This is a genomic window from Bacillus sp. UNC125MFCrub1.1 (assembly GCF_000701305.1).
Classification (GTDB): Bacteria; Bacillota; Bacilli; order Bacillales; family Bacillaceae; genus Bacillus; species Bacillus altitudinis.
Window position 1 is genome coordinate 230,439 of record NZ_JNIG01000009.1, and the last position, 57,516, is coordinate 287,954.

Annotated in this window: 61 protein-coding genes, 1 other RNA gene and 1 riboswitch (2 of these 63 running past the window's edge); of the genes, 17 read left to right on the top strand and 45 right to left on the bottom strand. The window is 41.1% G+C overall.

Features of this window, described 5'->3' with window-relative positions; genetic code table 11:
- The 8 genes from N521_RS01380 to N521_RS01415 form a co-directional block, all read right to left on the bottom strand.
- Positions 1–660, bottom strand: the beginning of a protein-coding gene (locus N521_RS01380) for a tagaturonate reductase (RefSeq protein WP_017368043.1). The gene continues 792 nt to the left of window position 1, outside the view; the window shows 660 of its 1,452 coding nt (coding positions 1–660); the start codon lies at positions 658–660; its stop codon lies off the left edge, out of view.
- 59 nt (positions 661–719) lie between these two features.
- Entirely contained in the window at positions 720–1,730 is a 1,011-nt protein-coding gene (locus tag N521_RS01385; RefSeq protein ID WP_035389381.1) for a LacI family DNA-binding transcriptional regulator, read from the bottom strand.
- 67 nt (positions 1,731–1,797) lie between these two features.
- Complete coding sequence (uxaC, locus tag N521_RS01390; RefSeq protein WP_017359252.1) at positions 1,798–3,234, bottom strand: glucuronate isomerase; 1,437 nt, start codon at positions 3,232–3,234, stop codon at positions 1,798–1,800.
- A gap of 136 nt (positions 3,235–3,370) precedes the next feature.
- A complete protein-coding gene (locus tag N521_RS01395; protein WP_017359251.1) occupies positions 3,371–5,125 on the bottom strand; it encodes a HAMP domain-containing sensor histidine kinase in 1,755 nt (584 codons plus the stop codon).
- Between the two features lie 3 nt (positions 5,126–5,128).
- Positions 5,129–5,851, bottom strand: a complete 723-nt coding sequence (locus N521_RS01400; RefSeq protein ID WP_017359250.1) for a response regulator transcription factor — start codon at positions 5,849–5,851, stop codon at positions 5,129–5,131.
- 178 nt (positions 5,852–6,029) lie between these two features.
- Positions 6,030–6,845: an ABC transporter ATP-binding protein gene (locus N521_RS01405; RefSeq protein WP_017359249.1), complete on the bottom strand. Its 816-nt coding sequence runs from the start codon at positions 6,843–6,845 to the stop codon at positions 6,030–6,032.
- 21 nt (positions 6,846–6,866) lie between these two features.
- A complete protein-coding gene (locus N521_RS01410; protein ID WP_048003212.1) occupies positions 6,867–7,889 on the bottom strand; it encodes a FecCD family ABC transporter permease in 1,023 nt (340 codons plus the stop codon).
- Positions 7,890–8,942 carry a FecCD family ABC transporter permease gene (locus tag N521_RS01415; RefSeq protein WP_008347113.1) on the bottom strand — a complete coding sequence of 351 codons (1,053 nt, stop codon included), beginning with the start codon at positions 8,940–8,942 and terminating at the stop codon, positions 7,890–7,892.
- A gap of 258 nt (positions 8,943–9,200) precedes the next feature.
- On the opposite strand from N521_RS01415, the gene N521_RS01420 reads away from it, so the two are divergent.
- Positions 9,201–10,139, top strand: coding sequence for an ABC transporter substrate-binding protein (locus N521_RS01420; protein ID WP_035389383.1), 939 nt, complete (start codon positions 9,201–9,203; stop codon positions 10,137–10,139).
- Positions 10,140–10,176: 37 nt separating this feature from the next.
- Here N521_RS01420 and N521_RS01425 read toward each other — a convergent pair whose 3' ends face one another.
- The 3 genes from N521_RS01425 to N521_RS01440 form a co-directional block, all read right to left on the bottom strand.
- Complete coding sequence (locus tag N521_RS01425; protein ID WP_035389385.1) at positions 10,177–11,586, bottom strand: amino acid permease; 1,410 nt, start codon at positions 11,584–11,586, stop codon at positions 10,177–10,179.
- Positions 11,587–11,778: 192 nt separating this feature from the next.
- A riboswitch (Lysine riboswitch) is annotated at positions 11,779–11,957 on the bottom strand.
- Positions 11,958–12,079: 122 nt separating this feature from the next.
- Positions 12,080–12,223: a small acid-soluble spore protein SspJ gene (gene sspJ / locus N521_RS01435; protein ID WP_035389389.1), complete on the bottom strand. Its 144-nt coding sequence runs from the start codon at positions 12,221–12,223 to the stop codon at positions 12,080–12,082.
- 82 nt (positions 12,224–12,305) lie between these two features.
- Complete coding sequence (locus N521_RS01440; RefSeq protein WP_007500254.1) at positions 12,306–12,734, bottom strand: MarR family winged helix-turn-helix transcriptional regulator; 429 nt, start codon at positions 12,732–12,734, stop codon at positions 12,306–12,308.
- 171 nt (positions 12,735–12,905) lie between these two features.
- Between N521_RS01440 and N521_RS01445 the strand changes: the two genes are divergently transcribed.
- From N521_RS01445 to modB, 4 genes are all read left to right on the top strand, one after another.
- Entirely contained in the window at positions 12,906–13,397 is a 492-nt protein-coding gene (locus N521_RS01445) for a metal-dependent hydrolase (RefSeq protein WP_008347118.1), read from the top strand.
- Positions 13,398–13,520: 123 nt separating this feature from the next.
- Positions 13,521–15,371 (top strand): LTA synthase family protein, encoded by a 1,851-nt coding sequence (locus N521_RS01450; protein ID WP_035389390.1) that lies wholly within the window; start codon positions 13,521–13,523, stop codon positions 15,369–15,371.
- Between the two features lie 115 nt (positions 15,372–15,486).
- Positions 15,487–16,263 carry a molybdate ABC transporter substrate-binding protein gene (modA, locus tag N521_RS01455; protein WP_035389392.1) on the top strand — a complete coding sequence of 259 codons (777 nt, stop codon included), beginning with the start codon at positions 15,487–15,489 and terminating at the stop codon, positions 16,261–16,263.
- Entirely contained in the window at positions 16,263–16,928 is a 666-nt protein-coding gene (modB, locus tag N521_RS01460; RefSeq protein ID WP_035389394.1) for a molybdate ABC transporter permease subunit, read from the top strand. The genes modA and modB overlap by 1 nt, the downstream gene beginning before the upstream one ends.
- Positions 16,929–17,146: 218 nt before the next feature.
- Here the strand turns inward: modB and N521_RS01465 are convergent, their stop codons facing one another.
- The 7 genes from N521_RS01465 to N521_RS01495 all read right to left on the bottom strand — a co-directional run bounded on the left by N521_RS01465 (position 17,147) and on the right by N521_RS01495 (position 25,628).
- Complete coding sequence (locus N521_RS01465) at positions 17,147–17,992, bottom strand: aldo/keto reductase (RefSeq protein WP_008347122.1); 846 nt, start codon at positions 17,990–17,992, stop codon at positions 17,147–17,149.
- 68 nt (positions 17,993–18,060) lie between these two features.
- Positions 18,061–18,930, bottom strand: coding sequence for an ROK family protein (locus N521_RS01470; RefSeq protein ID WP_035389396.1), 870 nt, complete (start codon positions 18,928–18,930; stop codon positions 18,061–18,063).
- 63 nt (positions 18,931–18,993) lie between these two features.
- Positions 18,994–21,009, bottom strand: a complete 2,016-nt coding sequence (locus tag N521_RS01475) for a Na+/H+ antiporter (protein ID WP_017359242.1) — start codon at positions 21,007–21,009, stop codon at positions 18,994–18,996.
- A gap of 319 nt (positions 21,010–21,328) precedes the next feature.
- Positions 21,329–21,940 carry a trimeric intracellular cation channel family protein gene (locus N521_RS01480; protein ID WP_007500242.1) on the bottom strand — a complete coding sequence of 204 codons (612 nt, stop codon included), beginning with the start codon at positions 21,938–21,940 and terminating at the stop codon, positions 21,329–21,331.
- Between the two features lie 345 nt (positions 21,941–22,285).
- Complete coding sequence (locus N521_RS01485) at positions 22,286–22,699, bottom strand: disulfide oxidoreductase (protein WP_007500241.1); 414 nt, start codon at positions 22,697–22,699, stop codon at positions 22,286–22,288.
- Entirely contained in the window at positions 22,696–23,382 is a 687-nt protein-coding gene (locus tag N521_RS01490) for a DsbA family protein (RefSeq protein ID WP_017359241.1), read from the bottom strand. Before N521_RS01490 ends, N521_RS01485 begins: the two co-directional genes overlap by 4 nt.
- Positions 23,383–23,528: 146 nt before the next feature.
- Positions 23,529–25,628 carry a heavy metal translocating P-type ATPase gene (locus N521_RS01495; RefSeq protein WP_035389398.1) on the bottom strand — a complete coding sequence of 700 codons (2,100 nt, stop codon included), beginning with the start codon at positions 25,626–25,628 and terminating at the stop codon, positions 23,529–23,531.
- 423 nt (positions 25,629–26,051) lie between these two features.
- On the opposite strand from N521_RS01495, the gene N521_RS01500 reads away from it, so the two are divergent.
- Genes N521_RS01500 through N521_RS01510 form a run of 3 tightly spaced genes read left to right on the top strand, consistent with a single transcriptional unit; the run spans position 26,052 to position 28,619 of the window.
- Positions 26,052–26,795 carry a metal ABC transporter ATP-binding protein gene (locus N521_RS01500; RefSeq protein WP_008347622.1) on the top strand — a complete coding sequence of 248 codons (744 nt, stop codon included), beginning with the start codon at positions 26,052–26,054 and terminating at the stop codon, positions 26,793–26,795.
- Positions 26,795–27,667, top strand: coding sequence for a metal ABC transporter permease (locus tag N521_RS01505; RefSeq protein WP_007500236.1), 873 nt, complete (start codon positions 26,795–26,797; stop codon positions 27,665–27,667). The genes N521_RS01500 and N521_RS01505 overlap by 1 nt, the downstream gene beginning before the upstream one ends.
- Before the next feature lie 13 nt (positions 27,668–27,680).
- Positions 27,681–28,619, top strand: a complete 939-nt coding sequence (locus tag N521_RS01510) for a metal ABC transporter substrate-binding protein (protein ID WP_035389400.1) — start codon at positions 27,681–27,683, stop codon at positions 28,617–28,619.
- A gap of 38 nt (positions 28,620–28,657) precedes the next feature.
- Here the strand turns inward: N521_RS01510 and N521_RS01515 are convergent, their stop codons facing one another.
- Positions 28,658–29,206, bottom strand: coding sequence for a hypothetical protein (locus tag N521_RS01515; protein ID WP_035389402.1), 549 nt, complete (start codon positions 29,204–29,206; stop codon positions 28,658–28,660).
- Between the two features lie 88 nt (positions 29,207–29,294).
- Between N521_RS01515 and N521_RS01520 the strand changes: the two genes are divergently transcribed.
- Positions 29,295–29,903, top strand: a complete 609-nt coding sequence (locus N521_RS01520) for a TetR/AcrR family transcriptional regulator (RefSeq protein ID WP_035389404.1) — start codon at positions 29,295–29,297, stop codon at positions 29,901–29,903.
- A gap of 14 nt (positions 29,904–29,917) precedes the next feature.
- Here N521_RS01520 and N521_RS01525 read toward each other — a convergent pair whose 3' ends face one another.
- The 10 genes from N521_RS01525 to N521_RS01565 all read right to left on the bottom strand — a co-directional run bounded on the left by N521_RS01525 (position 29,918) and on the right by N521_RS01565 (position 40,982).
- Positions 29,918–30,853, bottom strand: coding sequence for a response regulator (locus N521_RS01525; RefSeq protein WP_017359238.1), 936 nt, complete (start codon positions 30,851–30,853; stop codon positions 29,918–29,920).
- Positions 30,850–32,166 carry an ATP-binding protein gene (locus tag N521_RS01530; RefSeq protein WP_017368058.1) on the bottom strand — a complete coding sequence of 439 codons (1,317 nt, stop codon included), beginning with the start codon at positions 32,164–32,166 and terminating at the stop codon, positions 30,850–30,852. The genes N521_RS01525 and N521_RS01530 overlap by 4 nt, the downstream gene beginning before the upstream one ends.
- Positions 32,167–32,283: 117 nt before the next feature.
- Positions 32,284–33,729 (bottom strand): aspartate ammonia-lyase, encoded by a 1,446-nt coding sequence (aspA, locus tag N521_RS01535; RefSeq protein ID WP_007500224.1) that lies wholly within the window; start codon positions 33,727–33,729, stop codon positions 32,284–32,286.
- Between the two features lie 16 nt (positions 33,730–33,745).
- Positions 33,746–35,023, bottom strand: a complete 1,278-nt coding sequence (locus tag N521_RS01540; protein WP_007500222.1) for a cation:dicarboxylate symporter family transporter — start codon at positions 35,021–35,023, stop codon at positions 33,746–33,748.
- A gap of 272 nt (positions 35,024–35,295) precedes the next feature.
- Complete coding sequence (locus N521_RS19615; protein WP_164998992.1) at positions 35,296–35,463, bottom strand: hypothetical protein; 168 nt, start codon at positions 35,461–35,463, stop codon at positions 35,296–35,298.
- Positions 35,460–37,895, bottom strand: coding sequence for a heavy metal translocating P-type ATPase (locus N521_RS01545; RefSeq protein WP_035389406.1), 2,436 nt, complete (start codon positions 37,893–37,895; stop codon positions 35,460–35,462). The genes N521_RS19615 and N521_RS01545 overlap by 4 nt, the downstream gene beginning before the upstream one ends.
- An 84-nt stretch (positions 37,896–37,979) precedes the next feature.
- Positions 37,980–38,186, bottom strand: coding sequence for a copper chaperone CopZ (gene copZ / locus N521_RS01550; protein WP_008347645.1), 207 nt, complete (start codon positions 38,184–38,186; stop codon positions 37,980–37,982).
- Positions 38,187–38,269: 83 nt separating this feature from the next.
- Entirely contained in the window at positions 38,270–38,575 is a 306-nt protein-coding gene (locus N521_RS01555) for a metal-sensing transcriptional repressor (RefSeq protein ID WP_008347647.1), read from the bottom strand.
- A 97-nt stretch (positions 38,576–38,672) separates the two neighbouring features.
- Positions 38,673–39,128: a DUF6376 family protein gene (locus N521_RS01560; RefSeq protein WP_035389408.1), complete on the bottom strand. Its 456-nt coding sequence runs from the start codon at positions 39,126–39,128 to the stop codon at positions 38,673–38,675.
- A gap of 255 nt (positions 39,129–39,383) precedes the next feature.
- On the bottom strand, positions 39,384–40,982 hold the full coding sequence (locus tag N521_RS01565) for a histidine kinase N-terminal 7TM domain-containing diguanylate cyclase (protein ID WP_035389410.1): 1,599 nt from the start codon (positions 40,980–40,982) through the stop codon (positions 39,384–39,386).
- Positions 40,983–41,221: 239 nt separating this feature from the next.
- On the opposite strand from N521_RS01565, the gene N521_RS01570 reads away from it, so the two are divergent.
- On the top strand, positions 41,222–41,467 hold the full coding sequence (locus tag N521_RS01570; RefSeq protein ID WP_017359230.1) for a hypothetical protein: 246 nt from the start codon (positions 41,222–41,224) through the stop codon (positions 41,465–41,467).
- Positions 41,468–41,569: 102 nt separating this feature from the next.
- Here N521_RS01570 and N521_RS01575 read toward each other — a convergent pair whose 3' ends face one another.
- Positions 41,570–42,136, bottom strand: coding sequence for a hypothetical protein (locus tag N521_RS01575; RefSeq protein WP_017359229.1), 567 nt, complete (start codon positions 42,134–42,136; stop codon positions 41,570–41,572).
- Positions 42,137–42,563: 427 nt separating this feature from the next.
- Here N521_RS01575 and N521_RS01580 point away from each other — a divergent pair, with 427 nt between their 5' ends.
- A complete protein-coding gene (locus N521_RS01580; RefSeq protein ID WP_017359228.1) occupies positions 42,564–43,400 on the top strand; it encodes a hypothetical protein in 837 nt (278 codons plus the stop codon).
- 110 nt (positions 43,401–43,510) lie between these two features.
- Here the strand turns inward: N521_RS01580 and ssrA are convergent.
- The 7 genes from ssrA to N521_RS01610 all read right to left on the bottom strand — a co-directional run bounded on the left by ssrA (position 43,511) and on the right by N521_RS01610 (position 48,877).
- Positions 43,511–43,874: a transfer-messenger RNA gene (ssrA, locus tag N521_RS19005) on the bottom strand.
- A gap of 181 nt (positions 43,875–44,055) precedes the next feature.
- Positions 44,056–44,526, bottom strand: coding sequence for an SsrA-binding protein SmpB (gene smpB, locus N521_RS01585; RefSeq protein ID WP_008347658.1), 471 nt, complete (start codon positions 44,524–44,526; stop codon positions 44,056–44,058).
- Positions 44,527–44,665: 139 nt separating this feature from the next.
- Complete coding sequence (rnr, locus tag N521_RS01590; protein WP_008347660.1) at positions 44,666–47,005, bottom strand: ribonuclease R; 2,340 nt, start codon at positions 47,003–47,005, stop codon at positions 44,666–44,668.
- 19 nt (positions 47,006–47,024) lie between these two features.
- Entirely contained in the window at positions 47,025–47,771 is a 747-nt protein-coding gene (locus N521_RS01595) for an alpha/beta hydrolase (RefSeq protein ID WP_008347663.1), read from the bottom strand.
- Positions 47,772–47,894: 123 nt separating this feature from the next.
- Positions 47,895–48,128, bottom strand: a complete 234-nt coding sequence (gene secG / locus N521_RS01600) for a preprotein translocase subunit SecG (protein ID WP_003212746.1) — start codon at positions 48,126–48,128, stop codon at positions 47,895–47,897.
- Positions 48,129–48,315: 187 nt separating this feature from the next.
- Entirely contained in the window at positions 48,316–48,606 is a 291-nt protein-coding gene (locus N521_RS01605; protein WP_008347666.1) for an AbrB/MazE/SpoVT family DNA-binding domain-containing protein, read from the bottom strand.
- A gap of 37 nt (positions 48,607–48,643) precedes the next feature.
- Positions 48,644–48,877 carry a helix-turn-helix domain-containing protein gene (locus N521_RS01610; RefSeq protein WP_008347669.1) on the bottom strand — a complete coding sequence of 78 codons (234 nt, stop codon included), beginning with the start codon at positions 48,875–48,877 and terminating at the stop codon, positions 48,644–48,646.
- A 154-nt stretch (positions 48,878–49,031) separates the two neighbouring features.
- Between N521_RS01610 and N521_RS01615 the strand changes: the two genes are divergently transcribed.
- The 3 genes from N521_RS01615 to N521_RS01625 all read left to right on the top strand — a co-directional run bounded on the left by N521_RS01615 (position 49,032) and on the right by N521_RS01625 (position 50,371).
- Complete coding sequence (locus N521_RS01615) at positions 49,032–49,436, top strand: helix-turn-helix domain-containing protein (RefSeq protein WP_007500204.1); 405 nt, start codon at positions 49,032–49,034, stop codon at positions 49,434–49,436.
- Between the two features lie 130 nt (positions 49,437–49,566).
- Complete coding sequence (locus N521_RS01620) at positions 49,567–49,968, top strand: helix-turn-helix domain-containing protein (protein ID WP_008347673.1); 402 nt, start codon at positions 49,567–49,569, stop codon at positions 49,966–49,968.
- A gap of 82 nt (positions 49,969–50,050) precedes the next feature.
- Positions 50,051–50,371: a winged helix-turn-helix transcriptional regulator gene (locus N521_RS01625; protein ID WP_007500199.1), complete on the top strand. Its 321-nt coding sequence runs from the start codon at positions 50,051–50,053 to the stop codon at positions 50,369–50,371.
- A gap of 81 nt (positions 50,372–50,452) precedes the next feature.
- Here the strand turns inward: N521_RS01625 and N521_RS01630 are convergent, their stop codons facing one another.
- Genes N521_RS01630 through N521_RS01645 form a run of 4 tightly spaced genes read right to left on the bottom strand, consistent with a single transcriptional unit; the run spans position 50,453 to position 53,910 of the window.
- Positions 50,453–51,142 carry an ABC transporter permease gene (locus tag N521_RS01630; RefSeq protein WP_008347676.1) on the bottom strand — a complete coding sequence of 230 codons (690 nt, stop codon included), beginning with the start codon at positions 51,140–51,142 and terminating at the stop codon, positions 50,453–50,455.
- A 21-nt stretch (positions 51,143–51,163) separates the two neighbouring features.
- The gene (locus N521_RS01635; RefSeq protein WP_008347678.1) at positions 51,164–52,081 is read right to left on the bottom strand and encodes an osmoprotectant ABC transporter substrate-binding protein; all 918 of its coding nucleotides are present in this window, start codon (positions 52,079–52,081) and stop codon (positions 51,164–51,166) included.
- Between the two features lie 13 nt (positions 52,082–52,094).
- Positions 52,095–52,748 (bottom strand): ABC transporter permease, encoded by a 654-nt coding sequence (locus N521_RS01640; RefSeq protein WP_008347681.1) that lies wholly within the window; start codon positions 52,746–52,748, stop codon positions 52,095–52,097.
- Positions 52,749–52,761: 13 nt separating this feature from the next.
- Positions 52,762–53,910 (bottom strand): betaine/proline/choline family ABC transporter ATP-binding protein, encoded by a 1,149-nt coding sequence (locus N521_RS01645; RefSeq protein ID WP_017359222.1) that lies wholly within the window; start codon positions 53,908–53,910, stop codon positions 52,762–52,764.
- Between the two features lie 269 nt (positions 53,911–54,179).
- On the opposite strand from N521_RS01645, the gene N521_RS01650 reads away from it, so the two are divergent.
- A complete protein-coding gene (locus N521_RS01650; protein WP_017359221.1) occupies positions 54,180–54,716 on the top strand; it encodes a GbsR/MarR family transcriptional regulator in 537 nt (178 codons plus the stop codon).
- A gap of 54 nt (positions 54,717–54,770) precedes the next feature.
- Here N521_RS01650 and N521_RS01655 read toward each other — a convergent pair whose 3' ends face one another.
- Complete coding sequence (locus N521_RS01655; protein WP_035389414.1) at positions 54,771–55,406, bottom strand: MarC family protein; 636 nt, start codon at positions 55,404–55,406, stop codon at positions 54,771–54,773.
- 118 nt (positions 55,407–55,524) lie between these two features.
- On the opposite strand from N521_RS01655, the gene N521_RS01660 reads away from it, so the two are divergent.
- Positions 55,525–55,989, top strand: a complete 465-nt coding sequence (locus N521_RS01660; protein WP_035389416.1) for a hypothetical protein — start codon at positions 55,525–55,527, stop codon at positions 55,987–55,989.
- A gap of 15 nt (positions 55,990–56,004) precedes the next feature.
- Complete coding sequence (locus tag N521_RS01665) at positions 56,005–56,469, top strand: GNAT family N-acetyltransferase (RefSeq protein ID WP_035389418.1); 465 nt, start codon at positions 56,005–56,007, stop codon at positions 56,467–56,469.
- A 20-nt stretch (positions 56,470–56,489) separates the two neighbouring features.
- On the opposite strand, the gene N521_RS01670 is transcribed toward N521_RS01665, so the two are convergent.
- The 3 genes in view from N521_RS01670 to N521_RS01680 are tightly spaced (each overlapping or abutting the next) and all read right to left on the bottom strand, a layout consistent with a single transcriptional unit that may run on beyond the window.
- The gene (locus N521_RS01670) at positions 56,490–56,771 is read right to left on the bottom strand and encodes a hypothetical protein (RefSeq protein WP_008347692.1); all 282 of its coding nucleotides are present in this window, start codon (positions 56,769–56,771) and stop codon (positions 56,490–56,492) included.
- Positions 56,772–57,137 carry a hypothetical protein gene (locus N521_RS01675; protein ID WP_035389420.1) on the bottom strand — a complete coding sequence of 122 codons (366 nt, stop codon included), beginning with the start codon at positions 57,135–57,137 and terminating at the stop codon, positions 56,772–56,774.
- Positions 57,134–57,516, bottom strand: the final stretch of a protein-coding gene (locus tag N521_RS01680; RefSeq protein WP_035389422.1) for a hypothetical protein. 1,015 nt of this gene lie beyond the right edge of the window; the window shows 383 of its 1,398 coding nt (coding positions 1,016–1,398); its start codon lies off the right edge, out of view — the gene reads right to left on this strand; the stop codon is at positions 57,134–57,136. The genes N521_RS01675 and N521_RS01680 overlap by 4 nt, the downstream gene beginning before the upstream one ends.

Below are 57,516 nucleotides of genomic sequence, written 5' to 3' on the forward strand. Positions count from 1 at the left end.
TTCCTGAGAAAATCCTGGGACAATCCGATCAACTAACGTATTACAGAACGTGTTGGCTTCCTTGACCCAAGCCACAAAATCAGGCGGAAGATTCCACTCAGCTGCCATTGTGATCACATATTCTCTTAATCGATCACCGTTTTGTTCAATCAATTCACAAGGTAAAATGATCAAGCCCTTTTTCTCATCTCCAGAAAAAGCTTTGAAGCGGTGATACAAGAAGGCTGTCAGCTTTCCTGGAAAACTTACTTGCGGCCGATCTTCTAATCGGTCCTCTTTTCTTAACACAAGTCCTGCCTCTGTTGTATTAGAAAAGACAAAGCGCACATTAGGACTTTCCGCTACATGTAAAAAGGCTTCATAATCTGTATATGTGCTGATTCCCCTGCTGATGGATTGAATGACGATCCGTTCGTTCATTTCTTTTTGGTCATGAAATCCTTGAATACATAAAGTGTACAAACCATCTTGTTCATTTAGAGCGGTCACTGATCCTTTTCGAGGAGGAACGACCACTGCTCTTCCTTTAAAATCTGTACAGTCGTTTAGCTTCTGGATCTGCCAATTCATAAATCCCCGCATAAAGTTTCCTTCGCCAATTTGTAGAATGGTTTCAGGATATTCAGCCACTGGGTACACATCTTTGGATAATCGTCTCAAACGCTTTTCCTCCCCCGCATTTTTTGCACACGTGAACATTTTCATTTAAAAGATGCTGATTACTGCATCTTTTTGACTGAATCTCTAATCATCAGCTCTGTGTGGACATACACTTTTTCCAGATGATCGTCTTCTTGCTTTTCACCGTTGATGACTAAAAGGATCGCTTCTGCTCCAAGCGCACACATTTTTTCAATTGGCTTTTTGACTGTTGTGAGGGCAGGCGTTGTATAAGATGAAAATGAAATATCATCAAATCCGATAATAGAGAGATCATCAGGACACCTTTTACCTTTTGCAAACAATGCATTCATCGCACCAATCGCCATGTCATCGTTTGAGCAAAAAAGGGCAGTTGGCGGATCATCAAGAGTGAGTAAGGCTTCCATTGATTCATAGCCGCTCTTCATATGATAGTCGCCTGTGATCATGTATTCCTTCTTCATGGGTACATGATGGTCAATGAGTGCTTGCAAAAAACCAGCTTTTCTTTCCTGTGTGGATTTAAACCCTTCTTTCCCTTCAATAATGGCAATTTGTTTATGCCCCTGCTGAATGAAATAGTGTGCAGCTTGGTATGCCCCTTCACCATCATCCGCTAATATATTCATCACTTGATTACTTTCTACACGGCGATTCAGTACAATAATGGGAATGCCCTGTTTTTTCACATGATGGATAAACGCTTCATCATGCTCGCTTTGGCTCATAAGCAAAATACCATCATACCGCTGTTTATGAATGGTTGTGTAATCGTGAAAATCGTCAATTCCTCTTACAACCAAATGATAGTTTTCTGTTATTACACTGTTGACGCCTTTTAATGCATCAACAAAGAAACTTGAGGATGTGCCTTCTGTTAAACTCGTAAAAAACAGACCAATTGTAAATGATTTTTGCGAGACAAGGCCTCTGGCATGGACATTCGGTGAGTAATTCAGCTGTTTTGCAATCGACAAGATGTTTTGTTTTGTTTTCTCTTTAATAAAAGGACTGTTATTCAAAGCCCTTGATACTGTGGTATGAGAAACGTTTGCCAATTTTGCTATATCTTTGATTGTGACTGTCATGCTATTCCGCCTTTTATGATTTTTTATCATCTTATCATAAAAACGCTTTCATATTCTTGCTTTTTGTTCATATCATCTTGCTTTTATGCGAAAGCTCATTTGCCCGTTCAAATTGAAAATACTGCTTTGCATTTTCATAGCTGATTCCTTTTACCATTCCCCCTAGCAAATTGAGATCATTAGGCGCTTCACCTTTTTCCACCCAATCTCCAATGATGTCACATAACAGTCTACGAAAATATTCATGTCTTGTGTAAGACAGGAAGCTTCGTGAATCTGTCAGCATCCCAATAAATCGGCTGATCAGTCCGATACTGGAAAGTGCCATCATCTGCTCTGTCATTCCCTGCTTTGTATCATTAAACCACCAGGCTGTTCCATGCTGCATTTTCCCAGGAGTCTTTCCATCTTGAAAACTTCCAGCTATCGTTGAAATCACCACATTGTCCCTTGGATTCAAGGAATAGAGGATGGTTTTTGGCAATGCATGTGCTTGTTCTAACCGATCTAATACGCGGCAAAGAGGTTTTGCAATGTCTTCATCATTCATTGCATCATATCCGGTATCTGGTCCAAGCCGCTCAAACATTTTCGAGTTGTTGTTTCTGAGCGCATTGATATGAAGCTGCATCGCCCATCCCCGCTGAGCATATGCCTGACCTAGTTCAATGAATGTGTGTGTTTTAAATTGAACCTTCTCCTTTTCCGTCAATGGATGTCCAGACATTCTTTTATGAAAAATGATCGTAGCTTCTTCTTCCGTCGTGTCTTCGTACGTCATTTCATTGATGGCATGATCTGAAATCAAACAGCCCTGTTCATGAAAGAAATCGATTCGCATATGAAGTGCTTTTATGAAGTCTTGATAGGATTCGATCTTGATAGATGAAACCTCCGCTAGCTGATGAACATACTCGATAAACAAGTCATTTGTGATATCTAATGCCTTATCTGGCCGAAACCCTGGCAGTACTTGCACAGAAAAGCCTTCTTCCCGCAGTTGTTGGTGATAAATCAACGAATCAACCGGATCGTCTGTCGTCACAACCGTTTCAACATTTGATTTCACAATGAAATCTCTCGCACCAAATCCATCTCCTTGCAACTTTTCATTTACTTTTTTCCAGATGATGTCTGCGCTTTCTTCATTCAAAAGTTCTTCAACATCAAAATATCGTCTTAGCTCTAGATGGGTCCAGTGATAGAGAGGATTTCCAATCGTCATCGGAACAGTTTTCGCCCATGCTAAAAATTTCTCATCATCTGAGGCATCCCCTGTGATATGTGTTTCAGGTATCCCATTTGCTCTCATGGCGCGCCATTTGTAATGATCCCCGTAAAGCCATGCTTCGGTTATATTTCGGAACGTTTTATTTTCATAGATTTCTTTTGGACTTAAATGACAATGGTAATCAATAATCGGAAGGTTCTTTGCAAACTCATGGTATAGCTTTTCCGCCGTTTGACTGTTTAATAAAAACTGCTCATCTAAAAAGGCTTTCATCAAACTCCCCCATCTCTTATAATGATGAAAATCAATTTGTTCACGTTAACAATTTTATTGTAATCGTTTACAAAATTGATTTCAATCCTAAAACAAGAAAAAACGATCTCCTTTAGAAAAGAAAATCGTTTTTTGGTTATTTTACAGAGGGTGTTTTCTTTAGGATAATCGCAATAGTTGTTCCTTGACCTAATTCACTTTCTACTTGAATATCGCCATCGTGTAGCAAGACAAGCTCTTTTGCAATCGCCAGTCCTAATCCTGTTCCATTTGTTGGATCATTCGTATTTGTCCCTCTATAGTAACGATTAAATAAATGATCCACCGTTTCTTGCGCCATTCCGCGTCCGTTATCTTTCATTTCGATCCGAACTTCATCATTTGTTTCAGATAGAACAGCTTGAATAAGAGTACCTTTCTGGTTATGCTTCACTGCGTTCGCCAGCAGGTTCTCAATGACTCGTCTAAACCAGGCTTTATCGATCTCAAACATGACACCCTCTGTTTGATCTTCAAAGGATGATAAATAATCTTCTGAAAGCGTGCTTCTTGAAAACTCGTCCATAATGGAGGCTAAAAATTCACCAAGCTCAACAGGTTTTCGATTAATAGGCAATGCACCATTTTTCAATCGATACGTGAGGTTTAAATCCTCAATCAAGGTCGACATGTATTCTGATTTCTCACGAATGACTTGTCCCATTTCCATGACTTCTTCCTTGGACCATTGGTATTGATCTGATTCTAGCATTAATCCATAGCCGTAAATCGTGCTAAGAGGCGTTTTTAGATCATGAGACAGCCCTGCGATCCATTCTTCCCTTGTGGTTTGAATTTTTCTTCGGTTTGCTTCATTCTCTTTTAACGTATTGGTGAGCTGATCCATTGTTTTGAGGATATCCTCAAACAGCCGGTACTCCCGCTTAATACGGCCCTTTTTATTTTTACTTACTGGAATACCTTTTCTATTTGTTGGCTCCTGCAACTTATTTCTTGATAAGAAAATCAGCCAGCGGATAATGTGATAGATCGGTAGCCCATAGCGATACGAGTACCATAATGTCATAACGATAATAATCGTAAGCGCAAGACCTGCAATCAAAAGCGTTGTATATTGGTTTAAAGCCTCTGTCTCTTTATCATAAAGCTCGTCTGGGCTGTATACTTTGTTTGGCACCGAAACAATCATATACAAATCCTTATTCACTTTGATATACGACAGGTCACTTCTAAACTCCCAAGGCTTTGATTGATACTTGAGCAGTTCAACATCCGTTACGTTATTTTTCAAATTATTTTTGGCTCGGATACCTTTTAAGTATTTTCCTTCTTCATTAAACAGATGCACCGATCCATTCATTCTTTTCAAAAATTCTTTTGTTTCAACCGAATATTGAGACAATGCAGCCAGGTTTTTTTCATGCTGCTTGAGATAATTGGCTACCTTTGTGCTGTTCGTTTTAAATCCATATAAGACGATAAAGCTTTCTTGATCAATCTCAATTGGCCAGAAGTACATCTTGTAATCTTTAAATTGTCTTTTTTCAAAGATCTTGATCATTTCATCCTTTTGATAGGATGTTGGAATGTTTTTAGGGAGTTGATAGCTATAGACGTTGCGTTTTTTGGAATCAATCACTTGTAGCCAGCCATCACGTTTTTCCACTGCTTGTTTGAGCTGATCATCGGCTTCCATTTTTCCATCCTCGTTAAAATAAAGCCAGCTCATGAGTGTATCTCCATCTGCCTTCGTTAAACCAGTTTCAGTCATATTCTCATAGCGCTTTTGAAAATAAAGATTTTCAGAGAATGTTTGCCCGATCGTTAGAATGACGATGACAATAAACATTTGTCCGACAAAGTGAAAGAAAAGTTTTGTTCGTAAATTCATAAACTATTGAAGAACCTTCACAGGTTGCGGAATGAACTTATAGCCCATACCACGGATCGTCACAATATATTCAGGCTGGCTTGGATCTAACTCTATTTTTTCTCTCAGCTTTCGGATATGAACCATGACGGTGTTGTTGTCACCATATGACGGAACACCCCATACTTTCTCATAGATTTGATCTTTTGAAAGTACCACATTCGGATGGTCACAAAAATACTTCAGCAAGGACAAAAGCTGAGCTGAGCAAGCTGTCACCTTTCCCCTTACTTTCAACTCGGCTGCATGAGGATGGTACGAGAAATGAGCATATTCATATTGACTGTGCGCTTCTTCCTGCTCCTCCTGTAAGGAGATATAAGTTCGGTTTAAGTGCGCCTTAATTCTAGCTACTAGCTCTAACGGATTAAATGGCTTTGTGATGTAATCGTCTGCACCTTGTGCAAATCCAGTCAATTTGTCTACATCAGACGTTCTTGCTGTTAAATAGAAAATCGGTGCCTTCGTCATTTTCCTGATGTCAGGCAGAACATCAAAGCCTGACTTACCGGGCATCATCACATCTAGAAGTAAGAGGTGGATGTCCTCGTTTTTGACAATATCTAATGCTTCATCTGCATGATAGGCTTTATAAATATGTTGAAACCCTTCTTTTTTTAATACGCGTTCAACCATTTTTACAATTGCTTCTTCGTCATCTGCAATCAATATTTTTGCTGTTTCCACGCATCTCTTTCCTTTCTAGCTATGATCTCTAACCGTATATTACCATTGTCCAAAGTAAAAAAGTACCTCTTTTCTGCATAAAAGCGAAAAAAGATCAACTGGAGAAAATGGCATAACAAGGTAATACCAGAAGATGCAAAAAAACTCGGTCATACATACCGAGTTTTTTGTCCATCTATTATCCGTTCACAGCTTCAAGCTTTCTTTCATGATTCATTAAGTCATATGTTAAACAGATCGGCTTATTCGTTCTCGGATCAAGCACAATTTCTGCATCGATGTGGAACACCTGACTGAGCACCTCTTTTGTCATGACCTCATGAGGCGTACCCTCTTTAATGACTTTCCCTTGATTGAGGGCAATCATGTAATGTGAAAAGCGTGCAGCATGATTCAGGTCATGAATCACCATCAGCACCGTTCTGCCCTGCTCTCTGTTTAAGCGTTCTAACAGCTGAAGGATCTCCAGCTGATGAGCAAGATCTAAATACGTCGTTGGTTCGTCTAATAAAAGCAGCTCTGTTTCCTGAGCGAGTGCCATCGCAATCCATACCCGCTGACGCTGTCCACCGGAGAGCGCTTCAATTGGCCGGTCATGAAACGCAATCATTCCCGTCTCCTCAAGTGCCCATCTGATGATTCGTTTGTCCTCATTTGATAAACGACCAAATCCATTTTGATGCGGGAAACGTCCATATGACACAAGCTCATAAACGGTCAGACCACTTGGCGCTTCAGGCGTCTGCGGTAAGATGGCCATTTGTTTTGAAATTTCTTTTGTTGGTGTTTGATGGATCGCCTGGCCATTTAAATAAACAGCACCTTGATGGGACTTCATAATACGAGACATTGTTTTTAAAATCGTTGACTTCCCGCACCCATTCGGCCCAATTAATGTCGTCACCTTGCCTTTTGGGATGCTGATATTTAAATCGTCTACAATCAAACGGTCATGATAGCCAATACAAAGCTTTTCTGTTTCAAGTGATTTCATCTGTTGTACTCTCCTTCCTCATTAGTTCGTTTTCATCAATAAGTAAATGAAGTAAGGTGCGCCTAAGGCAGAAACGACAAGTCCAACGGGCACCTCTGATGGAGCAAGTATGACACGCCCAAGTGTATCTGCAAGTAATAACAGCAGTGCACCAATCATAGCGGACGCCGGTATCATTCCTTGATGTTTCGGACCAACTAGCTTTCTTGCGAGGTGTGGTGCCGCTAACCCTAGGAACGATATACTCCCTGCAACAGCGACACTCGCACCGGCTAATGCAACTGCAATCAGCATGAGAAAACTTCTTTCTTTATGAACTGAAATCCCTAAGCCATAAGATATCTGATCACCCAAATTCATGATATTTAAGTAGCGTGCCCTCACCATCGCTAATACAAGAAAAATCAGCATCCACGGCACGACTGATAAGACATATGTCCAACTTGAGCCCCAAATACTTCCTGACAGCCACACAATGGCTTGGTTAAAATCATTTGGGCTCATCTTTAATTGAATAACCACAATCGCTGCCGAAAATGCAGCATTGATCCCAATACCAGTTAAAATCAATCGAACAGGCGTAATGCCCTTTTTCCACGCTAGCACATAGATGAGGAATGCAGCAAAGGCGGCACCTACGAAAGCGAAAAGCGGCAGTACAAATATTGAAAAATCACCTAAGTTCGACATCGAACCCTGAAAGGCAAAGATAAACAAAACCACCGCAAAGCCTGCACCCGCATTTACACCTAGAATGCCGGGATCAGCTAAACCATTTTGAGAAACACCTTGCCAAATGGCTCCTGATACAGCGATAGAAGCGCCAACAAGTAAAGCGATGACCATCCTTGGAAGTCTGAACTCGAATAATACAAGCTCATCCATTTCACTTCCGAGTCCAAAAAATGTTTTGAATGTATCCATCGGAGAAATCCGTATCTCTCCGGTATTTAAACTAATCAGGAACACAGCCACGATCGCTAAAAAGATCATGACCATCGTTCGTTTGTATTTCTTTTTCTTTGCCTGCTGCACCATTTCCATTTAAATTCCGCTCCTTTCACGTCTCGCTAAATATAAGAAGAAAGGAACGCCTATAATGGCTGTAATGGCACCAACTGGCGTTTCAAACGGCGCATTGACAAGCCTTGCCGCAATGTCTGCATAAATGAGCAAAATAGCCCCTAAAATAGCTGAGCAAGGGATAATCCAGCGATAGTCAACGCCGACCAAGAAACGCGTAACATGAGGAATCACAAGCCCGATAAAGCCAATAGAACCTGCAACTGACACGGCTGCACCTGTTAAAAGGATCACGACCAATATGCCAAGTACCTTGACTGTTCGTGTATATTGTCCAAGCCCTTTTGCTAATTCATCACCTAAGCTTAAAACCGTGATGGAGCGGGCAAGAATCATTGCGATGATCAGTCCTACAGCCGCAACTGGAATGATGATCTTAATATTGCTCCAATTCACACCAGCCACACCGCCTGCGTACCAAAAACTCATATCTTGCGCGACGTCAAATCGAATGGCAATCGCTGAGGAAATTGAGCTTAAAAGTGCGCCAACAGCCGTACCGGCTAATGCGAGCTTCACAGGAGTAAGTCCCCCTTTTGAAAGGGTTCCAACCCCAAATACAATAGAGGCGCCAAGTGCTGCACCCAAAAATGACCAAAGAATTAATGTAAAAGAAGATTGGCCTGGGAAAAAAGCAAACGCAATGGCAATCGCAAATGCAGAGCCATTTGTCACACCCATGATTTCAGGAGACGCAAGCGCATTTCTTGTCATGCCTTGCATGATGGCACCCGATACTGCTAAAAAGGCACCGACAAGTGCGGCACCAACTGTACGCGGCAGCCTTAGTTCCCTAATGATTTGATGTGAGGTTTGTTGTGAATCAAAATGAAAGACGGCTTCCCATACCGTGTGTAAATGAATGTTTGCCGCTCCTAGCGATACTGATAAAAAAAGACCGAATGCTAAAGCAATGATTCCTATGATGACAACAGCTGCTGTACCAAAAGGCTTTGTCACAATATCTATCGCATCATCTTTAGCTGACAGCTGTTTATTCGATTGTGAGCCCAAAACCAGTCTCTTCCTTTCCGTTCATATCTATTCGTTATTAGTGATAATGATTATCAATCTCGGAGTCTAGTATATCACTTTCTTCACGTTTTGAAATCCTTGTTCTGATAAATTTCTTTATTTTCATCAAAAAACCGGGAGAATTTCACCATTTTCTTTTGGTCATAAAATAGCCGATGCATTTTTTCTTCTATCATGATAAGATATAATTGCAAATGAGAATCATTATCATAAACAATTGAATAGGAGCGAACTTTAGTGAAAAAACGAACTGGACTTCTTTTAATTTCCCTCATTACCCTTATGATTTTTACTGCTGCTTGCGGCAGCACTTCCAATAAAGAATCGGGAGCCAAAAAAAATGACACGATCACCTATCAAGATGTAAAGGGTGAAGTGAAACTGCCTCAAAACCCAAAACGTATTGTGCTTCTGGCGGAAAGCTATTACGGGGATCTCGTCACACTCGGCAAAACCCCAATTGCTGCTACTGCGCCCATCTTTAAAAACCCTTTCTATAAAGGAAAAACAGATGGAGTGAAAAATATTGGAAAATCACCCTCTGTTGAGAAAGTAGCCTCTTTGAAACCGGATATGATCATTGCTTGGGGAGAAGATGAGAAATTTGATCAATACAAAAAAATTGCCCCTACAGTTGCCATTCAATACAATCAATATTCGTTTAAAGACCAGCTAAAAGAATTCGGTAAAATGACAGGCACATCAAAAAAAGCAACGGATTGGATCACACAATGGGATGCCAAAATTGCTGAAGTGAAACCAAAAGTAACAAAAGCTGTAGGAAACAAAACCGTTTCGATCGTATCACCATTCGATAAGGGCATTTACATTTTCGGTAACACTTTTGCACGCGGTGGTGAAATCATTTATGACGAGCTGAAATTAAAAGCTCCGAAGGCCGCCCAAAAAGAAGCCATCGACAGTGGTGTCGGTTATGCAAACATTTCTCTTGAAAAGCTTCCAGAATTTGCAGGTGATTATATTTTCACAAGCCCATGGAGCGGTTCAAAAAGTAATGGCGATCAAGTGTATAAAAGCAGCATCTGGGCATCACTTCCTGCTGTCCAAAACAAACGCGTATTTGAAACAGATACAGTCGGTTACTTCTTTAATGACCCTGTGTCGCTAGAAGGTCAGCTCGAATTTATTGTGGATCGATTAACATCTGCCTCATAAAAAAATACGTTTCTCCAGCATTGGAGAAACGTATTTTTTAAACTGTACCTTTGGCAAATTTTTTGGACATGAATGGGTAGAGTAAAATGCCAACTAAGAACAATCCAATACCAAGACCAAATGTTTTGAAATCAGCTGTGCCTGAAATAATGACCCAAGCGGAATACCCTATGGCCACAAGCGCAATGATCCCGTCTCTTGTCCGGTTTCCTTTTTGGAGCTCATATGTGTCACCTTGCATGATGACCTTAAAGCTGTAGATCGACGACACGATATACGGAATGAGATACGCAAGTGTCGCTGATGTTGTTAAGAAAGTAAAGGCTTCATTAATCGTACGTGACATGACTGAGAAAATAAACAGCTGTGACATGATATTTGTGACAGTCAAAGCAATAACAGGACTGCCTTTTTTGTTTGTTTTTGCAAACACTGCTGGGAAATCGCCAGCTTTTGCTGCTTGATAAGGGACTTCAGAACCAAGCAAAATCCAGCCAAGCATCGAACCAAATAAACAAATGATCGCAAGAAGTGCCATGACAATGCCGCCAGCCGGTCCGATAATGAGCTGAAGCACGTCTACGAATGGTTTATCAGAACCTTGCAATTGATCATGCGGCAGAACGCCCATTGTAATCAAGGTAATAATCATATAAATAGACAGTGCAATTAAAAGTCCTGTAATCGTCGCACGTTTGACATCACGCTGCGAGGAAGCTCTTCCTGATAAAATGACAGCAGATTCGATGCCGATAAATGCCCATAGTGTGGAAATGGCCGCATGATGAATTTGGCCTCCAAGTCCGAGCACTCCTTCACCACTTGCTGCTTCAACAGGGAAGTAATAATGTTCAAATAATGCGGTTTGGAATGCAAATAAGCCTGCGACAATAAAAAGGACGAATCCAAGCACCTTTGAAAAGGTCGTAATAAAGTTCAACTTACTTGCTGCGCTTAAGCTTGTAATTAAAATCGTATGAGTCCCCCATAGAAGGATTGTACATACGATAAACGTTGTGAGCTGACCAAGTGTGATCGCTTCTTTTCCAAAAGTAAAGACCTCCGTTTTCACGGTTAAAATTGGGAAAAAGGTTGTTAAATAACCAGCTAGGCTTGTGATAATGGCGACATTACTAATCCAGCTTGCCACCCAATATCCCCAAACCATTGTAAAACCGGCTGCTTTTCCTTTTTTCGGATCTTTAAAAAGCGCTCTTGCATAGCTTTGTGGTCCAGCTGTTAGCTGCGGTTTATGAATGGACAAATGTCCAAACACAAAGGCAATCATCAGTACGCCGCCACCTGTGACAAGCCATGCCATCGTCACACCTAAAGGACTTGCATGCTGGGCAAGTGTACTAGGCAGCATAAAGATGCCTGAACCTACCATATTTCCGACGACAAAAGCCGTCAATAACCAAAAACCCCATTTTTTTGTCTGTTCCATTTTCGTACCTCCGTTATATTCACTTTGGACCAGACCCGGCAGTATCTTCATTGATATATTTGTGAAGCAATGACTTGCATTCTTTATGTTCATGTTGGGTCACTTTCTTACCAGCATACCCTTTTCTTAGGCAATCAGAACATAAAAAAAAGCCTGAACAAAAGTCCATGCTTTTCAAAACATACACCTTGATCTCCGGATAGCCCTCCACGCTTCAAAGACGTGGCAGTCCTGCATTTGTTCAATGCAGACCCAGCATAAAGAAAGTTGGAGCTCTCTCTACACTTCGGCGCTGATGCCTTTTTTCTCATGATCAACGATTCCATCTCTCCTATGAGTGACTCATCATCCGCGCAACCTCTACCTCACTGAGACATAGCGTGAGGATTTCTATTCATTTTTACTACACGAAGGTTATCAAACATTCTCATATCTGTCAAAGGGAAAAACATAGAAAAAAGGCAGAGAAATGATTCTCCGCCTTTTTGTCAGCTTATTGATGGTTGTTTTTCTTCTTTTGGACAGCTTCTTGAAGCGGATCGCCTGCTAGTTCTTTACTTGCTTCTTCTAACAGCTGATCGACCTGCTGATGGTCTTTCTCGCTTTTCTCCTTTTTATCCTTTTGGAAAAATGACATCGCTATTTCCCCCCTTTTCATAAAATGCCTTTGCCTGTTTAATTTGTGCTACAGCGCTCAGCATTATACAAAGAGGAGCGGTTCATTCATCGTGAAAGGTCTGTCTCATTTTTTGCAAATACGTTAGAAAGGTCTTTAAGTCTTCCTCTGTGAAGTCTGACATCATATGCTGAATCACCTTTCCAAAAAGACGTGTATGCTTTTCGTAAATAGCCAGCCCTTTTTCCGTAGCTTCTAGCCGGACAAGGGAATGATCGTCCTTGTCCCGTTCTCTCTGAATGTAGCCTTGCTCACATAATTTATTGAGGGCAATGGAAGCGGCACCTGGGTTGAGCGAGAGTCTTTGTTTAAGCTCTTCAGCATGTGATACTTTTCCTTGTATCAATATAGAAAGAGCATATATCTGTGGAGGCGTGATGTCTTTTTCTAACTCAAGTAACTTGCGGTTTAATTTACGGCTGACTTCATAATGTACAAGAACAATTTCTTTTAAAATGTCTGCATTACTCATCCGAATCGCATCCTTATCGTTAGTGTCAACATGACTTCCTTCTTATTATAGAATGTTTTTCCAAACAGCCAACTATTTTATCCCATTTTTCTTTAGAAATAAGCCTTGCTGAATGGATTCACCCTTGATATAGTGAGTACTTGAACAAAAAACAGAACAGGAGTACGCATCATGACAGGAAAAACACATATTATGGGCGGAATTGCCGCCTCCACAGCCGTCGCCTATTATTACGGATTCGAACCAGTGACGATGGCTGCTGCAGGATCAGTAGGTGCCCTCATCCCAGATCTATGTCATACGAAAAGCAAAATCGGCAGGAAATTCCCGCTCCTTTCCACACTGATCAGTAGTGTGTTCGGGCACCGCACCTTTACACATAGTTTATTATTTCTGCTGATCATTTATTTTATTGCGACAACATACATTCCAAATGACAGCCTCAGTACCGGGTTACTAGTTGGGATGGCAAGCCACCTCATCCTTGATGCAGGCACAGTGAACGGTATTAAATTTTTGTTCCCTGCAACCATGAAAGTACGTCTCCCCTTTTATGTCAAAACAGGCAGCACAGGAGAACAAGTCGTACTAGCTGCTCTGACCATTGTCACCTGCTATTACATGGCTGTCATTTGCGGAATATCCATCCCATTGCCGTTTTAGAAAAAGAAAAAAGAGTTTTGCAAAAAAGCAGGATATGAATTGATCATTCCTCATTTTTTTAGTAGTTTTAAGATAAGTGTTTTTGCCTTGCAGCTGAATACAGAATGGTGAGGAGTTACATAAATGAAAGCGTTTTTCAAAAATCACTGGTTTTTAGTGTACTCCATCCTCTTTATGTGGATGAAAACATACATCATTTATCAATTCGGATTTCATATACGAACGGCCAATCTGTTTCACGAGTGGCTGCTTTTGATTAATCCACTTAGCTTTTTGCTCCCTTTGTTTGGGATTGCTCTTTTCTTAAATGAAACGAAACAAAAGGTCTTTTTATTGACCACAAATTTTATTTTGACAGCCATTTTGATATCGAATACGATCTTTTACGGTTTTTATATTGATTTCATTACCATTCCTGTCTTATTTCAAGCAAAGAACATGGGAGATATGGGTAGCAGTATGACTGAATTGTTTCATCCGCTATTTATACTCATGCTGATTGATTTTGTAGTGCTGGCATGGCTCTTAAAACGGAAACCGCTATCACCAAAAGCGTCTTTTAAGACGATCAAAACATACTATGTGGTTTGCTGCAGCTTGCTATTGTTCCATGTCAGCTCAGCTTTGATGGACCACCCTCGTTTTTTGACAAGCTCGTATGATCGAGAAGTCATTGTACGAAACCTTGGGCTGTTTCAATTCCATTTGTATGACGGTGCCGCTCAAACAGCACGAATTGGACAAAAAGCCTTTGCTGACGAAGATACACTTTCAACAGTGGCAAACTACACAAAAGCTGATTACAGTGCACCAAATGAAGACTACTTTGGACTTGCTAAAGGCAAAAATGTCGTGTTCATTTCACTTGAATCAACGCAGCAATTTGTCATGAATCAAAAGGTGAATGGACAATACATCACACCATTTTTAAATCAACTTGCCAAAAAAAGCTTCTATTTTGATGAATTTTATCAGCAGACAGAGCAAGGCAAAACGTCGGACTCAGAGTTTATCGTCGCAAACTCCCTCTATCCATCTAGCAGTGGCGCTGTCTTTTTCACAGCGAGTGACAACGAATATGACACACTGTACAAGCAATTGAAAAAAGAGAATTATCAATCCGTCCAATTTCATGCGAATAATAAAACGTTCTGGAATCGTGATGTGATGTATGAATCTCTTGGGATTGACCGCTTTTATGATGTCGATTCATTTGATGTCAATGAACAGAATTCGACTGGCTGGGGCTTAAAGGATATCGACTTTTTTGACCAATCCATCGATTATTTAAAAAAGCTGAAAACGCCTTATTACAGCACGTTTATTACCTTAACCAATCACTTCCCATTTGAAATTGATCCAAAGGATCAGTTCATTGATGAATACGATTCGACTAGCACCATTTTAAACCGCTATGTGACCACCGTCCGCTATCAAGATGAAGCCATCAAAAGGTTCTTTGAACGAATGAAAGAAGAAGGACTATATGAAAATACAATGTTTGTCCTCATGGGAGACCACTATGGCATTTCAGAAGCACATCATGAGGCAATGGCAGAGCTGCTGAAGCAGGATGAAATCACACCGTTTGATGCAGTTAAACTGCAGCGGGTCCCTTTTTTGATTTATATTCCTGGGGTGACAGACGCGGCCCCTCAAACCATTTCTGAAACAGCCGGTCAAATGGATGTCAAACCGACACTTCTTCATTTACTCGGCATTGAATCAAAAGATGCCATTCAATTTGGGAATGATCTTTTCTCCAATGAACGGACGCCGTTCGCTGTGCTGAGAAACGGAAACTTTATTACGGATGATTATCTTTATACGAAAAACACGTGCTATGATCAAAAAACAAAACAGCCTGTTGAACAAGACGAAGTATGTCAGCCTTATATAGAAAAAGCCAATAAAGAGCTGTCTCTATCAGATAAAGTAATCAACGGGAACTTACTACGTTTTTATCAGCACTAAAAGCTGCCCTCTGGCGGCTTTTTCTTTTCTCTTTTCCTGAAAACCTATGAATGGTCAAATAAGTTTGATTATAATAAAGGATACACATGATGTTGAATGATAAAGAGGTGTGATCATGAAATATTTATTCTTAACCTTCGTCGCCATCTGTTTGCTCCTGACTGGGTGTCAAACGGAGTCGACGTCACCAGATAAAAGCAAAAAGACAGAACTTGTGATTTCAGCGGCGGCAAGCCTGCAGGATGCTTTGAAAGAGATTGAATCTGCCTATAAAGATGATCATCCAAACGTAAAACTCACGAATAATTTCGGGTCATCAGGTGCATTGAAACAGCAAATCGCTCAAGGAGCAAAAGCGGATCTCTTCTTCTCAGCAGCTGAAGAGCCTTTTGATGACCTTGTTCAATCTGGCGACATCGATCAGGATCATACAAAGGACGTCATACAAAATGAGCTAGTCCTCATCGTGCCAAAAGAAGGTTCTTCTGCTATCAAAACCTTTCGAGATGTTCAGCACATAAAAGGAAAGTTAGCGCTTGGCACACCTGAATCTGTTCCTGCTGGTACATATGCAAAAGAGATTTTCACAAAACTGAATATATGGGATCAAGTGAAACAGAACGCTGTCTATGGCAAGGATGTTCGTCAAGTATTAAACTATGTCGAAACAGGAAATGTGGAAGCTGGTGTCGTGTATAAGACGGACGCGCTCGTTTCTCACAAAGTAAAGATAGTAGATGAGGCAAATCAAGACATGCACTCCCCCATCATTTATCCTGTTGGCATTGTCAAACAGACCGATCACATGAAAGAGGCGAAAGCATTTTTTCAATATCTCCAATCAGATCCAGCCGCAGCGATTTTTAAAAAGTACGGCTTTCAAGTGAAATAATGTCGATGCTGACCGAAGATTTTCTTTCACCTATCTGGCTGTCCGTACAAGTGGCTGCTTTCAGCGGGTTATTGGCTGTCGTTTTAGGAACGTCCATTGGTTTTTGGATGGCCCGTACATCTTTCAAAGGAAAAATGATCGTGGAAACGCTCCTCATGATGCCGCTTGTCCTTCCGCCAACGGTCGTAGGATTTCTGCTGCTCGTTGCGTTCGGGAAGAACAGTGTGATTGGACAAGCGATTGAATGGATCTTCCATCAGCCTGTCATCTTCACTTATTGTGCAGCAGTCATTGCATCGACAGTTGTCGCATTCCCGCTCATGTATCAATCAGCGAAAGCTGGATTTTCTACGATTGAGTCAGACATTGAAGGTGCTGCAAAAGTTGATGGTGCGCATTCTTTTCAGGTTTTTGCCTATATTACCGTCCCACTCGCACTGCCATCTCTTCTCTCTGGTGCAGTTTTAAGTTTCGCAAGGGCGTTAGGAGAATTTGGAGCGACTTTAATGTTCGCTGGCAACATTCCTGGGAAAACGCAAACCCTCCCAACAGCCATCTATGTGGCGATTGATTCTGGACGAATGGAACTTGCGTGGGCTTGGACCATTTGTATTGTGATCCTGTCTTTCCTCATGCTGTTGGCTGTGCGCAGAAGCAGGAATTAAAAAATCCCCTTCTCAAAAAGAGAAAGGGATTCAGATTGTTGACAAAGGGCTAAAATTAAGTTCATTTTAGCCCTTTGTCTTCTTTTCAGCGTGATAGAAAACCTTTGCAGTCTAGGCATGACGAGTACTGACGCGGAGCGAATTTGACATTCGTGAGCAACAGCACGCACTGACAAAATATGCGAGGGTTTGTCTACACGCTGAGGGGATAATTTTATTTATTCAAACCCAACCGTCATCGTTTCTGGATTAGACCCGACACGTTCGTTATTATTAAGTGCATTGATTTTTTCCATGTCTTCTTGTGAAAGCTCGAAGTCAAAAATGTCGGCATTTTGTTTAATGCGATCTTCATTGATTGATTTTGGAATGGTGACAACGCCGCTTTGCAGATCCCAACGCAAGATCACTTGAGCCACAGATTTGTTGTATTGTGCTGCAATTTCCTTTAATACGTCATGATCCAAAAGCTTTCCTTGCATCAGCGGAGACCATGCTTCAATTTGAATGCCTTTTTCTTTCGCATATTGTCGTAATTCGACAAGTGTCAGTTTTGGATGAAACTCCACTTGGTTCACCGCTGGAACAACCTCCGCATCTTTTAACAGCTCTTCTAAATGCTGCACGTAGAAGTTGCTGACACCAATCGCTCTTACTTTTCCATCTTTATAAAGCTTCTCAAGCGCACGCCATGTCTCTTTAAATGTATCTGCATTTGGTCCAGGCCAATGAATCAAATAGAGGTCTAAGTAATCAAGACCGAGCCGGTTTAAGCTTGCATCGAATGCAGCGAGTGCTTTGTCATATCCTTGATCTGTGTTCCATACTTTTGACGTAATGAACAATTCTTCTCTTTTGACGCCAGATTCTTTAATGGCTTTCCCTACGCCTGTCTCGTTTTTATAAACGGCAGCCGTATCAATGCTGCGATAACCGTTTCGTATGGCTGCTTTGACGGCATCAACCACTTGGTTGCCGTCCTCCACTTTGAATACACCTAAACCAAACCATGGCATTTCTACTCCGTTATTTAGTGTTACGGTATCATTCAAGCTTTTGACCATGTTAACAACCACCTTTTCATAGATTCCATCTTTTTCATTATCTCATGTTGCGTTTGAAAACTCTATTATCAGGCGTTTCTCTTCGCTTCAATCGCTAGCAGCAAAGCACCTGTCATACCTGCCTTGTCCTCAAGTCCAGGAGAGACAATGTATGTATCAAGCGGCGGCATGTCGACATAATCATTGACATACGCAGCCAGCTTCTCTCGAATGAGCGGAAATAGCTGTTTTTGCTTCATGACGCCTCCACCCATTATAATGCGTTCTGGGCTTAATATCAGCGTGTATTGCATTAATGCCTGTGCTAAATAATCTGCTTCAAGAGACCAAACTTCTTCTTCTTCGGTAAGCTCTTTAGCCGGCTTTCCCCACCTTGCCTCAATAGCTGGACCTGCCGCCAGTCCTTCTAAGCAAGTACCATGCGCTGGGCAGACACCTGCAAACTGATCTGATTCATGCTGCCTGACCAGGATGTGCCCCATTTCTGGATGTGAGTGACCGTGGAGAAGTTCATTTTTCACAACAGCCCCGGCACCAATCCCCGTACCGACCGTGATATACAGACAGCTGCTTAGCCCTTTGGCGGCCCCTTTTGTCAGTTCACCTAATGCTGCGGCATTGACATCTGTCGTAAAGGACACCGGTACGCCTAATTGTTTCTCCAGCTCAGGTATCAACGGGTAATGCTTCCATTCAACTTTCGGCGTATTCATGATGTAACCGTAAGAAGGATCGTCTTTCTGGACACAAATCGGTCCAAAGGAACCGACCCCTAATGCTGCAATTTCATGTTGCTGAAAAAATGGAATAAGTGATTGGATGGTTTTTTCCGGGTGCTCTGTTGGAATGGTTAATTCCTCTATGATATCCCCATGCTCATTACCAATGGCACAGCAGAACTTTGTTCCCCCAGCTTCAATCGCTCCGTAATATGTCATCCTGCCTCTCCCCCTGCTCGTCTCTTTTTTTCATCATAAAACATAGGGGAGAAGATGACAACATCATGTATTGGTCAGTAAGACTGCTTCCATGTCGTTGATATACTCCCTTAAATGATGGGCAATATCACGATTGATTTCGCCATTTTCATATAAGGTTTGGATTTCATTACGAATCGTCTGTACGGCTTGGAAGTTAAGCTCTTTCTTCTTCCGGTCAAACGTACGATCCTTTTGCTGAAAGAAAGAAGGACCATGTTCACAGCGGAATATCACTTGATTGTAAAACCCAATGACTTGATGACACGTTTGTTGATTGTCTTCGGTCATATGGTGCTTAATAGAATCCACCGCAGCTTCAGCCGTTTTCTTACGGATTTGTTTATACGATTCCTCGTTTTCTAATATGCCGCTTGAAATACGCTGATTCGGACGCCATAGTTGAAGCCATTGTAGTAAGCGCAGAAACTTCACTTTTGAGAAACGAATTTTAAAGGAGTTGGAATAGAGCATTTCCAACTCATGAAATCTCTCTTGCAGCTCATACGCTTCTTCTTTGTCGATTTTCTCTTCCTCGATCAACTGCTGAAGTTTCATCTGTTCTGCTTTAATGCCGTGCAGTCTGATTTTTCTCTCTTGTTTTCTCATACCAAACTGGTACGGTTCCCGCTGAATATTTCTCAGCTTCATTCGGTAATCATTGATGAGTGCAAGGGAGACTTCTCGATTGTCTTCATTCATTCCTTCTTTTAGAGTTTTAATGGCACTTCTCAGCAGCTTCCGTTTCGCGTGCTGAATCTTTGTATCTAAGTCCACATCCACTTGCTTATCTTTTTTCTCCGATAAAATAGGCAGCAGCACACTCGCTAAAATGAGTGTACATAAAATGACGCCTGCTGCGAGGAAAATAATTAAATGACGCTCAGGAAATGGTGATCCGTCTGCAAGCGTAAATGGGATGGAGAAAGCACCTGCTAATGTAACAGCACCACGAACACCAGAGAATGTCATCAGCATGGAAGCACGCAGCTTCGGTTTTTTCGCGTTCTTCTTTTTCGATACACTCCAGTTTCCTGCCCAGAACAGCCATACCCATAGGAATCTGAGAATCATCAGACAGAATGTAATGATTAAAATGTAACTGATGACCTGCATATTATTAAAGGCTTCATCTTGGAAAATGACGGTCGATACATCAGGAATTTGTAACCCAAGTAAAACGAAAACAAGGCCATTTAAAATAAATAAAATAATATTCCACGTGTTTGAAGAAGCAATTTGCAGTTTTGCTAAATTCGCTTCCATTCGGTCTTGCTCGATGGCATGTGTCACACCACCGGCAACAACGGCTAAAATGCCGGATACGCCAATTTCTTCCGCTGCTAAATAAATCACAAACGGCGTGAGGATTTGCAGGATGATGTGCATTGTGACATCGTCCATGCCTAAACGGCGGAGAAAGTAGCGAAAACGAATGATAAAAAACGACAGAATAAATCCAGTCAATAATCCGCCAGCAGCAATAAGAACAAAGCTAAAGGATGCCTCTGCAATGGAAAATGCCCCTGTAACCGTTGCTGCAATAGCAAATTTAAAGGCAACAAGTCCTGACGCATCGTTCATCAGCCCTTCGCCTTCCAGCAGTCTCATGATCCCCTTTGGCATATTCACACGGCTGGAAAGTGCACTTACAGCAACCACATCTGTCGGTGATAAAATCGCTGCAAGCGCAAATGCAGCTGGAAGTGGTATGCTTGGAATCATCCAATGGATGGTATATCCCGCGACAATGACTGTCGCAAATACGAGCCCTAAAGCTAATAGAAGAATGGGCGCTCTTAATTTCCACAGCTCGTCCCTTGGGGTACGCTTCCCATCATTAAATAACAGTGGTGCAATGAATAAAACGAAGAATAGCTCAGGATTTAAAGAAATATGTAAACCTGAAGGAAAAGCTGCGACCAATATCCCTAAACCCACTTGGATTAATGGAACTGGAATAAAGGGCAGAAAACGATTGATAATATTAGATGATGCAATGAGTGCTAGTAGTACGAGCACTGCCAAAAAAATCTCCACTAGTACATGTCCCTCCCATTTCATTTTTTCCGTCATGTTTTGCTTACATGCAAAGATGTGTTCATTTCTTTCTGATCCATCCGTTCGATCACGAGCGTTTTTTTAGTATCCCGCAAAAAGTGAAACCAACACATAACAATCCATCTAGGCAAAAAAAGACTGAATCTACATATTCAGTCAAATGACAACATTTTCATCTCGTGTATTGTTCCAATGATGAATAAAGAACCTACTTTTATTTTACACGAAAACAGCTTGACCTGCTGACATCAAGCTCGAATAACAAATAAAAAAAGAGCGACATCGCCCTTTTTTCGTTTTACCCTTTATTTAAAAAATAAGACCTTGCGGGAAGCCGCCATTTGAATAAGTAGGAACAAACCCTGCATATGACAAGGATGACAAACAGCAGATATAAAGCAAGCTCTCCTTGCGCTAAGCCGAGTCCGACGAGTAAGCCGCCTAGGGCTGCCCATACTGCGTAAATCTCTGCTTTTAGCACAAGTGGCTTTCGTCCTGCTAATAAATCACGCACAATGCCGCCGCCGCTTCCAGTCAAAATGGCTGCCACAATGACCGCACTGAGCGGGAGCTCTCTTTGTACAGCAAATAATGCGCCTTGAATCGCAAAGGCTGCTAAACCGATCGCATCCGAGAAATTCCCCCACGTGCTCCAGTGCTTGAGCAAAAGCTTTGGAAATAGGAACACGATCGTAATGGATACAAGGGCAATGGTAAACATTTTGCCCTGTGACCATAAAGCAGACACGGGAAGACCAATTAATAGATTCCGAATCGCTCCCCCGCCAAATGCTGTGACAATCCCTAAAATGTACACACCAAGAATATCGTACTCTTCTTCCATTGCGACAATCGCACCACTAATGGCGAATGCCACAATGCCAATAATACTTAACACTTCCCATGCCATTTTCCGCTTATCTCCTTACCATTGTCTGATCATCTAACACTCTCCCCTTAATGTATATCTGACACAAATGAAAAGCAATACAAATTTTCTTTAAATTTTATCTTTTTGCAAAAATAAAAAATAGCCTGCTTAAAAGCAGGCTCAGATTGTTGACAAAGGGCTAAAATGAACTTGATTTTATCCCTTTGTCTTCTTTTCAGCGTGATAGAAAACCTTTGCAGTCTAGGAAGGACGAGTACTGGCGCGGAGCGAATTTGACATTCGTGAGCACCAGCACGCAGGACTGACAAAGAATGCGAGGGTTTGTCTACACGCTGATAGCCTGCTTAAAAGCAGGCTATCTCCTCAATCTTCTTTTGCATTTAAAAGTAGCATACTAATGATGATCAGAATAAATGCAATGAGAGCTAAGAGTGGAATGGTGATAAAACCAAACCAGTTCAGATAATCAACGGAACAAGGAATACCGCTTAGACAAGGGCGAATCGATGCAAAGCCTGGAATCTTTTGTTCCATATAATGATAGATGGAAAAGCAAGCACCAATCCCGGCCAAAGGGAGAACGTAGTACTTCACTTTGACATCGCCACGGAATGTAGCAATTCCAAGTAAAAGCACAAGCGGATACATGAAAATGCGCTGAAACCAGCACATATCACATGGAATAAACTTCTTTACTTCACTTAAATACAAGCTGCTCATCGTCGCCACAATCGAGACGATCCAAGCGCTGTATAAGTAAATCAGTTTATTCTTCATGATTTTTTCCCTTTCAGCTCTTGATCAATTAATTCTTTGATTTCATCATAGTCATAAAAGTTTTGGACTTGTTTATTGTTAATGAAAATAGTTGGTGTTGCATTTACTTTATATTGATTCACCAGCTGATCATCTGTGTTCAGCTGTGGCTGATATGTTTTCTTTGATAGGTTATCTTTCAGCTTGTCCGTATCAATTTTCGTTGTCTTCTTCGCCAATTCGGTGAGCTTTGCTGGCGTTACCCATTCTGCTTCACTATCTGGCTGTGCGTTGTAGACCGCTTCATGAAATGCCCAGAAGTTTTTTGGATCTTCTTTCCACACTTCTTCAGAAGCCAGTGCTGCTAATACCGCACCGTCCCCATGAACAGGCAGTGGTAAGTTAATAAATGAGAAGGATACATCGCCATTATCTATGTAGTCTGCTTTCAATTTTGGGAAAATGTCTGTCTCAAATGATTTACATGATGGACATTTGTAGTCCCCAAACTCGACAACTTGCACTTTTGCCTTTTGATCTCCCATGACAGGCTGTCCTTTAATAGACGGCTTACTGTCGACTGTTTGTGCTTCTTGGCTGTTGTTGTTACCGATCACAACGAAAATACCGATGAGAAGAGCTGCAATGATGGTTAATATAACTGCAAACTTGATGGATGAAGATTGATTATTTTTTTTACTCACAAAAGCACCTACCTTATCTTTTTCATTCATTCCTTTACAAAGAAAAAGGATAACAGCTCAGGAAAATGCCATTATCCAACTTCTTCTATTTTAACAAGAGGGGGTCTATTATGAAAGACGCTATTCATGAATTTTTCCTTACAATTTTATTTCATGACCCTCATCGCATTTAAAACAGCCAGAACAGTAACACCAACATCCGAGAAGACGGCTTCCCACATCGTTGCAATACCGAATGCACCAAGTATGAGGAAGACGGCCTTCACCCCAAGAGCAAACGCAATATTCTGCCATACGATGGCTCTCGTTCTTTTAGCGACAGCAATAGCTTCCGCTACCTTCGATGGCTGATCTGTCATAATCACAATATCAGCCGCTTCAACTGCTGCATCTGAACCAAGTCCACCCATGGCAATACCTATATCCGCTCTTGCCAAAACCGGCGTATCGTTTATGCCGTCACCAACAAACAATAATTTGTCTTGAGATGCTTTTTTCTCATACAGGTCTTCGATTTTGGCGACTTTATCCTGTGGCAATAATTCAGTGTGAACTTCGTCAATGCCGATCTGCTGTGCGACTGCATTTCCTACTTGCGCAGCATCCCCAGTAAGCATCACGGTTTGAATGCCCGCAGCTTTTAGAGAAGATATCGCTTCAACTGCATCGTCTTTTACTTCATCTGCAATCAAGATCGATCCCGCAAACTCACCGTCTATTGCTAAATACACAACCGTTCCGCTTCGTTTTTCTTTTTCAAAAGCAATGCCCTCTCGTTCCATCAGGCGATGGTTACCTGCCAATACATGGGCTCCGCGAATTGTCGCTTTGATCCCATGACCCGCAATATCCTCGTAAGATTCGATCTGGCTCTCATCAAGAGACGCTCCGTAAGCCGCCTTAATCGATTCCGCAATCGGATGCGAAGAATGCGCTTCTGCCAGCGCTGCAAAAGAAAGCAATTCCTCTTCTGACCATTTCTCATTCGCTGCTTCGATATGAGTGACTGTAAAGTTCCCTTTTGTCAAAGTACCTGTTTTATCAAACACCGCATAGCGGACAGAGTTCAAGGCTTCTAAGTAATTACTGCCTTTCACTAAAATACCTCGTTTTGATGCGGCACCAATCCCGCCAAAGAAACCTAATGGAATGGATACAACGAGAGCACATGGACACGAAATGACAAGAAAGACAAGTGCCCGGTACACCCAATCAGACAATTGAGCTGATGGGATGAGAAGCGGTGGTACAAAGGCAAGCAATAAAGCTAGCACGACCACAGCAGGTGTATAATATTTAGCGAACTTTGTGATAAAGTTTTCTGTGTGCGCTTTACGGCTGCTTGCATTTTCGACTAAATCCAAAATCTTCGTAACCGCTGACTCACTGAGCTCTTTTTGCACTTCAATTTCAAGAATGCCGTTTTGGTTCACAAATCCAGCAAGCACTTCTTTTCCTGCTTCCACATCTCTTGGAACAGACTCCCCAGTTAGTGCAGAGGTATCCACAAGAGAATAACCGTCTATCACGCGTCCATCCAAAGGAATTTTTTCACCTGGTTTAACGACAATACGGTCACCAGCTTTGACTTCTTCCGGCTTTACCTTTTTTGTTTCTTGCCCCACTTTGAGGTTTGCGTATTCTGGACGGATATTCATTAATTCGCTAATTGATTTTCTAGAGCGGTTCACAGCTGCCCCTTGGAACAGTTCTCCAATTTGGTAAAACAGCATGACTGCCAGTGCCTCAGGATACTGCTGAATCACAAAAGCACCAACTGTAGCTATGGTCATTAAGAAGTTCTCATCAAATACTTGACCGCGCACAATATTTTTCAGTGCTTTCAAGACAACATCTCCGCCAACTAGTAAATACGCGGCGAAAAACATGATGAACTTCAGTAAGCCATTGTCAGGTATAAAATAAGCCGCCGTTCCAATGACTGCACCACCAATTAATTTCAGTACAATCGTTTTTAAATTCTTTGTTCCATGATCGTGATCGTGGTGATGTCCTTCTTCTTTTGGTGATACACTCACATGAGGTTCAATGGACTGAACGGTTTTTTCAATACGCTTTGACATCGTTTCTTGTGCATCAGCATGTGTCACAGTTAATGTACCCGTCGCAAAATTAATTGAGCAAGCTTCCACTCCTTCGAGTTTGCTGACACCTGTTTCAATTTTACGTGCACAGTTTCCACAATCGAGACCGCTTAATACGTATTCATCCTTCATCTTTTTCATGTTCTCACCTTTTTCTATATAAGTAGCCTTCCCTGATTCAATCAAACCTATCAGCTGCTGTAGATATTATATATGAGCACATATTCATATATTGAATTACCCTTATTATATGAGGAGTTCTTACAAACTGTCAATCATTTATAAGCAAATGTTTGAAATTTTTCGTATTCAAGGATGTCACGTGAATTTTCAATAATCCATGCTCATGTCCCCTCTTCGTTGCATAACATAAAAACGATCGCTTGATGGGAATATTTCAGCATTTCTCTTTACAAAAGAAGGACATACGATTAGAATAAGATAAAAGTTTCCTTAAGGAAACAAATTAGCGTTAGAGAATCATTTCATCCTTTAGTCAAAATTATTAAATGTATGCATATATTTTTAGGAAACGCAATTGATGATCGAAAGGGGCCGCAAGAGATGTCAAATGCTTTAACAATCGACCGCCTGTATGTCTCATACCACGGACAGGATGCACTAGAAAACGTCTCTCTTTCCATACAGGAAGGAACAATGACTGGAATCATTGGTCCAAATGGTGCTGGTAAATCGACTTTATTGAAAGCATGTTTGGATTTAATTGAAAAGGATCAAGGCGACATTCGTTTTTTTGAACAACCCTTTAAACAAGTGAGAAAACAGATCGCCTATGTACCGCAAAGAAATGATCTAGACTGGACGTTTCCTATCCATGTACTGGATACCGTACTGCTTGGCACATACCCAAAGCTCGGATTGATCAAACGACCGAAAAAAGAGGACCGTGCCTATGCGTACCATTGCTTAGAAAAGGTCGGGATGCAGGACTTTGCCAAAAGACAGATTGGGGAATTATCCGGCGGTCAGCAGCAGCGTGTCTTCCTTGCGCGAGCACTCGCTCAAAACGCACAGCTCTTTTGTTTAGATGAACCATTTGTCGGAATTGATATGGCAAGTGAAGAAACGATGATCGGCATTTTGAAGGAATTACGAGATGAAGGAAAAACCATTCTGGTCGTCCACCATGACTTAAGTAAAGCCGATGATTACTTCAGCCATCTCGTTCTTCTAAATAAGAAGCTGGTCAAAGCAGGGCCTGTCCATGATATTCTTCGTCCTGAGGTCATGCTCCAAGCATATGAAACACAGCTGCCATTTTTAAAATCAGCAGGAGGAGACGCGTAATGGAATTCTTAACCGGACTTTTTGAATATGCGTTTTTACAAAAAGCGTTATTTACATCCGTGATGGTAGGGATCATCTGCGGCGTCATTGGCTGCTTTATCATATTACGGGGAATGGCTTTGATGGGAGATGCGATTTCACACGCTGTACTTCCAGGTGTCGCCATCTCTTATATGCTCGGCATTAACTTTTTCTTTGGTGCGGTTCTAACTGGTGTACTGACAGCCATCGGCATCGGATATGTCAGTCAAAACAGCCGCATTAAAAATGATTCTGCCATCGGGATCGTATTCACTGCTTTTTTTTCCATTGGGATCATTTTGATTACATTTTTAAAAAGTTCCAGCGATTTATATCATATCTTGTTTGGAAACGTACTAGCCGTTCGTTCATCTGATATGTGGATCACGCTTGGCATCGGCATTTTCATTTTGCTGGCTGTCATTGTTTTCTACAAAGAACTGCTCATTAGTTCATTTGATCCAGTGATTTCTTCGGTTTACGGTTTACCGAATCGCATGATCCATTATTTCCTCATGACCTTATTGACCCTAGTGACCGTGGCGTCTCTGCAAACTGTAGGTATTATTCTTGTTGTTGCAATGCTTATTACACCAGCTGCCACCGCTTATTTACTGACAGACCGGCTATGGATCATGATTTATTTATCTGCTTTTTTTGGAGCAGTTTCAGCCGTCGTAGGACTTGGGCTCAGCTTTACGTATAACTTGTCGTCTGGTGCTTCCATTGTGCTGGTCGCGACCATATTATTCGGCAGTGCCTTTATCTTTTCACCGAAACAAGGGATATTGTGGAGATCCTTAAAATCGAAGCGAAAACGAACACAGTTAAAAAAGGAAGCGTCTATGTAAAAGGAGGACATATATGAAGAAGGTATTAGCAATCCGTTTGACCGCAGTATGTATTGCCCTTTTGGTCATCGCAGGCTGTTCTACTCAGCAAAAAAGTTCCGGAAAAGATGACGGTACATTAAAAGTTGTCACGACCTACTCCATTCTTTATGACATTGTGAAGGAAGTAGGAGGACAGCATGTCTCTATTCACAGCATTGTTCCCATTGGTACAGACCCACATGAATTTGACCCACTACCAAAGGATGTTCAGTATACGACGGATGCAGACCTTGTTCTATCTAACGGCTTGAACCTTGAAACAGGCAATGGCTGGTTTCAAAAACTGCTTGAATCGAGCGGCAAGGACGGGGATGATGCACCTGTAGCCGAGCTGAGTAAAGGCGTCAAAGTGAAGCATTTGTCTTCAAAAGGGCTTGAAAGCCAGCAGGACCCACACGCATGGCTGAATGTCGAGAATGGGATTATTTATGCGCAAAATGCCAGAGATGCGCTCATTCAAGCAGATCCTGAGCATAAAGAGGATTACGAGAAGAATGCTGATACCTATATCAAAAAGCTTCAAACGCTTCACAATGAAGCAAAAGATAAGTTTGATCAGCTGCCAAAAGACAAAAAACTCCTTGTCACAAGCGAAGGGGCATTCAAATATTTTGCGGATGCGTATGGACTGAAAGCCGACTACATTTGGGAGATCAACACAGAAAGTGAAGGAACACCTGGACAAATGAAGCGCATCATTCATTTTGTCAAAGACCATCAAGTTCCTGCCCTTTTTCTTGAAACAAGTGTAGATAAGCGCAGCCTTGAAAGCCTATCTGAGGAAACCGGAGTTCCGATTAAGGGGAAAGTATTTACGGACTCTATTGGCAAAGAAGGTGAAGATGGGGACAGCTACTATAAGATGATGAAATGGAATATTGACACCATTTACAAAGGATTGTCCTCATAGCAAAAAGACAGGTGGAATGAGTCCGCCTGTCTTTTTTGTCAACCTGCTATATTTTCTGGGTGTTTTTTCGGCCAAATGACGTAGCTGATGCTAATGACGAAATCAATGGCTAAGACCATCCCCCACACACTGACAAGCTGCATCAGAGATTCCGTTCGTTCTGGTGCTTGGATGAGATAGGTCAATCCATATAACAGCCCCGCTCCGATGACATAAGAGATGAAATGACGCGTCCAGCCCACCATTTCATACAAAGACCGCTCCTTCCCGTACTTTGGTTTCCCCTTTGGCTTAGGACCACCTGCAAAACGATAAGCAAACTTAGCATCCGCCCATTTCACCATTTGATGTCCAAAGGCCAGACTCACACCAATATAGACAGCCGCAAGCCCGTGAATGACGCTCGCCACAGCCCCTTGCTTTAAATCTATATAAGTAGCCGCAAGAAGGATGAGATCTAAAACCGGGGTACAGACAAGGAAGAAAGCACCCCATTTTTTCTGTTTAAATACATAACGCAGTGTTAAGCCCATAAGAATAAACAGCCAAAAACCAATTTCACATGCCACAATCAATAAACCGACCAATTTCCCCACATCCTTTTTAACACGATTGTATTAAATAAAAAATAACACAACTGTGTTAAAAAAACAATAGCTGTGCTAAAATCAAGGTATGCCAAAAATCGTCGATCACCATAAACAAAAACAAAAGGTCGCTCAAGCTGCTATGAGAGTGATTAAACAAGAGGGATTGGAAAGCGCTTCTGTACGAAAAATAGCCGTTGAAGCTGGCATTTCAGCCGGCTCTATGCGTCATTATTTTTCCACACAGCAAGAATTATTTCTATTCTCCATGAATTTAATTCAGGAAAGAGTGAAGGAGCGAATTGCTAAGCTTCCATTAAACGGTTCAACAGAGGAAAATGTATTCACTTTATTGGAGCAGGTTCTTCCACTAGACGAAGAACGAATATTTGAAATGGAGGTGTGGCAGGCTTTTACAGTCAAGGCACTGACTGAACCAGATTTACAGCCGCTCAATGCAAAGATGTATGACGAGCTTTTTCAAACCGTTCAATTTTGCTTAATGAAATTGAAAGAGGATGAGCTACTGCTAGATCATGTCGATCTTTTATTAGAAACTGAGCGGCTTTATGCGGTCATCAATGGGCTTGCGTTGAATGGAATCGTACAGCCCCATCGTTTACCGCCTCAGCTCATGCGCTCCGTGCTACAGATGCATCTTCAATCCATCACAAAAAAAGACATGCCCTCCTTATAGAGAGCATGTCTTTTTTAATCTTCCATGAAAATACGTTTCGCCTCGTAATAAAGCACCTGCACAAATTTCTTCACATTGATACGTGTGTGCTCTTCTCTTCCACTTGTCTCTTTTGTGAGTTCACTCATTTTTTTACGCACAATGGTAAAATCGAAAAATTTTGATGCATAGTTTTCAAAGGTTGGGTGAGAAAAATCGGTTAACCCGAGCGAGGCGATGTGTTTCAATGATTGGTTGATCGCACGTCTTACCCGCTGTTCCGCTGCTTTTGCTTCTCTTGCGATGTCTGCTGATGTAAAAGGTTCGTTTAATTTATCCTCTGTGATGCCAGTGAAAATTACTTTTAATGAAGGAAAAGAGTCGTGCTGATCGGCATGTAACGCTAAATACTGATCTGTGAAAAGAATCATATCTAGTAAATCCTTAGACCCTTTTTCGCCGACAATCCCAAGCTCCGCCAGCAAAAACTGACCTGCCTCTGCAAGACTTTTCCCACGCTGCTTCGTTTTCGTGGTCTGTCCGCGCTGCTGGAACTGCATGACCGATTTGAGCGAATGCTGAATATTTTCAATTGAGTGCTCTAAATGCAGACGTTCAATCATGAGGTGGAGCACACTTAAGACCTCTACCCGATTGATCGGCTTTGTCACATAATACTCGACACCGAGCGTATATGCCTGGCCGATGAGTTCCTTTGTTTCTACCTGTGACAGCATTAAATATTTCCCATGAAATTCATCCTTGATCGCTCGAATCGTCTCAAGACCGTCCCTTTCCGGCATCAGAAGATCAATACACAAGATATCAATATGCAAATCATTTAAGTAGCTCGCTGTTACTTCAGCACCATCCTCTGCTTCCCCTGCCACAATGCCAAGCTCTTCATCTTCAATGAGCTGTGCCAGTGAAGAACGAACGGCTTCATCATCATCAACAATAAAAAATCTCATCTCCCATTCCCCTCTTTTCTGCTGACTTGATCAATTGGTATCGTTAAAGTGAACATCGTTTGTTGATTTGGGATACTCTTCATTTCAACACTTCCGCCAAGCTTCTCGGCTGTGTCTTTCACATAGGAAAGACCGATGCCGCTTGATGGGTTCCCGGCTTGGTCGTATTTTAAAGTGAAGCCCGGTTTAAAGATCACATGATGGTTACGCTCTTTAATGCCTGGACCGTTGTCACTGATTTGAAAAATTACATCATTCTCTTTCCGCGAAATGGATAGTGATACCTCTCCATTTACTGGAATCGCTTCAACGGCATTGGATACAATGTTATTTAATAAAGATAGAATGGTATACACATGATAAGCAGGGTGCTGTCCTTCTTCATCATAATGAAAAACGATGTGTTTTTTAAGAGATTCCGCGTAATTTTCATGGATACGAATCACAAGTCCAGCGATATGAGCAGGACTTGCATACTCCTGAAAGTTTTCCTCATGAATCAGTTTTGATAAGGCAGAAAAAATTCGCTGATTATCCTTTTTGATTTCGTGTACCTCACCTGCAATTTGCAAAGCTGTTTTTCCGAGTTTTTTCAAATCTAATGATTCCGTATCCTTTGCATGATGCAGAGATTGATACAATTGATATGAAGTAGCTGTAATGTGCTCAGCATGTGCAAGGGTTTTATAAAAATATGTAGATTCCGTATAAAGATTTGACAGCAGCATCAGCAGGTGTTCCTTTTCCTTCTTCATTTGTCGCTCTCTCGCCTGTTCTTCGTATAATCGAATCATCGTATAACAAGCCAACACGAAAAAGCTTCTGAAAATCGCCAATACAAATAGTTGAAACAGCGTTCTCACTGTTAAAATTTCATCAATGGCTCCCCTGAGTGCAATCATTTCGACTACACTTGCACATAGTTCCATGATAATCCCTGTCGCCCCAATGAGCCAAGGCTTATCACGGAAACGTCTGACCTGTAATACATAAAAAAGCGTACCATAGACGACGTAATACAGCAGGGAAGGAAATCTTAAAGAAACGGCCTCTTCCAGCGCTAAGTGGCCTGACACAGCGGTATCAAGAAGCACCCGGAATGCAAACACGGATCCCCCCGCAATGATGCCGCTTGCCCATGCCGGGAATTTTTTCATTTGAAGCAGGATAAAGAAAAAGACAACGGTTCCAAAGCTGACCCGAAAGCTATCCTCAAATGGATAAAATTTCAGCTCTCCCCCAATCGGAGTCAGAACAATGAGCATGATAATTAAATAAGGCTCTGTATTCAACCATTTTTTCAGTAGATTCAAACGCAGTCACATCCCTAATAATTGACGATAGTATACTATGTGAGCTTCAGAAAAACAAACAGTCCATGAAAAAACGCACACCGGACATTTGTCGGTGTGCGCTTCTCATGATGCCGCTTAATCTTCTAAACGATCCTTTTCTAAAAGTGATGCGCCAGCAATACCTGGTTTCGTCATTTCAAAAGGATTTAAGATGATATCAAGCTCTTCCTCTGATAACACATCATTTTGCAGACAAAGCTCACGTACAGATACGCCTGTAAGTATCGCTTCTCTCGCAATTCGTGCAGCAGCTTCATAACCAATATGCGGATTGACCGCCGTCATGACACCAGCACTCTTTTCTACATATTCTTTTAATCTCGATTCATCTGCTTTTAGGTCACGCAAGCAGTTATCGACAAAAGATTCAAATACATTTTTCATCATGCTGAGAGACTGTAGTAAGTTGAATATTAAAACTGGCTCCATGACGTTCAGTTCAAGCTGACCAGCCTCTGATGCAAGACAGATCGTGTGGTCATTTCCAATGACTTGGAATGCCACTTGGTTCATGACCTCAGGCATCACTGGGTTGACTTTCCCTGGCATGATAGATGAACCTGGCTGTCTAGGCGGCAAGTGCAGCTCACCAAAGCCTGCTCTAGGACCTGAAGCCATCAAACGAATATCGTTTGCCATTTTGGACATATTCATCATACATACTTTCAGTGCAGCTGATACTTCTGTATAAGCATCTGTATTTTGCGTAGCATCGACCAAATCTTCTGCTCCAACTAACGGCAATCCGCTAATGTCAGCTAGATAACCAACGACCTGGCGAATATATTTAGGATCAGCATTCAGTCCTGTTCCAACTGCTGTTGCGCCCATATTGACTTCATATAAATGCTGTCTAGACTGCTTGATTCGTTTAATATCACGAGCAAGAACCTTTGCATATGCACTAAACTCTTGACCAAGTCTGATTGGAACAGCGTCCTGAAGATGCGTACGTCCCATTTTGATGACATGATCGAATTCTTGCGCTTTTTCTGTCATGACTTGATGCATGTTTTCCATCGTATAAAGTAGTTTTTCAATCATATTCAATGTTGAAATATGAATCGCTGTTGGGAAAACGTCGTTTGTTGACTGCGACATGTTCACATGCGTGTTTGGACTTAGCTCAGTATAAGCGCCTTTTTCCTTTCCTAGTAGTTCAAGCGCTCTGTTTGCAATGACTTCATTGGCATTCATATTCATTGAAGTGCCAGCTCCGCCTTGAATTGGATCGACAATAAATTGATTGTTCCATTTTCCTTCAATCACTTCATCTGCGGCTTGAACAATTTTTTCTCCAAGACCAGCATATAGTCGCTTTGTATCCATATTTGCAAGTGCGGCTGCCTTTTTGACAATCCCTAATGCTTTGATGAGTTCCTCATGAACATGGTAGCCAGTAATTGGAAAGTTCTCTACTGCACGTAATGTTTGAATTCCATAATACGCTTGAGTGTCTACTTCCTTTTCACCTAGAAAGTCTCGTTCGATACGAACTTGCTTGTCCTGTAGCTTCGTCATTTGAAAAGATCTCCTTTTACGCTGCTTTTGTTTGTTGTTTTAATTCCTCAATATACTTCTTCGATTTCTCTTGATCAAACACTTTTTCCCACTTAGACATGACAATGGCTGCAAGTGAGTTACCAAATACGTTAACAGTTGTACGAACCATGTCAAGGATACGGTCGATCCCAACGATGAAGGCAAGTCCTTCAAGTGGAAGTCCCATTGCTCCAAGTGTTGTGATGACAACAACGATCGATGCACCTGGTACACCAGCCATTCCTTTTGATGTGAGCATTAAGATTAATAGTAACGTAATTTGCTCATAGATGGAAAGAGGCATGCCGTACATTTGTGCAACAAATATGGCGGCAATGGATTGATAGATGGCACTTCCATCTAAGTTAAAGGTATAGCCTGTTGGGATAACGAACGACGTGATCGCTTTCGGGCAGCCGAACTTCTCCATTTTATCCATTAGTCTAGGCAGTACAGCTTCTGAACTTGCTGTTGAGAATGCAAGAATGATTTCTTCTTTTAACACTCTAAATAGTGTAAAGACGCTTGTTCCAGCTAATTTTGCGATAATGCCAAGTACGACAATCACGAAGAATGCCATTGTGCCGTAAACGACAAGTACCAGTTTACCTAGCGGGAGAAGCGCTCCGACCCCGAATTTGATCACCGTCACACTGATGAGCGCGAATACACCAAATGGTGCAAACTTCATCACTTTATTGGTCACCCAGAACATCGCTTCGAGGATGCCCTCAAAAAATCCTAACACTGGTTTTCCTTTGTCTCCAACTGCTGCAATTCCTAATCCGAATAACACTGTAAAGAAGATTGTTGGTAATAGATCACCTTCTGCAATGGATTGGAACACGTTTGTTGGCACAAGATGCACAATCGTTTCAGAGAAACTAGCTTTTTCGGCAGAAGACTTAGATGTCTCTTCATATTTAGAGATATCGCCTTTCTCCATGTTACTCATATCAATTCCTGTACCAGGATGGAAAACGTTTGCTGCAAGCAGTCCAACTGCTAATGCAATCGTTGTCACAATTTCGAAGTAAAGAATCGTTTTCCCACCGAGTCTTCCGATGGTTTTCATATCGCCTACACCTGCAACGGCTACAATCAATGCAGCAATAACAATTGGAAGAACGATCATTTTAATTAAGTGGATGAATATATCGCCAATCGGCGTTAACACATTAATAACGGTTTCATTTTGATAAAATAATGCTCCTACGACAACACCCAAAACAAGTGCGATGAGTATTTGAGAAGCTAACCCTAACTTTTTCATACGTGGACCCCCTTTTTTTGATAACGCTTTCTTTGTTGCCTAATCGCATCTTAACGATGAACCTACAAAAAACGACAAAAAGGAACAAAAAGAAGTGAATTTTTTATGAAAAATCTTTTAAAAGGTGGGTTTTTCCACAAAATTGTTAAAAAAAGACTTCGCTTTTGGCGAAGTCTCAGGTTGTTGAGAAAGAGCTAAAATGAACTTTATTTTAGCTCTTTGTGATAGAAATCCATTGAAGTCTAGAAAGGACGAGCACCGAAGCGCAGGACTTACACCGAATGCGAGGACTTCGCTTCTGATGAAGTCTCATGTTGCATATGATCAGCTGGCGGCTCTTGAAGAGGAGAAAGTTCGACATAAACCGCATAGCCTATCAGTACAATGGCTACATAAATCACAGCACTAAACGTCCACACCCATTTGACATTCAGCTTCATTTTGCCACACCCTCTCTGACAGGTTTCAATCGCTGTAATCTTAGTGCGTTCAGCACAACCGATACAGAACTAAAGGCCATTGCCGCTCCTGCAAGCCATGGTGCCAGGAACCCAAATGCGGCGACTGGTATACCAATACAATTGTAAGCAAGCGCCCAAAATAGATTCTGTTTAATGTTTCTCATCGTTTTTCTGCTAAATTCAAGTGCATCTGCAATGGCATGGAGATCTCCTGTCATGAGCGTAATATCTGCCGCTTCCATGGCAACATCTGTACCTGTTCCGACGGCCATCCCGATATTTGCTGTTGCAAGGGCAGGGGCATCATTGATGCCGTCTCCAACCATCGCCACTTTTTTTCCTTGTTTCTGAAGCGCTACAATATGAGCCGCTTTTTCCTCTGGAAGAACTTCAGCGATGACATGATCTATGCCTGCCTCACTCGCAATCGCTTCTGCTGTGCGTTTGTTATCTCCTGTCATCATCACGACGTGAATCCCTTGCTCTTTGAGACGAGCGACCGCTTGAGAAGAAGACGATTTGATTGTATCAGCAACGGCGACAATACCTGCTGGCTCGCGGTCAATGGCAATGAGCATCGCCGTTTTTCCTTGTTCTTCAAGCTCAGTCACAACTGCTTCTAGTGCTTCGCAGCTGATATGATGTTTCTTTAAGAGCTTCCGTGTGCCAATCAAAAGCTCATGTCCCGCAGCCCTTGCTTCAATTCCATGACCAGGATCTGCTTGAAAAGCTTCTACCTCGACCGCTTGGAGACCCCGGTTCTTCATGCCTTCTGTAATCGCTCTGGCAAGTGGATGCTCTGACTGCTGTTCTGCCGATCCTGCTAACTGAAGCAGCTTATCTTCTGTCCAATTGGCAGACGCAATCACATCTGTAAGACTCGGCTCCCCTTTTGTCACAGTCCCTGTTTTATCTAGCACTACTGTATCTAGTGATTGGGTTATCTCTAAATGCTCTCCGCCTTTAAACAGAATCCCTGATTCAGCTGCACGGCCGCTGCCTGCCATAATAGAGGTCGGTGTAGCAAGGCCAAGAGCACAAGGACATGCAATCACGATCACAGCAATAAACGTCTCAAGTGCCGATGTCACATTTCCTGGATCAACAAAGATATACCAAGTCAGAAAAGTGAGCACAGCCAATCCTACAACAATGGGGACAAATATCCCTGAAATTTGATCTGCCATTCTTTGAATTGGTGCTTTTGAGCCTTGCGCTTGTTCGACGACTCGAATGATTTGTGAAAGAGCCGTTTCTTTTCCTACTTTTGTTGCTTTCACTTTCACAAATCCATTTTTATTGATGGTTGCCCCGATGACTGTATCTCCTGTGGTTTTATCAACTGGCAGACTTTCTCCTGTAATCATCGATTCGTCGATCGCTGTTGTTCCTTCGATGATTTCTCCGTCTACCGGGACTTTTTCACCCGGCTTGACGAACACAAGATCATTCACTTTCACTTCAGAAATAGGAACGGTCATTTCTTTCCCATCTCGCTCTATCACAGCTTCTTTCGCTTGTAAGCCCATCAGTTTTTGAATCGCTTCTGATGATCTCCCTTTCGCTCTTGCTTCCATTAACTTTCCGAGCACAATTAGCGTAATGAGCACAGCACTCGTTTCATAATAGAGGGCCGCTTCATGTGTGCCTTGAACCGCTGATTGAATACTTTCATATAAACTATAGAAAAAAGCAGCCGATGTCCCTAGTGCCACAAGGACATCCATATTGGCACTTTTATTTTTCAACGCTTTATAAGCACCTACATAAAAAGGCCAGCCGACAATGAACTGGACGGGCGCTGCTAATGCGAGCTGAACCCATGGATTCATAAACGCTTCTGGCAACCAAATAAACGATGTGAAAGAAAAATGACTGACCATTGCCCAAAGAAGAGGCAATGACAAAATCATCGAGAACAAAAAGCGTGCCGTTTGTTTCTCAATCGCTGCTTGACGATGGTCTTTTTTCCCTTCCTCCGCATGCTCTTCGGCTGGTTCGGTTAGTGAATATCCAATGGATTTCACAGCCTCTTTTATGTCACTTGGAGATATTTTCCCTGGATGATATGTCACCTGAAGTGACTCAAGCGCAAAGTTCACTGATCCTTGATCAATACCATCCATCCGGTTGACTTTTTTCTCAATTCGGTTTGCACAAGCCGCACATGTCATTCCCTCTATATCAAATTCAGCTTGTTCCATCACCACATCATAGCCAAGAGATTGAATTTTTTGTTTTAGATCCTCTGCTGTGAGTTGTTCTGTTTCATACACAATGTGGGATGTTTCAAGCGCTAAGTTCACACTGGCGGCGTCCACACCTTCCAACCTGTTCAAGCCCTTTTCAATGCGGCCTGCACAGGCGGCGCAAGTCATTCCCGTAATTTGAAAATCAATTTCTTTTTTCATTTATCTCACCTCTCCACATACTCCATGGGGGTATTGTTATTTTTAAAAAAATACGTGCTGTCTTATGCAGCACGTATGCTCATTTTATACGACATCATATCCCTGTTCTTCAATGACATCAGAGATCTGGTGTAACGTGATTTGATCTGAGTGAAAGGAAACCTCCACCTGACCCTTATCTAAATGGACTTTCACAGATTCAACACCTGCTAATTCTCCTACATTTCCTTCGACTGCTTTCACACAATGTCCGCAAGACATGCCTTGCACTTGTAGTGTTGCTTGTTCCACTTCTCATCGCCTCCATCAATCATTTTCTATTTTTACTATACCCTAGTAGGGTATCATTGTAAACATAAATGATCCGCTGTTTGCTACGATTTTGTCAACTTCGTGAAGACATTCATCAACTCTTCAATGGCTTCATCCCCATTACCGCTCTTAATGGCATCTGCTACGCAATGATGTGTATGCTTTTCCATTAATTGAAGACTCACTTTTTTTAAAGCTGCATTGACAGCAGAAATTTGATTCACGACATCTATACAGTAACGATCGTTTTCAATCATTTGCTGAATCCCTCGCACTTGACCTTCCACTCGTTTTAAGCGGTTGATTAATTGCTCTTTTTCCTTCTCGGCTCTAGGCGAAGCGATATGTCTTTCTTCTTGTTCTGTCATCTGATCACCTTTTTTCTATCATACTTGTCTTACATTCCATTAAAGCATATCTTCACCTGAAAAGGCAAAGATATGCTGAGATCACCGTTTGTTTATTCTAGTTTGTCAACTGTTCAATATCTTGCAAAAGGTTGACGGATTGCTGAAGCTGCTTCATGAGGCCTTGCTGATCCTCTAAAATAGCTGCAGCATCGAAGTTGTCCATTTTCAATTGCTGTAAATAGGTTTGAATCTCCTCTGACAGTACTTTATTTTTCTCCATGATTTGTGCATGCAGGTCTTTTGCTATTGATCGGGCTGAGAGTTCATTAAATTCTTGAATGTCTGCTTTCAATGATTCAAGCTGCTGCGTCAAATCTGCTCTTTTGGCAGCATCTTGTACAGCTTCTTCCGCAAGCTGTGGAAAATCCTCTGTGAATTGCTGAATATCCATCACATACTCATTTGCTTCTGTGACATATGTCGTTGTATCGTTCACTTGGTCTAGCAGTCCAGAACATCCACTTAACAAAAACGTACCGGTAAATAGAAACGCCATCACATGTTGTTTCAAGATCCATCATCCTTTCATCTGCTATGTTGAAACCCCTCATTTGTCCAGCTCCCAACCACACAGATGCAAAAAGACCTTAAAAAAAGCCAGACCTTTGCCTCAAGTGTGATAGGCAAAGGTCTGGCTAACATGTTCATGCCGGAATGGCCGAGAAACAACGGATGTTTCTGTAATGACGACCAAACCGTAAAAGCTACTCCCCTTTAGGAAACCGTTCAAATGTTATGTTTATCATATCTAAATGAAGGACAACAGTCAATGAGAAGTAGGCGGAAGATCCTGCTTTTGGTACAGCATATAGTCCGAACCAGTTGATGCATAAATCCGATTACGTCCTTGGCGTTTTGACATATACAAGGCTTGATCTGCCTCAAATAGAAGCGTTTCTAATATAGAGGGATCATTCGCTGTATGGGCGACGCCAAAGCTTGCTGTCACTCTTACTTTTTTCTCATCTGTCTGAAAGAAACTCACTTCAAATGAATGTCTCATTTGTTCCGCAATACGACATGCCTCTTCAAATGAATGATGCGGCAGACAAATGGCGAACTCTTCTCCACCATATCGCCCAAATAAATCATCCATCTTCAAATGCTGCTGACAAATGGACACAACATGACGCAACGCCTCGTCTCCAATGTGATGGCCGTGCGTATCATTGATTTGTTTAAAGAAATCAATATCAAATAGCAGTATTGCGGTATCCTGCGCATCCTCTTCCAATAACATCTGCGTTCGTTCAATAAAGGAAGACCGATTGAAGATATTCGTCAAACCATCAATATATGCTCGGCGCTCCAGCTCTTCCTGCAATAGTCGCTGCTCAGTAACATCACTGATCACAATTTGCCTGCCTTCGACTTCGCCTCTTCTATTAAAAAGAGAAGAAGCAGTGAGATGATAATAGAAGGGCTGCTCTTTTTCCCACATTAAATCATACTGTGAATGATCCTGCGGAGAACGCAGCCACTGTATAAACGCCGGCTCTTTGATGATCCCTGAGAATATATCATCGATTTTATAGCCGATTCCCTTTTTAGCGAGCACAGGAATGATCAATGCAGCCGCAGGGTTATAATCAATCAGTGTTCGGTATCGATCCAATAGAAGAACACCTTCTGACATATGTTCAAACACACGCTCCATCGCAATGGGAGAGAGCTTAAAGAGATGAAAAGACATAATCGCCCATAAGTAGAGTGCGTTGGTTAAAAACATCACCACTGGTACTGGGTCAATGTGAAAGGGCGTGACACCTAATAAATAGATAAAAGAGGTGGTGATCGGTAATAATATCCCAACGAGCAAGATCAGAACCTGTTTCAAATAATCTTTCTTTACACGTAAAAACCAAAGCAGCATAAAAATAGCGAGCATGGAACAACCAAATGTATAGACCCCATGAATGATATACCAATAGCCAATGGTAAAATCAGCCAATAAAAACCCGTCTACTGTATTCATCGTGATGCTTCGGTAAAAGAGTGAATGAAAAGAGTTGGTGAACACCAAAATGGTGGTTAAAATTGGAATCAGCAAGAAGAGAAGCACGCGGCGCTTTGTTACATATTGATGGAAACCAGTAAACTGCAGCACAATCATCAGGCTGAACGGTGCAATGAACGGAAGACCTATGTATTGAAAACTAACCCAGAATGTAATTTCTTGAGGGGTGCGCGCCAATAATTCAAATGTATGTCCAAAAATATAAATCGCAGTTGCTCCAGACATATACATAAACAATTGACAGCCAATATACCGATGGCGATTTGCATGAGCAATGATTGATAATATTACGGACAGAATGCCAGAAACACTCATGATCACAATAAAATGTAAAACAATCGAATCCATGTAAACGCCCCAATTTCAGTTATTTAGAACTAGTCTAATCTTACTATATATGAGGACGTCTCAAATGGGAAGATGTGATTTTGATTTGGTTGGCGGTTTTTTGGAAAGCGTTCGTCATTTTACTAGTCGTGGCGCCTTATCTGTTCATTACTTTTTACTTATTTTATGGATAAAGCATATTGTAGCAAGTGAAATATCTGTACAATGTGGAGATGAATGAAAAGGAGGCTTGATAGGAGATGACTTTTTTGATCATCATGGCAGGTTTGTTCATGCTGATTCTTTTAGAGAAGCCATTTCAGAAGAAACGATCTGAGCTGTTATTTTTGATGAGTTATTTGCTGCTGATTGCGGTTTATGTGATTCAGACAACATTTGTGGAGATTATGCCTGATGGGCTTTTGTTGATGATGGCGGTGATTGTGGTTTGTCCTTTGTTTATTCGGTTGGTTCGGTTTTCTTCAAGGAACTTACATGAAAAGTAAGAAGGATGACAGTATGTAGCATCCTTCTTACGTTGTGAACTAAACTCGTTATTCTTAAGACCCTCTGAGCTTTGTAAAGCAGACGTCTTTTTCTTTACTTAATTATGAATTTGATTTATCTTTTTGTTTTTCATTTGATTTATTGTCTTTCATTTTACTCATCTCTTTTTTAGCATTATCCACTTCTTCTAAAGCTTTTTTCATTCTAGAATTCATGAAACTTAAATCATCATCACTGACTTTATCTCGCTTGATTACTTTTAAGATATCTTTGAAAAGTGATTCAAATTTGTCATCCGCTTTCACCAAGTACTCGTTTACTTTTTTATACGTATCAGGAACTTTAACTTCTTTGTCTTTGGCTTCGCTGAGTAATTCTCTCATGCTATCAATCTTTGTCTCAACATCACTAGCCCATTCTTTATCGTAAACCTCGTCTAAAGGAACCAACGATAAAACAAAAGACATAATTCTTTCTTCAAACCGTTTTAGATATCCCTTATACCATGATGCATATTCGCTATCAGTCATTTTTTCTATTTTTTCTTGTTTTGCTGCTGCTTTGTTTGATGAACCGTTTTCTGATTCATTTTTACCGCATGCTGTACCCATCATCAATGTAAATACTAAAAGAAATACTGAAATGATTGTCTTTTTGTTTGTTTTCATTTTTATGAATTACTCCTTATCCTTTGAGACTTTTTCTAATTCGTCAACTACTTTAGCTGTTTCATCATATGCTTTGTAGGGTCTATTCGAACTTTTTTCTTTTAACTAAAATGTCCCCCTGTCATTATCTGGTGATATTTCCCTACAAATTATCATCGGTTAAAAAATAGGTATATTTAGGTATTCTCCCTAACTTTCTAATAAAAAATTCTATAAGAAACAACCTAAGCATCTATCTTCCAGACACTAGATACGACGGCTTCTGAAAGTTTAGAAACAAGCTACATTGCCGAATCGCTTCTTAATTTTTGAATTTCAAGTGTGAAATGAATTACATGAAGTATATTAAAGTATAATAAAGAGGTTAAAAAATGAAGTTAGATAATCTTCTAATAAATAAAGAGTGGACATAAAGGAGAACTTACGAATGACTTTTGATGAATTAATGGAACTTTCAGAAGAAGAATTTATAAATTATGATTTCAAAAGAGAGGTTTTTGATTTAAGAAATTTAATATATGATGAAAAAAACCCTATTGCAAATATTATTCTATATAAAGGTAATATTTATGGTTCCCAATCTGATTGTGATAGATTACCTTTGACCCTCGAAATATACAAACGCTTATGGGGAAATCAATTTGAATTCTGGAATACTAAACAAACAGATTTTGTTGAGGCAAATGGAGAAACAATGAATTCATTTGTAACTCCTTACAAAGCCTTTTATAAGGAGACATATGATTTATCTAATCCTATATTTAAAGATTATGCAAAATTAACACACACAGTAGGTAATTTTATACCTGTATACGCCATCAAAAATAATAAAAATTGGTTTTCTCCTTTTAATAGCAAACGTTATAAATCTACCTATGATTATTGGGATCTAACTTTGAACCATATTAAAGTCATTTTAAATGATTTTATGAATAGTAATGATTCTATTGAGATTTTTTTAGAAAACACAATGAACAATAACACTTTTAAGTATAAAAAATATATTATTGAATCCGCTAAGTGGATTTTAAGTTTTAAAACTTGGCCTAATTTTGTGGAGAAGAATTTTTTGCAGAGCTTTTTAGAAAACCCAAAAGATTTAACCAGTGAACCAAAAGAATTTTGGCGCAATCACTTTAAAGGAACAGTTAGTACCAAAGATGAAAATAATCTGAGTGAATTTTTAACTTTTGTTAATCAAGCTATTCTTGAACGAAGTTCACTTATATATAAACAACTGAAACTAAATTATGAATTCCTATAATATTTGTAACAGCAACATATAGCAAAAGTTCATTGCAACTATAAAATTTCACGTATTTAAAAAGTGTCAAAACCCTTATCTAACATGGGTTTTGACACTTTTTTAAAATCATATGGAGACGGTGGGAGTCGAACCCACGTCCAGAGACATCGATTACTTAAGCGTCTACGAGCGTAGTCAACATATTTACGTGTTCGCTCATCCTCATGCCTGCTGACGGGCGCTTGGAGAGCTAGTCTGATGGATCTCTTCTTACGTCCTCAGACGAAAACGTAAGCGTAGCCTACTTCATTGGGCTCCTCACAGACACATAGGCGATGTCAGGAAGAGCTCGCTGCGCTTATTAGGCAGCTAGTGCTAAGTTTTGGTTAAAACTTTTAGTTTTGCCAGTTACATTTAGGTGCGTGTTAACGAGATCGCCTCTCGGCTCGCAGCCTAAGCTCGAACCATCCCTGTCGAATCCGTAACGTCCCCTTGTAAAAGGGATATACGGGATGGAAACGTTCTTTAGCTTAACTGCTTCCGTATATGACTATTATAACAATCTCATCGCTCGAAACAACTGGTGGTTTCTGTAAAAAAACGACGATGATTGTTTACTGCATAACATATTGTAGCATAATGCTTCCGCTCTCAGCAAGCCATCTGCATGCGTCTAGAATTGCTTTTGCCGGTCACGGAAAGCTCGCTCGATTTCACGTTTCGCATCTTTTTTCTTCAGATCTTCACGTTTATCATATTTCTTCTTCCCTTTACCGACTCCAATTAGCACTTTGGCAAAGCCATTTTTCAAATAGAGTTTAATGGGAACAAGTGAGTAGCCCTCTTCCTTTGTCGCACCAATCAACTTACTGATTTGTTTGCGGTGAAGCAGCAGCTTTCTCGTTCTGAGCGGATCATGGTTATAACGGTTCCCCTGCTCGTATGGGCTCACGTGCATATTGTGAAGAAACACTTCTCCTCGTTCGATTTTGGCAAAGGAATCTTTTAAATTCACTTTTCCTGCTCGAATGGATTTGATTTCAGTTCCTTGTAATACAAGGCCGGCTTCGTATGTTTCTTCTATAAAATAATCATGGTTGGCTTTTTTGTTTTGGGAAACAACCTTTCCCTCTCCCTTTGGCATTGGCGTACACCCTCCTTTTGACACAGACACGGTCCAAATCGTACGGATTATTTTATCAAACAATCCAGCTTTCGACAATGCTGCTGCCACTTGGTCAAAAAGCAAATAGAGCGTGATGCCCTATTTGCTTTTTGTCACGTTACTTTTTCTTTTTGCGCTTTTGTTTCGGTGCGTTATCAAATACGCGTTTTTTCTTTTTCTTCTTTTTACGACCTGTAAACCAGTCGCCGCCTTTATCCTCTTTGCCTTTTTCCCCAGAGGCCTTTTGACCTCCGCGTCCTTTTTTGGCTGGTGGATCTGTCCGTTTTTTGAACTTGAAGTCTTTTGGTGATTTACGGCGAGTGCCTTTCATCCCGACGATTTCAAAATCAATGGAATGCTCATCTTTATTTACACTCACCACTTTGACAGTAATTTCGTCACCTATGCGATATACATTCCCTGTCCGCTCACCGATCATGGCAAAGTGCTGTTCATCAAAACGATAGTAATCGTCTGTCATGTAGCTCACATGGACAAGGCCTTCTATCGTATTCGGCAGTTCAACGAATAGTCCGAAATTCGTGACGGAACTAATCATACCATCAAACTCTTCACCGATTTTATCCAGCATAAACTCTGCCTTTTTCAGGTCATCTGTTTCGCGCTCAGCATCAACAGAGCGGCGCTCCATTGTAGATGCATGATCTGCGATTTCTGGCAGCAGTTGACCCCACTTTTCAAGGGTCGCTTCGTCTGTCTTTTTCTCTATTAAATAGGTTCTGATCAGCCTATGCACGATTAAATCCGGGTAACGGCGGATCGGCGATGTGAAGTGTGTATAAAATTCGGTAGATAATCCAAAATGTCCAATGCTTTCTGGATCATACTTCGCCTGTTTCATTGAGCGAAGCATCACAGTTTGAATGACGACTTCTTCCGGCTGATCACGGACGGCATCAAGTACACTTTGAAGAGCACGCGGGTGAATATTCGTTGACGTCCCTTTCACAATGTAACCAAATGTCGTCACGAACTCTAAAAAGCGCTGAAGTTTCTCAGGATTTGGTTCTTCGTGAATTCGGTAAATGAACGGAACATTCATCCAGTGGAAATGCTCGGCAACTGTTTCGTTTGCCACCAGCATGAATTCTTCAATTAATTTTTCGGCAACAGAACGCTCACGAATAACTACGTCTTTCGCTGCGCCTTCATCATCTACAAGCACTTTTGCTTCCTTGAAGTCAAAGTCGACTGCTCCACGCTCCATTCGCTTGTCACGCAGAATTTCTGCAAGCTTCTCCATCTCTTGGAACATTGGTACTAACGGCTCGTATTTGTCTAAAAGCTCTTCATCTTGGTCAACTAAAATCTTATTCACATCGGAATAGGTCATTCTTTCCGTCGTTTTGATCACACTTTGGAAAATTTCGTGTTTGACGACTTTCCCACTTCGATCAATGATCATTTCACAAGAGAGTGTGAGACGATCTACCTTCGGATTCAACGAGCAAATGCCATTTGACAGGCGATGAGGAATCATTGGAATGACGCGGTCGACAAGATACACACTCGTTCCACGCTCATAGGCTTCCTGATCAATCGGAGAGTTTTCCGTTACATAATGAGAGACATCCGCAATATGCACACCCAGTTTGTATTTACCATCATCCAACTTTTGCACAGTAACCGCATCGTCCAAGTCCTTTGCATCTGCACCGTCAATCGTCACGATCGTTTCATTGCGCAGATCACGTCTACCTTCAAGGTCCTTTTCATCGATCGTTTCAGGTGTGTCTGCTGCCTGCTGGAGCGCTTCTTCCGGAAACTCACCTGGTAGACCGTGTTTATGAATAATCGACAAAATATCGATGCCAGGGTCATTTTTGTGACCAAGGATTTCAGTCACTTCACCCTCTGCACTCATTCTTCCTTCAGGGTAGCTTGTCAGCGTGACAACGACTTTATGACCTTCAACCGCTCCGTTTTTAGCGGATTTTGGAATGAAGATATCGTTTGTGATTTTTTTATCATCAGGAATGACAAAACCAAAACTTTTCGTTTCTGTATAGGTACCGACAACCGTCTGAGTATTACGCTCCAGAATACGGATGACCGTTCCTTCTTTTTTGGTGCCATTTGATTTGTGGCTGACACGAACCATGACGGTGTCGCCATTCATTGCTGTGCCTAGCTCATTTGGCGGAATGAAAATATCATCCTGTCCAAACTCTTCTGGTGTCACAAATGCAAATCCTTTTGCATGCGCAGACAGCTTCCCTTTTACCAAGTTCATTTTTTCCGGTACACCATAGCGGTCGCTGCGGGTACGGACGATAAGTCCCTGATCCTCTAATATCACAAGTGCTTTGACGAGCTCTTTATAATCATCTGGATTGGTAATTTCCATCATGACTTCTAATTCCTGCACCGTTAATGGTTTGTACGCCTCTTCTTGCATAAACGCAAGTAATTCATCCATAAATTCTTCTTTTTGCACACTCTAACCCCCTATATATTTAAATTGACCAATCGAGTGATTCTAAGAATGCATATACATCCTGATGAACCTTCTCTCGCTCTTTATCAAGCGTGATAACATGGCCCGATTCTTCATACCACTTTAAATGTTTTTCATCTGTCTCTACTTCGTTATAAATAATGTTTGCACTGTCTGTATTAATCATATGATCATGACGTGCCTGAACAACAAAAGTAGGTGAATAAATCATGTCAACATTGTTTCTGACATCTGCAATGAGTTCTTGAAGAGCCTTGAGTGTACCCATTGGTGTTTTCTTGAACTCTTCCATCTCTTGCTCAATTTGATCCTCTGACTTACCCTCGAATTTTTTATAGTTACGGGCATAATCTAGTACACCCTGGTACATGACTTCTTCACTTTTTATGTACATAGGTGCACACATAGGTACAATTCCCTTTACAGGTACAGTGTAACCTAATTTTAATGAAAAAACTCCTCCGAGGGATAGTCCGCAGACCGCAATTTCCTCATAACCTTCGTCTTTTAAAAATTGATAGCCTTCTTCTACATCTTTCCACCAATCTGTAGGACCTGTATGAACAAGCTCCTCTGGCGGTACACCGTGTCCTTTGTATTGAGGTGCATGGCATGTATAGCCTCTTTCATTCAAATAACGCCCAAGCATACGAACATCGGCTGTATTCCCAGTAAAACCGTGAAGAAGAAGCACCGCCTTTTCTCCACCTTTAAACGTAAATGGTTTTGGTGTAACAACTTTCATGATGTGACTTCCTTTCCTTCTGATATGGTTTATATTTTCCACTTGTATGTATGAAACAAACACAAAAGAGTGCTGATAATAAAAAAAGGTCTGAAAAAAGATCAGACCTTCTGTTACTCGCGCCTACACGCCTAAATATGCCAATGCAAGTGTTAAGATGAAGAAAAGCACTGACAAAATGACAGTTAATCGGTGAAGAATCAAGTCAAGACCTCTCGCTTTTTGCTTACCGAAAAGCTGCTCGGCTCCACCTGAAATAGCGCCTGACAGTCCTGCACTTTTACTTGATTGTAATAATACAACGATGATAAGTGCGATACTGACAATTACGAGTAATGTGATAACAAATGCGTGCATGAAAACACCTCCAGACAAACTGGTACACATAACTTTATTTTACATGAAAACAAGGTGCATGTCACGAAACATCAAAATAAAGATTTCCTATATATTGTCGACTTTATTTGTCATTTTGATTCAATTTCGCTCCAATGGATTGTATGCAGCATTTTTTATATGCAATTTTTGAGGTTAAAAAACGTTTTTAGCGAGTTGCTTCTTCTTTTAAGAGCTGTTTTAATTCTACTAACAACCGTTCAGCTCCTTCAGGACTCAGCACGACGTTACCGTTTCCATAGCTTTTGTTGTATTTCGTTATTTGGCCAGTTAATAAGCAGCTCTTATCTGCATCATATTTTTTCAGCATAATGGTTTGATCTTCGATGAAAATTTCTAACAGCTGCTCTTCTTTTATATTGAGTACCTTTCGCATTTCTGAAGGCAGAACAATTCTGCCAAGCGAATCAATGTGTCTTACCATTCCAGTTCTTTTCAATGAAGCCGCCTCCTTAATGATCATACGATGATTTCATTTATTGACTTTTGTCAACATCTTCATAGTAAAATAAATCTTCAAATTTTTTATCAAAGTAATGAATCATTTTGCCAATGACAAGCTGTCCTGGCTTCCGGTGACCATTCAATACCCTGCTGAGTGTGGCAGGAGAGATACCAATTTCATCTGCGAGCTGATTTAAAGACATATCGTTTTCGATCATATACTGCATCACAAATGCCCGCCTGATCTGAATCTTTTCGACCATCATTACAACCTCCTATAGGATCAATATGTACAACATGTAGGACTCTCATATCTCCCGGATTCATTAACTTATGTCAACACTTTTACGCCCTTTCTATTTCCTTTGGTCAATGATCATACTAAAATAAGTCATATACTGAAATGTGAGGTTCGATGACATGAATCACTTTGGTGAACAATTACGCATTTTAAGAGAGAATAGAAAGATGTCTGTCAATCAACTCGCCATGTATTCAGGCGTAAGCGCTGCCGGTATTTCTCGGATTGAGAATGGAAAGCGTGGTGTGCCAAAGCCTTTAACCATAAAAAAATTAGCACGCGCTTTGAAGGTGCCTTATGAGGATTTAATGCTGCTTGCCGGTTATATTGAACAGGAAAAAGTGCATGAAATGAAACCGAAATATGAATCCATATTAAAAATCTATCAAACGGCGCTTCAAAAGGATGTAGAACATCTCCCTATTTTCGATGGAGACCAATGGGAAACACTCACCGCACAAGACATCAGCCAGCTGAATCAATACTTTCTCACGCTCATTAACCAAAAAAAGGCGAACAAATAGCGGGGCATAAACATAAGATACATCCACTATTAACTAATGTCAATATTTTCATGGTGCACTTATTGCCAATAGTCAACAAATCGAGTACACTAGAGATAACTAATCTTTAACCATGTGAGGTTTTGAGTTGATGAACTTCGGTGCATATTTAAGAGCATTACGTGAGAAAAGGAAACTATCGGTGAACCAATTAGCGATGTATTCAGAGGTCAGCGCTGCTGGTATTTCTCGGATTGAAAACGGGAAACGCGGCATTCCGAAACCTCCTACAATTAAAAAACTAGCAGGTGCATTAAAAGTACCTTATGAGGACATGATGCAGGCTGCAGGGTATATTGAAGAAGCGTCTTCTGCCTATGTCATAAAGGAAGAAGAAACGGCTTTTACCCAAATAAAAGAAGCGGCAGAGCAATATGAACTTGATGATCTTGAAATATTTAATGGGGACATATGGTCCACTCTTTCTAAACATGAGATAGAGGATTTAAACCGCTATTTGTTATTTCTACTAAACAGCCGTTCGTCATCGTAAAATGTTTTGATCATTGACAAGCTTTTTGCGCCGATTTTTGACAGAATTACGGTATAATGGGTTCAGATTGGAGTGAAGAAAGATGAATCAATCTGATATGTGCCCGCGGTTTGAAAAAGCAGTTGAGTTATTAAGTAAACGCTGGGTGGCACTGATTGTTTTTCAGCTTCTCTCAGGTTCACAGCGCTTTAGTGAAATCGAAGCAGCTCTGACCAATTTAAGCGGAAGGGTTTTATCTGAGAGATTAAAAGAGCTGGAAGCAGCAGGCATTGTAAAACGGGAGGTTTTTGCTGAAACACCCGTGCGTATTGAGTATTCATTAACTGATATGGGGCGCTCACTTGCACCCGTTTTTGAGGAAATTGCGAAGTGGTCCTCTGAATGGATCACACTTGAATCATAAATGTCTCCTGATGTGAGCCGCCTAATCATGATAAAAAAACCTCCCCTACAGATGTAGAGGAGGTTTTGTCTTTTCAAGCATTTATGCGGATGTCATGTTTTTTTCAGCTAACGCCTTGCTTTCTTTTTTCTTGTTGGTTGGGCTTAAATAGCGTTCAAGCCAGCCCATGACAAGGTCGGCAATAATGGCCATGAGCGCAGTTGGAATAGCACCTGCTAAAATAATGGCTGTTCCGTTTGTCGCGTTTGATCCTCTGATGATGATATCACCAAGTCCTCCAGCACCAACAAATGTCCCAATCGCTGTAATACCGATTGCGATCACAAGTGCGGTTCTTAAACCAGCCATAATGACAGATAAAGCAAGCGGTAATTCAACCATTCTCAGCACTTGCCATTTCGTCATGCCCATCGCTTTCCCCGATTCTAAATAGGCATGCTCAATGCTGACAATACCTGTGTACGTGTTACGGATAATCGGCAGAAGCGAATACAAAAAGAGTGATAAGATGACTGTATTTGCGCCAAGTCCTAATACAAGCATCAACACAGAAAGCATCGCTAACGCTGGAATGGTTTGAATGACATTGGTTATTGCGAACACCCAATTGCTCAGTTTGCGGTAATGCGCCACAAAGATGCCGACTGGTATTCCGACAATTGCCGCAAATAATACCCCATACGCTGACATGAGGAAATGCCGGTAAAATTCTTCTAACACATATGAACCGTTCTGTTGATAATACGCCCATAATTGCTGCAGTGTGTCCATCAGCTCTGACACCTCCCAATCTTACTCAAAGTAATTGTGTTTCTTTAGAAAATCTCTCGCAACAGTCGCTGGTTCTTTTAGTTCTCCATCGACTTGATAATTGAGCTCTTGCATTTGTTCGGTATCGATTTTTCCAATCAACCTGTTGATCACCTTGTCCAGTCCTGGATTTTCTTTTAATACCTTCTCAGGGACAACTGGTGATGCATCGTATGGTGGGAAGAATCGTTTATCATCTTTTAAGATTTTGAGATTATACGCTTTGATCCGGCCATCTGTTGAATAGGCAAGCACAATATCCATTTTTTCATTTTTCAATGCGTCATAGACTAGACCGATCTGCATCGGAAAGGTGCTTCCAAATTCAATTCCGTATGTTTTCACAAATCCTTCGTAACCGTCACCTTTCTTTTTCAGCCAAATATTATCCACACCGAAGCGATAATTTTTGGCATTCTTTTTTAAATCAGAGACTGTTTCTAGGTTGTTTTCCTTCGCCATCTTCTGCGTCACAGCAAAGGCATACGTATTATCAAACCCATAGGAATCAAACCATTTGTAATCATAGCGTTTTTTGAATTCTTTCTGGACGATTTCCATTGCACGCTTTGGATCTTTTTCTGCATCCATTCCTAGCGTACTTGTTAAATCCGTGCCTGTATATCGTGTTGCCGAAATGTCGACATCACCGTTTTCCATTGCTTTCTGCTGCACCGTATTTGAGCCTAAATTCTTCACAATGGTTGTCTTTTTATCTGTGTAATGCTCAATGATGTCTCCCACCATATAGGCCATAATTTCTGATTCTGTAAAGTTTTGTGCACCGATTCGCAGCGTGCTCCCTGAAGAGCCGGCTAGTCCAGGAAGTGAACAGCCACTTATGAATAGCAAGCATCCGGCAAGCAGTGCACTGATCCATTTTGTTTTTCGATTCTTCACATGAGCCAACTCCTTATGAAACTTCCTTCAATCCTTTTAAGCCTTCTGGTGTTACTTTTTTCTCAAGCTTCATCAATGTAAGGTCAATGATGACTGCTAAAATAGTGACAGGGATCGCACCCGCAATAATGTATTCCGGCTGGTAAAGCTGAAGCCCAATTAAAATGTAGTCACCAAGACCGCCTCCACCGATAAAAGCAGCAAGTGTTGTCCACCCAATTAAATAAATCGTTGAGGTTCTGACCCCTGCCATAATGACCGGAACAGCAAGCGGCAGTTCCACAAGACGAATTTGTTCCCATGTCGTCATGCCAATCCCTTTACCAGATTCAAGCAAGTTTTTGTTCACACCTTGAACACCGGCATACGTATTTCTTAAAATAGGCAAAACGGAATAGAAAAATAGCGCAACGATCGCAGGTATTTTTCCAACTCCCAAAATAGGAATAAAAAATGCAAGAATCGCTAAACTAGGGAGTGTTTGAAAGATATTCACGACGCCGATGACAAAACCGGCGCCTCTTTTCATTCGTGTAAGAATGACGCCTAAAGGAACGGCCACGATAATGCCTAACACAACGGCAATTAAAGAAATGTATAAATGCTCCCACATTTTTGTGAGGAGTTCCCCACCATTTTTCTCAAGAAAATCGATGATTTGATCCATGTGTACACCTCCCTTAGTTCATTTCAGTGACAGCCTCCGGGGTATCTTCTCCCCAAATAGAGTCATATACGACATCTACAAGACTTGCACGTGTGACGATGCCTTTTAAGTGCCCTTTTGCATCGACAACCGGTACATATTTAATGCCGCGTATTAAGATCTTTCGGACAGTATCTCTAAGAAGCGCACCTTCTTGTACTGTATAAAATTCTGTATTTAAAATATCGCCAACGAAGGCTGCTTTTCTGCGGTTTGCATCGATGGTTTCAATATCGATATAGCCTTTCAGCACATGATTTTCATCAACGACAAGCAGGGAATCAACCCGCTTTTCTCTCATAATAAAGATGGCATCTGTCAATGTTTTTTCGACGGTAATTGTGACTGGAGACGTGTTCATCATTTGTTCCACACGTTCCATATTCGGGTTTGATTGAAGCAGACGTTCTTTCCCGATGAATTCTTCTACGAATTCGTTCACAGGGTTACGTAAAATATCATCTGGCGTGCCCACTTGGACAATCTCTCCATCTTTTAAAATGACAATGCGGTCTGCAAGTTTAATCGCTTCATCCATGTCATGTGTGACGAATACGATTGTTTTATTTAACGTTTTTTGCAGTTTCTTAAATTCTTCCTGCAATGAATCTCTTGTGATCGGGTCAAGTGCTCCAAATGGTTCATCCATCAGGATTAAAGGGGGTTCTGCTGCGAGTGCGCGAAGAACGCCGATACGCTGCTGCTGTCCTCCACTGAGTTCATGCGGGTAACGCTCTAAGTATTCCGGCCCCATATCGACGAGTTTGAGCAATTCACGCGCTCGTTCTTTTCGTTTTTCTTCCGGCCATTTCAGCAGCTTCGGCACAAGGGAAATGTTTTGTGCGATGGTCATATGAGGGAAAAGTCCAATTTGCTGAATCACATAACCAATTTCTCTTCTTAATTGGACTGGATCTTTTTTCATAATGTTTTCTCCCTCGATCAATATGTTTCCTGAGGAAGGTTCAATCAGTCGGTTAATCATCTTCATGGTTGTTGTTTTTCCACAGCCACTCGGTCCAATAAAACAAATAAATTCTCCTTTTGCTATTTCTAAATCAATATTTTTGACAGCTTTTTTTCCGCCTTTATACGTCTTAGATACATTCTCTAGTTTCAGCAAATGAGACACCTCCAATTAGTCGGATATATATTTTCAGAAAATTTACACCTTATTTATTATAGTGCAAACTTTATAAAATAAAAAGTTTACGATGTGTTTGTATTGCATAAGATTTATTTAAAATTTTCAGTTAACGGCCTGATATGTACCGATCCCTCCTTTTTCCTCCAACTTACGAGCAAATACTCAATATTTATTGTTTTCATGAACAAACAGGTATATGATATATTGTGTTACAAATTGTCAGTCGTGAAGGGATGAAGCGGGGAATGGACAAGCAAGCGTTAGGCGCCATTCAAAAAGCACAGGATCATTATATTGAAAAAGCTGCCGAGAACATGAATGCCTTTGGTCTTTCTGCCACAGTGGGTAGAGTGCTTGGTATCATTCATATGAACCGTAAACCAATGACGCTCGGTGAGCTCTCAGAGGCGACCGGCATGAGCAAAACAAGAATGAGTCAAGTCGTTCGAGAAATGCTTGATCTGAATATTGCTGAAAAGGTTTATGAAAAAGGAATACGCAAAGATTTATATGACGTTGAGCAAGATCAATATCAAACCTTTATTTCATTGTTTGCAGCCAATTGGTCACGTGTTGTCAGCAAAAATCGCAAGGCACATAAAAAGACATGCAAAGAATTGCTGGAGCTGCTTGAACAAGATGACCTGCCAGAAGAAACAGTAGATAAAATCAATCTTCTTCTTTCAGAAATCAAGGAAAGTCTCGATTATTATGACTGGATTAGCCGTTTAATTGAGTTCTTTGAAAGTGAAGAAGTATTTCAACATGTGCCAAAACCTTAAAAAAGCTGTTTTATTTTACAATTTTGTAGAAAAAAACAGCTTTTTTATATACACTTATGACATCAGCATTGGGAACATCCCTTTGATCCCTGCGCCAATCATCTCTACTGCCACAACAGCTAGAATCAATCCCATTAATCGTGTCACGACATTCATCTCTGTTTTCCCCATTTTTCGCATAATGAAACTTGAATAATGAAATGCATAATAGGTCATGGCAAGTACAACCACAATGCCAATAAGAATCGCAAGCAGATGAAGCGTTACTTGGTGGCTTCCTGGCGTTAAGCTCATGACAGTCGCAATTGTACCAGGTCCGGCAATGATCGGAATGGCGAGCGGGGTCACCGAAACATCGGCCTTCTCTTTGCTCTCTGCCTTTTCATCCGAATGAGGGTTTTGAACATGTGATTCTTTTGCATTCAGCAAATTGTAAGCGATACCAAAAATAAAAATACCTCCGGCGATACGGAGTGCATGGATATCAATGCCAAACAATTTGAAAATGAGCCTGCCTGCCAAAAGAAAGGCAATCAAAATCATAAAAGACACAACAATCGCTTTTTTGGCCGTCTGGGCGCGTTCTTTTTCTGAGTAGCCTTCTGTTAAAGTGATGAAAAGAGGCACGTTTCCAATGGGATTTGAGACAGCAAATAATGACACAATGACATGAATCATAAAGGAAATCAACAGACACCCTCCTTTTTTCATAGTGTCTGCTAATCTGATGCGAATATTCCCTTGTTCTGTTAAAACCTGGTTTGTTTTAACCGATGATAATAGAGGTTTAACGAAAGGGGAATAGAACATGAAAAAAAACATCACGATCATTGTCTTGTCTGTGATCATCCTAGGTGCAACTGGCTGGATTGTGTGGCAGCAGCAGTCGCTCACCGCGGCAGAGAAAAAACACCAGCAAGAAATGAGAAAGAATGATGAGCAGCTGACACAATTAAAGTCAGAAGGAACGGATATGAAAGATGAAATGGATGGTCAAAAAAAGGAATTGTCCACCGTCACAAACAAGCTGAAGAAAGAAAAGAAGGCGCATCAAAAAGAAACCAAACAGCGTAAAGCGCTTGAGTTAAAAATAGATCAGCTTCAAAAAGAACTGGCATCAGCGAAAGCAACGGCTCAAGCGAATAAGCAGGCAGCACAAACGACTAGGAAAACAACTGTTAAGAAAGACCCAAATGTCACCCATCATCCTCCTTCTCAATGGGTGCAGGATCAATATGATTGGGGTGTTAAACAAGGGTATATCAAAGAATAGAGAGGATGAAATGATTTGATACAGATTCGGCCATTGTCTCATGATCAATCTGTTCCTATGGATCTTTTACTATTAGCTGACCCTTCAACTGAAAAAGTCATTGCCTATGTACAATCTGGTTCTTGTTATGTTGCTTTTCATAAACAGGACATGATTGGTGTGTATGTTCTGACGCCTCTGTCTCAGCAGACAGTGGAAATCATGAATGTCGCCGTGAAAGAGTCATGGCAAGGTAGAGGAATTGGGAAGCAGCTGATCCGCCATGCTATTTCAGAAGCCAAGGCAGCTGGCTTTCATACAATTGAAATTGGCACAGGCAACTCTAGTATTCAGCAGCTCGCCCTTTATCAAAAATGCGGTTTTCGCATGGCGTCTATCGATCACGATTTCTTTCTGAAGCACTATGATGAACCGATTTATGAGAACGGTATTCAGTGTATGGATATGGTGCGGTTGTCACTCGTTCTTCAAGCAGACTGACTTCATTCAGCCTGCTTTTTTTATGTTCTGCTCTTTTTCACTGCATGAATCACATATTGAATCAAGAAGTAGAGAGCGGCGCCCGCTAAAAAACAGACCACGCACCCAAAGAGCGTTGCCTCTGAGCTGAATTGATACTGTTCAATTTTCATGATATAAAATGGCATACCAAATAGAGTTGGACTTGATTCAACATGATGAACCTCTAGCAGCATTAAAAATACTGGCGTCATAAACACAGCAAACACATAAAGCATCGCAAGCGTTAAGCCGCTAGAAAACGAATGAAATACTTTAACCATTTAGTTCTCTCCTTTCATCTCTTTTAAACTGGCGATGATATTTTTCCCGTCTGGGCAAGCTGGATGCAGCATCACTGTATTTAATAAAGAAAAAAGCAGCAATGGATGCGTCACTGGATGCCTCCACATGAAGAAAAGCACACCCGAGCAGATCACTGGAAACACAGGACCTGCAAGTGCGACCATCATATTAAAACCCGGCCGTGAAAATTTCTCATGGACAATCGACACGTGCTTCCAATCGATCATCACCACATAATCAAAGATGGGTTTTTTTTCGATTTTGTTGCACACCATCACCATCAGGATATGTCCGAGTTCATGAATGAGCACAACGGCTATTAAGCAAAATAAAAGCGTCATCATCGCACAATCGGCCTCTTTAGCATGGCAGCATATATGAAGATGAAGAATGCGGCTGAACAAGCCATATAGGCAGTTGAGAGCAGCTGGATATTTGCTGAAAGCCACTGGACTAAAAGCATATCCAACATACTGAACACAGCAATCATCATCACGATCACAAACAGTTTATTAAAATCACTAATCTTCACGACAAACCCGACACATGCCGCCATGACAGTAATCAATAAAATGGACAAGCTTGCCAAACCGTGCCCTTCACTTTCAACCCCAATCATGAAATAAGCAAGCCCGATATAGACAAAATAAATCAATATATTCATTGTGTAATAAAATAAAATTCTTGATAATAAATAGGCACCCTTTGATGTATTTAACATAA

What these genes read in the sequence shown, in the direction of transcription:
- N521_RS01385 (WP_035389381.1), bottom strand. Translation starts at nt 1,730, where the DNA reads ATGACAGTCACAATCAAAGATATAGCAAAATTGGCAAACGTTTCTCAT.
- uxaC (WP_017359252.1), bottom strand. Translation starts at nt 3,234, where the DNA reads ATGAAAGCCTTTTTAGATGAGCAGTTTTTATTAAACAGTCAAACGGCG.
- N521_RS01395 (WP_017359251.1), bottom strand. Translation starts at nt 5,125, where the DNA reads ATGAATTTACGAACAAAACTTTTCTTTCACTTTGTCGGACAAATGTTT.
- N521_RS01405 (WP_017359249.1), bottom strand. Translation starts at nt 6,845, where the DNA reads ATGAAATCACTTGAAACAGAAAAGCTTTGTATTGGCTATCATGACCGT.
- N521_RS01410 (WP_048003212.1), bottom strand. Translation starts at nt 7,889, where the DNA reads ATGGAAATGGTGCAGCAGGCAAAGAAAAAGAAATACAAACGAACGATG.
- N521_RS01425 (WP_035389385.1), bottom strand. Translation starts at nt 11,586, where the DNA reads ATGGAACAGACAAAAAAATGGGGTTTTTGGTTATTGACGGCTTTTGTC.
- sspJ (WP_035389389.1), bottom strand. Translation starts at nt 12,223, where the DNA reads ATGTCATTTTTCCAAAAGGATAAAAAGGAGAAAAGCGAGAAAGACCAT.
- N521_RS01440 (WP_007500254.1), bottom strand. Translation starts at nt 12,734, where the DNA reads ATGAGTAATGCAGACATTTTAAAAGAAATTGTTCTTGTACATTATGAA.
- N521_RS01445 (WP_008347118.1), top strand. Translation starts at nt 12,906, where the DNA reads ATGACAGGAAAAACACATATTATGGGCGGAATTGCCGCCTCCACAGCC.
- N521_RS01450 (WP_035389390.1), top strand. Translation starts at nt 13,521, where the DNA reads ATGAAAGCGTTTTTCAAAAATCACTGGTTTTTAGTGTACTCCATCCTC.
- modA (WP_035389392.1), top strand. Translation starts at nt 15,487, where the DNA reads ATGAAATATTTATTCTTAACCTTCGTCGCCATCTGTTTGCTCCTGACT.
- modB (WP_035389394.1), top strand. Translation starts at nt 16,263, where the DNA reads ATGTCGATGCTGACCGAAGATTTTCTTTCACCTATCTGGCTGTCCGTA.
- N521_RS01465 (WP_008347122.1), bottom strand. Translation starts at nt 17,992, where the DNA reads ATGGTCAAAAGCTTGAATGATACCGTAACACTAAATAACGGAGTAGAA.
- N521_RS01470 (WP_035389396.1), bottom strand. Translation starts at nt 18,930, where the DNA reads ATGACATATTACGGAGCGATTGAAGCTGGGGGAACAAAGTTCTGCTGT.
- N521_RS01480 (WP_007500242.1), bottom strand. Translation starts at nt 21,940, where the DNA reads ATGGCATGGGAAGTGTTAAGTATTATTGGCATTGTGGCATTCGCCATT.
- N521_RS01485 (WP_007500241.1), bottom strand. Translation starts at nt 22,699, where the DNA reads ATGAAGAATAAACTGATTTACTTATACAGCGCTTGGATCGTCTCGATT.
- N521_RS01495 (WP_035389398.1), bottom strand. Translation starts at nt 25,628, where the DNA reads ATGAAAAAGATGAAGGATGAATACGTATTAAGCGGTCTCGATTGTGGA.
- N521_RS01500 (WP_008347622.1), top strand. Translation starts at nt 26,052, where the DNA reads ATGTCAAATGCTTTAACAATCGACCGCCTGTATGTCTCATACCACGGA.
- N521_RS01505 (WP_007500236.1), top strand. Translation starts at nt 26,795, where the DNA reads ATGGAATTCTTAACCGGACTTTTTGAATATGCGTTTTTACAAAAAGCG.
- N521_RS01510 (WP_035389400.1), top strand. Translation starts at nt 27,681, where the DNA reads ATGAAGAAGGTATTAGCAATCCGTTTGACCGCAGTATGTATTGCCCTT.
- N521_RS01520 (WP_035389404.1), top strand. Translation starts at nt 29,295, where the DNA reads ATGCCAAAAATCGTCGATCACCATAAACAAAAACAAAAGGTCGCTCAA.
- N521_RS01525 (WP_017359238.1), bottom strand. Translation starts at nt 30,853, where the DNA reads ATGAGATTTTTTATTGTTGATGATGATGAAGCCGTTCGTTCTTCACTG.
- aspA (WP_007500224.1), bottom strand. Translation starts at nt 33,729, where the DNA reads ATGACGAAGCTACAGGACAAGCAAGTTCGTATCGAACGAGACTTTCTA.
- N521_RS01540 (WP_007500222.1), bottom strand. Translation starts at nt 35,023, where the DNA reads ATGAAAAAGTTAGGGTTAGCTTCTCAAATACTCATCGCACTTGTTTTG.
- N521_RS19615 (WP_164998992.1), bottom strand. Translation starts at nt 35,463, where the DNA reads ATGAAGCTGAATGTCAAATGGGTGTGGACGTTTAGTGCTGTGATTTAT.
- N521_RS01545 (WP_035389406.1), bottom strand. Translation starts at nt 37,895, where the DNA reads ATGAAAAAAGAAATTGATTTTCAAATTACGGGAATGACTTGCGCCGCC.
- N521_RS01555 (WP_008347647.1), bottom strand. Translation starts at nt 38,575, where the DNA reads ATGACAGAACAAGAAGAAAGACATATCGCTTCGCCTAGAGCCGAGAAG.
- N521_RS01565 (WP_035389410.1), bottom strand. Translation starts at nt 40,982, where the DNA reads ATGGATTCGATTGTTTTACATTTTATTGTGATCATGAGTGTTTCTGGC.
- N521_RS01570 (WP_017359230.1), top strand. Translation starts at nt 41,222, where the DNA reads ATGACTTTTTTGATCATCATGGCAGGTTTGTTCATGCTGATTCTTTTA.
- N521_RS01575 (WP_017359229.1), bottom strand. Translation starts at nt 42,136, where the DNA reads ATGAAAACAAACAAAAAGACAATCATTTCAGTATTTCTTTTAGTATTT.
- N521_RS01580 (WP_017359228.1), top strand. Translation starts at nt 42,564, where the DNA reads ATGACTTTTGATGAATTAATGGAACTTTCAGAAGAAGAATTTATAAAT.
- smpB (WP_008347658.1), bottom strand. Translation starts at nt 44,526, where the DNA reads ATGCCAAAGGGAGAGGGAAAGGTTGTTTCCCAAAACAAAAAAGCCAAC.
- N521_RS01595 (WP_008347663.1), bottom strand. Translation starts at nt 47,771, where the DNA reads ATGAAAGTTGTTACACCAAAACCATTTACGTTTAAAGGTGGAGAAAAG.
- secG (WP_003212746.1), bottom strand. Translation starts at nt 48,128, where the DNA reads ATGCACGCATTTGTTATCACATTACTCGTAATTGTCAGTATCGCACTT.
- N521_RS01610 (WP_008347669.1), bottom strand. Translation starts at nt 48,877, where the DNA reads ATGATGGTCGAAAAGATTCAGATCAGGCGGGCATTTGTGATGCAGTAT.
- N521_RS01615 (WP_007500204.1), top strand. Translation starts at nt 49,032, where the DNA reads ATGAATCACTTTGGTGAACAATTACGCATTTTAAGAGAGAATAGAAAG.
- N521_RS01620 (WP_008347673.1), top strand. Translation starts at nt 49,567, where the DNA reads ATGAACTTCGGTGCATATTTAAGAGCATTACGTGAGAAAAGGAAACTA.
- N521_RS01625 (WP_007500199.1), top strand. Translation starts at nt 50,051, where the DNA reads ATGAATCAATCTGATATGTGCCCGCGGTTTGAAAAAGCAGTTGAGTTA.
- N521_RS01630 (WP_008347676.1), bottom strand. Translation starts at nt 51,142, where the DNA reads ATGGACACACTGCAGCAATTATGGGCGTATTATCAACAGAACGGTTCA.
- N521_RS01640 (WP_008347681.1), bottom strand. Translation starts at nt 52,748, where the DNA reads ATGGATCAAATCATCGATTTTCTTGAGAAAAATGGTGGGGAACTCCTC.
- N521_RS01650 (WP_017359221.1), top strand. Translation starts at nt 54,180, where the DNA reads ATGGACAAGCAAGCGTTAGGCGCCATTCAAAAAGCACAGGATCATTAT.
- N521_RS01660 (WP_035389416.1), top strand. Translation starts at nt 55,525, where the DNA reads ATGAAAAAAAACATCACGATCATTGTCTTGTCTGTGATCATCCTAGGT.
- N521_RS01670 (WP_008347692.1), bottom strand. Translation starts at nt 56,771, where the DNA reads ATGGTTAAAGTATTTCATTCGTTTTCTAGCGGCTTAACGCTTGCGATG.
- N521_RS01675 (WP_035389420.1), bottom strand. Translation starts at nt 57,137, where the DNA reads ATGATGACGCTTTTATTTTGCTTAATAGCCGTTGTGCTCATTCATGAA.